The 55,515-nt window shown below is 69.4% G+C and carries 62 protein-coding genes and 1 pseudogene (2 of these 63 running past the window's edge); 51 read left to right on the top strand and 12 right to left on the bottom strand.

Annotated features, from left to right (window positions below):
• Positions 1–323, top strand: partial view of a GNAT family N-acetyltransferase gene (locus IE307_RS12505; protein WP_191298063.1) — the 3' portion only. Its footprint begins 250 nt before the window's first position; the window shows 323 of its 573 coding nt (coding positions 251–573); its start codon lies beyond the left edge, outside the window; it ends in the stop codon at positions 321–323.
• On the opposite strand, the gene IE307_RS12510 is transcribed toward IE307_RS12505, so the two are convergent.
• On the bottom strand, positions 310–1,302 hold the full coding sequence (locus tag IE307_RS12510; RefSeq protein WP_191298064.1) for a DUF5667 domain-containing protein: 993 nt from the start codon (positions 1,300–1,302) through the stop codon (positions 310–312). The genes IE307_RS12505 and IE307_RS12510 overlap by 14 nt on opposite strands.
• Before the next feature lie 138 nt (positions 1,303–1,440).
• A complete protein-coding gene (locus IE307_RS12515) occupies positions 1,441–2,013 on the bottom strand; it encodes a sigma-70 family RNA polymerase sigma factor (protein ID WP_229904647.1) in 573 nt (190 codons plus the stop codon).
• Between the two features lie 211 nt (positions 2,014–2,224).
• Between IE307_RS12515 and IE307_RS12520 the strand changes: the two genes are divergently transcribed.
• From IE307_RS12520 to IE307_RS12600, 17 genes are all read left to right on the top strand, one after another.
• The gene (locus IE307_RS12520; protein ID WP_191298066.1) at positions 2,225–3,700 is read left to right on the top strand and encodes an AMP-binding protein; all 1,476 of its coding nucleotides are present in this window, start codon (positions 2,225–2,227) and stop codon (positions 3,698–3,700) included.
• A 4-nt stretch (positions 3,701–3,704) separates the two neighbouring features.
• Positions 3,705–3,944, top strand: a complete 240-nt coding sequence (locus IE307_RS12525) for a glutaredoxin family protein (RefSeq protein WP_191298067.1) — start codon at positions 3,705–3,707, stop codon at positions 3,942–3,944.
• A gap of 96 nt (positions 3,945–4,040) precedes the next feature.
• The gene (locus IE307_RS12530; RefSeq protein ID WP_229904648.1) at positions 4,041–5,510 is read left to right on the top strand and encodes a molybdopterin-dependent oxidoreductase; all 1,470 of its coding nucleotides are present in this window, start codon (positions 4,041–4,043) and stop codon (positions 5,508–5,510) included.
• Between the two features lie 168 nt (positions 5,511–5,678).
• The gene (locus tag IE307_RS12535; protein WP_373305994.1) at positions 5,679–6,434 is read left to right on the top strand and encodes a redox-sensing transcriptional repressor Rex; all 756 of its coding nucleotides are present in this window, start codon (positions 5,679–5,681) and stop codon (positions 6,432–6,434) included.
• Positions 6,435–6,474: 40 nt separating this feature from the next.
• Positions 6,475–7,788: a glutamyl-tRNA reductase gene (locus IE307_RS12540; protein ID WP_191298070.1), complete on the top strand. Its 1,314-nt coding sequence runs from the start codon at positions 6,475–6,477 to the stop codon at positions 7,786–7,788.
• On the top strand, positions 7,785–8,720 hold the full coding sequence (hemC, locus tag IE307_RS12545) for a hydroxymethylbilane synthase (RefSeq protein ID WP_191298071.1): 936 nt from the start codon (positions 7,785–7,787) through the stop codon (positions 8,718–8,720). Before IE307_RS12540 ends, hemC begins: the two co-directional genes overlap by 4 nt.
• Before the next feature lie 18 nt (positions 8,721–8,738).
• Positions 8,739–10,271, top strand: coding sequence for a bifunctional uroporphyrinogen-III C-methyltransferase/uroporphyrinogen-III synthase (locus IE307_RS12550; protein ID WP_191298072.1), 1,533 nt, complete (start codon positions 8,739–8,741; stop codon positions 10,269–10,271).
• Positions 10,272–10,344: 73 nt separating this feature from the next.
• Entirely contained in the window at positions 10,345–11,319 is a 975-nt protein-coding gene (gene hemB, locus IE307_RS12555; protein WP_191298073.1) for a porphobilinogen synthase, read from the top strand.
• Positions 11,304–11,810, top strand: a complete 507-nt coding sequence (locus IE307_RS12560) for a hypothetical protein (RefSeq protein WP_191298074.1) — start codon at positions 11,304–11,306, stop codon at positions 11,808–11,810. The genes hemB and IE307_RS12560 overlap by 16 nt, the downstream gene beginning before the upstream one ends.
• A gap of 10 nt (positions 11,811–11,820) precedes the next feature.
• A complete protein-coding gene (locus IE307_RS12565) occupies positions 11,821–12,264 on the top strand; it encodes a hypothetical protein (RefSeq protein WP_191298075.1) in 444 nt (147 codons plus the stop codon).
• The gene (locus IE307_RS12570; protein ID WP_191298076.1) at positions 12,261–12,665 is read left to right on the top strand and encodes a hypothetical protein; all 405 of its coding nucleotides are present in this window, start codon (positions 12,261–12,263) and stop codon (positions 12,663–12,665) included. Before IE307_RS12565 ends, IE307_RS12570 begins: the two co-directional genes overlap by 4 nt.
• On the top strand, positions 12,662–13,288 hold the full coding sequence (locus IE307_RS12575; RefSeq protein WP_191298077.1) for a hypothetical protein: 627 nt from the start codon (positions 12,662–12,664) through the stop codon (positions 13,286–13,288). The genes IE307_RS12570 and IE307_RS12575 overlap by 4 nt, the downstream gene beginning before the upstream one ends.
• Positions 13,288–13,707: a transport-regulating membrane protein Mce1N gene (gene mce1N / locus IE307_RS12580; RefSeq protein WP_191298078.1), complete on the top strand. Its 420-nt coding sequence runs from the start codon at positions 13,288–13,290 to the stop codon at positions 13,705–13,707. The genes IE307_RS12575 and mce1N overlap by 1 nt, the downstream gene beginning before the upstream one ends.
• A gap of 5 nt (positions 13,708–13,712) precedes the next feature.
• Positions 13,713–14,063, top strand: a complete 351-nt coding sequence (locus IE307_RS12585; protein ID WP_191298079.1) for a hypothetical protein — start codon at positions 13,713–13,715, stop codon at positions 14,061–14,063.
• A gap of 11 nt (positions 14,064–14,074) precedes the next feature.
• On the top strand, positions 14,075–15,370 hold the full coding sequence (gene hemL / locus IE307_RS12590) for a glutamate-1-semialdehyde 2,1-aminomutase (RefSeq protein WP_191298080.1): 1,296 nt from the start codon (positions 14,075–14,077) through the stop codon (positions 15,368–15,370).
• Entirely contained in the window at positions 15,367–15,996 is a 630-nt protein-coding gene (locus IE307_RS12595) for a histidine phosphatase family protein (protein ID WP_191298081.1), read from the top strand. The genes hemL and IE307_RS12595 overlap by 4 nt, the downstream gene beginning before the upstream one ends.
• A complete protein-coding gene (locus tag IE307_RS12600; protein WP_191298082.1) occupies positions 15,993–16,550 on the top strand; it encodes a TlpA family protein disulfide reductase in 558 nt (185 codons plus the stop codon). Before IE307_RS12595 ends, IE307_RS12600 begins: the two co-directional genes overlap by 4 nt.
• Positions 16,551–16,661: 111 nt before the next feature.
• Here the strand turns inward: IE307_RS12600 and IE307_RS12605 are convergent.
• Positions 16,662–17,788, bottom strand: a pseudogene (locus tag IE307_RS12605) (IS30 family transposase).
• 429 nt (positions 17,789–18,217) lie between these two features.
• Complete coding sequence (locus tag IE307_RS12610; RefSeq protein ID WP_191298083.1) at positions 18,218–19,213, bottom strand: M64 family metallopeptidase; 996 nt, start codon at positions 19,211–19,213, stop codon at positions 18,218–18,220.
• Between the two features lie 132 nt (positions 19,214–19,345).
• Here IE307_RS12610 and IE307_RS12615 point away from each other — a divergent pair, with 132 nt between their 5' ends.
• The 4 genes from IE307_RS12615 (at position 19,346) to IE307_RS12630 (ending at position 24,021) form a co-directional block, all read left to right on the top strand.
• Positions 19,346–20,122: a cytochrome c biogenesis CcdA family protein gene (locus IE307_RS12615; protein ID WP_191298084.1), complete on the top strand. Its 777-nt coding sequence runs from the start codon at positions 19,346–19,348 to the stop codon at positions 20,120–20,122.
• Positions 20,123–20,163: 41 nt separating this feature from the next.
• Positions 20,164–21,639 (top strand): cytochrome c biogenesis protein ResB, encoded by a 1,476-nt coding sequence (gene resB, locus IE307_RS12620; protein WP_191298372.1) that lies wholly within the window; start codon positions 20,164–20,166, stop codon positions 21,637–21,639.
• Positions 21,639–22,550 carry a c-type cytochrome biogenesis protein CcsB gene (gene ccsB / locus IE307_RS12625; protein ID WP_191298085.1) on the top strand — a complete coding sequence of 304 codons (912 nt, stop codon included), beginning with the start codon at positions 21,639–21,641 and terminating at the stop codon, positions 22,548–22,550. Before resB ends, ccsB begins: the two co-directional genes overlap by 1 nt.
• Before the next feature lie 103 nt (positions 22,551–22,653).
• A complete protein-coding gene (locus IE307_RS12630) occupies positions 22,654–24,021 on the top strand; it encodes a MinD/ParA family ATP-binding protein (protein WP_191298086.1) in 1,368 nt (455 codons plus the stop codon).
• Positions 24,022–24,079: 58 nt separating this feature from the next.
• Here the strand turns inward: IE307_RS12630 and IE307_RS12635 are convergent, their stop codons facing one another.
• Positions 24,080–24,247 (bottom strand): hypothetical protein, encoded by a 168-nt coding sequence (locus IE307_RS12635; protein WP_191298087.1) that lies wholly within the window; start codon positions 24,245–24,247, stop codon positions 24,080–24,082.
• 57 nt (positions 24,248–24,304) lie between these two features.
• Positions 24,305–24,511 (bottom strand): BldC family transcriptional regulator, encoded by a 207-nt coding sequence (locus IE307_RS12640; protein ID WP_089915625.1) that lies wholly within the window; start codon positions 24,509–24,511, stop codon positions 24,305–24,307.
• A 192-nt stretch (positions 24,512–24,703) separates the two neighbouring features.
• Between IE307_RS12640 and IE307_RS12645 the strand changes: the two genes are divergently transcribed.
• Genes IE307_RS12645 through IE307_RS12685 form a run of 9 tightly spaced genes read left to right on the top strand, consistent with a single transcriptional unit; the run spans position 24,704 to position 32,255 of the window.
• Complete coding sequence (locus IE307_RS12645) at positions 24,704–25,168, top strand: Lrp/AsnC family transcriptional regulator (protein WP_191298088.1); 465 nt, start codon at positions 24,704–24,706, stop codon at positions 25,166–25,168.
• 4 nt (positions 25,169–25,172) lie between these two features.
• A complete protein-coding gene (locus tag IE307_RS12650) occupies positions 25,173–25,442 on the top strand; it encodes a DUF4229 domain-containing protein (protein WP_229904649.1) in 270 nt (89 codons plus the stop codon).
• A 27-nt stretch (positions 25,443–25,469) separates the two neighbouring features.
• Positions 25,470–26,558, top strand: coding sequence for an L-cysteine desulfhydrase Cds1 (cds1, locus tag IE307_RS12655; RefSeq protein WP_191298089.1), 1,089 nt, complete (start codon positions 25,470–25,472; stop codon positions 26,556–26,558).
• Between the two features lie 54 nt (positions 26,559–26,612).
• On the top strand, positions 26,613–26,918 hold the full coding sequence (locus tag IE307_RS12660) for a hypothetical protein (protein ID WP_191298090.1): 306 nt from the start codon (positions 26,613–26,615) through the stop codon (positions 26,916–26,918).
• Entirely contained in the window at positions 26,915–30,004 is a 3,090-nt protein-coding gene (locus IE307_RS12665) for a phage tail family protein (protein ID WP_191298091.1), read from the top strand. Before IE307_RS12660 ends, IE307_RS12665 begins: the two co-directional genes overlap by 4 nt.
• On the top strand, positions 30,004–30,423 hold the full coding sequence (locus tag IE307_RS12670; RefSeq protein WP_191298092.1) for a hypothetical protein: 420 nt from the start codon (positions 30,004–30,006) through the stop codon (positions 30,421–30,423). Before IE307_RS12665 ends, IE307_RS12670 begins: the two co-directional genes overlap by 1 nt.
• Positions 30,420–31,403 carry a hypothetical protein gene (locus tag IE307_RS12675; RefSeq protein ID WP_191298093.1) on the top strand — a complete coding sequence of 328 codons (984 nt, stop codon included), beginning with the start codon at positions 30,420–30,422 and terminating at the stop codon, positions 31,401–31,403. Before IE307_RS12670 ends, IE307_RS12675 begins: the two co-directional genes overlap by 4 nt.
• A gap of 1 nt (position 31,404) precedes the next feature.
• Positions 31,405–31,854, top strand: a complete 450-nt coding sequence (locus IE307_RS12680; protein ID WP_090065960.1) for a hypothetical protein — start codon at positions 31,405–31,407, stop codon at positions 31,852–31,854.
• On the top strand, positions 31,854–32,255 hold the full coding sequence (locus IE307_RS12685) for a hypothetical protein (protein ID WP_191298094.1): 402 nt from the start codon (positions 31,854–31,856) through the stop codon (positions 32,253–32,255). Before IE307_RS12680 ends, IE307_RS12685 begins: the two co-directional genes overlap by 1 nt.
• A gap of 5 nt (positions 32,256–32,260) precedes the next feature.
• On the opposite strand, the gene IE307_RS12690 is transcribed toward IE307_RS12685, so the two are convergent.
• The 4 genes from IE307_RS12690 to IE307_RS12705 all read right to left on the bottom strand — a co-directional run bounded on the left by IE307_RS12690 (position 32,261) and on the right by IE307_RS12705 (position 36,304).
• Positions 32,261–33,133 carry a 1,4-dihydroxy-2-naphthoate polyprenyltransferase gene (locus tag IE307_RS12690; RefSeq protein WP_191298095.1) on the bottom strand — a complete coding sequence of 291 codons (873 nt, stop codon included), beginning with the start codon at positions 33,131–33,133 and terminating at the stop codon, positions 32,261–32,263.
• A 47-nt stretch (positions 33,134–33,180) separates the two neighbouring features.
• Complete coding sequence (locus IE307_RS12695; protein WP_191298096.1) at positions 33,181–34,281, bottom strand: DUF8814 domain-containing protein; 1,101 nt, start codon at positions 34,279–34,281, stop codon at positions 33,181–33,183.
• 78 nt (positions 34,282–34,359) lie between these two features.
• Entirely contained in the window at positions 34,360–35,391 is a 1,032-nt protein-coding gene (gene menE / locus IE307_RS12700; protein ID WP_191298097.1) for an o-succinylbenzoate--CoA ligase, read from the bottom strand.
• A gap of 10 nt (positions 35,392–35,401) precedes the next feature.
• Positions 35,402–36,304, bottom strand: coding sequence for a 1,4-dihydroxy-2-naphthoyl-CoA synthase (locus tag IE307_RS12705; protein ID WP_373305996.1), 903 nt, complete (start codon positions 36,302–36,304; stop codon positions 35,402–35,404).
• 19 nt (positions 36,305–36,323) lie between these two features.
• On the opposite strand from IE307_RS12705, the gene menD reads away from it, so the two are divergent.
• The 5 genes from menD (at position 36,324) to IE307_RS12730 (ending at position 41,301) form a co-directional block, all read left to right on the top strand.
• On the top strand, positions 36,324–37,895 hold the full coding sequence (menD, locus tag IE307_RS12710) for a 2-succinyl-5-enolpyruvyl-6-hydroxy-3-cyclohexene-1-carboxylic-acid synthase (RefSeq protein WP_191298099.1): 1,572 nt from the start codon (positions 36,324–36,326) through the stop codon (positions 37,893–37,895).
• A gap of 54 nt (positions 37,896–37,949) precedes the next feature.
• A complete protein-coding gene (locus IE307_RS12715; RefSeq protein WP_191298100.1) occupies positions 37,950–39,452 on the top strand; it encodes a M1 family metallopeptidase in 1,503 nt (500 codons plus the stop codon).
• Between the two features lie 41 nt (positions 39,453–39,493).
• Entirely contained in the window at positions 39,494–40,243 is a 750-nt protein-coding gene (locus IE307_RS12720) for an SDR family NAD(P)-dependent oxidoreductase (RefSeq protein WP_191298101.1), read from the top strand.
• A 61-nt stretch (positions 40,244–40,304) separates the two neighbouring features.
• Complete coding sequence (locus IE307_RS12725) at positions 40,305–41,153, top strand: helix-turn-helix domain-containing protein (protein WP_191298102.1); 849 nt, start codon at positions 40,305–40,307, stop codon at positions 41,151–41,153.
• On the top strand, positions 41,128–41,301 hold the full coding sequence (locus IE307_RS12730; RefSeq protein ID WP_191298103.1) for a DUF397 domain-containing protein: 174 nt from the start codon (positions 41,128–41,130) through the stop codon (positions 41,299–41,301). Before IE307_RS12725 ends, IE307_RS12730 begins: the two co-directional genes overlap by 26 nt.
• Here IE307_RS12730 and IE307_RS12735 read toward each other — a convergent pair.
• Entirely contained in the window at positions 41,298–42,530 is a 1,233-nt protein-coding gene (locus tag IE307_RS12735) for an isochorismate synthase (protein WP_191298104.1), read from the bottom strand. The genes IE307_RS12730 and IE307_RS12735 overlap by 4 nt on opposite strands.
• A 78-nt stretch (positions 42,531–42,608) precedes the next feature.
• Between IE307_RS12735 and IE307_RS12740 the strand changes: the two genes are divergently transcribed.
• The 8 genes from IE307_RS12740 to IE307_RS12775 all read left to right on the top strand — a co-directional run bounded on the left by IE307_RS12740 (position 42,609) and on the right by IE307_RS12775 (position 48,034).
• Positions 42,609–43,040 (top strand): DUF3592 domain-containing protein, encoded by a 432-nt coding sequence (locus IE307_RS12740; protein ID WP_229904650.1) that lies wholly within the window; start codon positions 42,609–42,611, stop codon positions 43,038–43,040.
• A 9-nt stretch (positions 43,041–43,049) separates the two neighbouring features.
• Complete coding sequence (paaA, locus tag IE307_RS12745; RefSeq protein WP_191298105.1) at positions 43,050–43,988, top strand: 1,2-phenylacetyl-CoA epoxidase subunit PaaA; 939 nt, start codon at positions 43,050–43,052, stop codon at positions 43,986–43,988.
• Positions 43,985–44,269 (top strand): 1,2-phenylacetyl-CoA epoxidase subunit PaaB, encoded by a 285-nt coding sequence (gene paaB / locus IE307_RS12750; RefSeq protein WP_090065945.1) that lies wholly within the window; start codon positions 43,985–43,987, stop codon positions 44,267–44,269. The genes paaA and paaB overlap by 4 nt, the downstream gene beginning before the upstream one ends.
• Positions 44,266–45,150 carry a 1,2-phenylacetyl-CoA epoxidase subunit PaaC gene (gene paaC, locus IE307_RS12755; protein ID WP_191298106.1) on the top strand — a complete coding sequence of 295 codons (885 nt, stop codon included), beginning with the start codon at positions 44,266–44,268 and terminating at the stop codon, positions 45,148–45,150. Before paaB ends, paaC begins: the two co-directional genes overlap by 4 nt.
• Complete coding sequence (gene paaD, locus IE307_RS12760) at positions 45,147–45,638, top strand: 1,2-phenylacetyl-CoA epoxidase subunit PaaD (protein ID WP_191298107.1); 492 nt, start codon at positions 45,147–45,149, stop codon at positions 45,636–45,638. Before paaC ends, paaD begins: the two co-directional genes overlap by 4 nt.
• Complete coding sequence (gene paaE / locus IE307_RS12765) at positions 45,639–46,679, top strand: 1,2-phenylacetyl-CoA epoxidase subunit PaaE (RefSeq protein ID WP_191298108.1); 1,041 nt, start codon at positions 45,639–45,641, stop codon at positions 46,677–46,679.
• Between the two features lie 53 nt (positions 46,680–46,732).
• Positions 46,733–47,245 (top strand): hypothetical protein, encoded by a 513-nt coding sequence (locus IE307_RS12770; protein ID WP_191298109.1) that lies wholly within the window; start codon positions 46,733–46,735, stop codon positions 47,243–47,245.
• 156 nt (positions 47,246–47,401) lie between these two features.
• Positions 47,402–48,034: a hypothetical protein gene (locus tag IE307_RS12775; RefSeq protein WP_191298110.1), complete on the top strand. Its 633-nt coding sequence runs from the start codon at positions 47,402–47,404 to the stop codon at positions 48,032–48,034.
• Here the strand turns inward: IE307_RS12775 and IE307_RS12780 are convergent.
• Positions 48,019–48,852 (bottom strand): inositol monophosphatase family protein, encoded by an 834-nt coding sequence (locus tag IE307_RS12780; protein ID WP_191298111.1) that lies wholly within the window; start codon positions 48,850–48,852, stop codon positions 48,019–48,021. The two genes, IE307_RS12775 and IE307_RS12780, sit on opposite strands and share 16 nt — an antisense overlap.
• 144 nt (positions 48,853–48,996) lie before the next feature.
• Here IE307_RS12780 and IE307_RS12785 point away from each other — a divergent pair, with 144 nt between their 5' ends.
• From IE307_RS12785 to IE307_RS12815, 7 genes are all read left to right on the top strand, one after another.
• Positions 48,997–50,070, top strand: coding sequence for a glycosyltransferase family 4 protein (locus tag IE307_RS12785; protein WP_229904651.1), 1,074 nt, complete (start codon positions 48,997–48,999; stop codon positions 50,068–50,070).
• The gene (locus IE307_RS12790; RefSeq protein WP_191298113.1) at positions 50,067–51,164 is read left to right on the top strand and encodes a glycosyltransferase family 4 protein; all 1,098 of its coding nucleotides are present in this window, start codon (positions 50,067–50,069) and stop codon (positions 51,162–51,164) included. Before IE307_RS12785 ends, IE307_RS12790 begins: the two co-directional genes overlap by 4 nt.
• A gap of 35 nt (positions 51,165–51,199) precedes the next feature.
• Complete coding sequence (locus IE307_RS12795; RefSeq protein WP_191298114.1) at positions 51,200–51,955, top strand: demethylmenaquinone methyltransferase; 756 nt, start codon at positions 51,200–51,202, stop codon at positions 51,953–51,955.
• Positions 51,956–52,536: 581 nt separating this feature from the next.
• Positions 52,537–53,802 (top strand): geranylgeranyl reductase family protein, encoded by a 1,266-nt coding sequence (locus IE307_RS12800; RefSeq protein ID WP_191298115.1) that lies wholly within the window; start codon positions 52,537–52,539, stop codon positions 53,800–53,802.
• Between the two features lie 265 nt (positions 53,803–54,067).
• Positions 54,068–54,433, top strand: coding sequence for an NADH-quinone oxidoreductase subunit A (locus tag IE307_RS12805; protein WP_030478224.1), 366 nt, complete (start codon positions 54,068–54,070; stop codon positions 54,431–54,433).
• Between the two features lie 7 nt (positions 54,434–54,440).
• A complete protein-coding gene (locus IE307_RS12810; protein ID WP_191298116.1) occupies positions 54,441–54,992 on the top strand; it encodes a NuoB/complex I 20 kDa subunit family protein in 552 nt (183 codons plus the stop codon).
• Positions 54,989–55,515: the 5' portion of an NADH-quinone oxidoreductase subunit C gene (locus IE307_RS12815; protein ID WP_191298117.1), read on the top strand. 223 nt of this gene lie beyond the right edge of the window; only the first 527 of its 750 coding nucleotides appear in the window; it begins with the start codon at positions 54,989–54,991; its stop codon lies beyond the right edge, outside the window. Before IE307_RS12810 ends, IE307_RS12815 begins: the two co-directional genes overlap by 4 nt.

The following is a 55,515-nucleotide window of genomic DNA, read 5'->3' on the forward strand; positions in this document are numbered from 1 at the left end:
CGATGTGCACCGGCCTGGTCATCCTGCCCGGCGCACCCGTGAGGGGGTGCGGTTCGGAGGCGGGCAGGCTGCTGTTCGCGCACGCGTTCGGGCCGCTCGGCATCCACCGCGTGTGGGCGGGCCATCGCGCGGACCACGCGATGATGGGCAGCGTCATGACCGGCGCCGGCCTCGAACCCGAGGCGACCCTGCGCGAGCTGTTCCACACGCAGGGCGCCTGGCACGACGTCACCACCTACGCGGCGGTCGCGCACCGCTGGCGCGAGCAGGCGTCGCCGCTGGAGCTCGCGATCATGGACGGCGCGGTGCTCAGCCGAAGCTGATGCCCGGCAGCAGCGGCAGCGAGATGCTCGGCAGCGGGAGGGGCAGCGGGATCGTGATCCCCGGCTTGCCGCTCGTGGGCGGGGTGGACGTGCCCGGCTTCGACGTCGGTGCGGCCGACGTGCCCGGTGCCACCGACTGCGTGGGCCGCACCGACGGGTCGGCCGATCCGGACGGGACGGGAACGCCCGGCTGGGTCGGCTGCGCGGTGGACGGCCTGCTGCTCGGGGACGTGCCCGGGTCGGTGACGACCGAGGCGCACTCGTCCTTGGCGGGCAGCGGGCCGAGCGTGTCCGAGGAGCCGCTGGTCAGCGCGTTGCAGTCCACCCGTGCGGCCAGGTCGTGGGCCCGCTGGGCGATGCTCGCCAGCAGCCACATCGTGGTCTCGGCGTGGGCGCGCGCGTCGTCGGGCAGGCGCGGGCGCAGGGTGCCGACCTTCTCGTACTGGTCCAGCGCCCAGTCGCGGAGGTCGGGCAGCGCGGCCTTGTCGGACGCCGTCGCGTACGTGGTGAGCTGCCGCGAGCCCTCGACCGCGTCCGCGTCCAGGTCGGACAGGGCGGTGAGCTGGGCGGACGAGTCCGAGGAGCGGTCGGCCAGCGTCTCCATCTCGGTGACCCGGGACGCGGCGAACTCGAGGTGCTTGAGGGCTCGGTCCTGGTCGTCGAACGTCAGGCCGAGCGAGGCGCTTTCGGTGGTGCGCTTCACGCCGTAGAGCGGGTCTCCCGGGAGCGCGTCACGGCTGAGCAGCACGCTCATACCGGTGAGCGACAAGAGCAAGCACAGGACCGCGGCCGCTGCGACTGCCACTCGTGCGCGCGCTCCCACCCGTCTTACCGACGAGAGCACCAATGGCTTCTCGGGCGGAGGCGCGGTGAGGATGCGCTGTTTCATCCGTTCGCGTGTCCCGGCGTCCGGGCCGACGTCCATCCTCCGGAGGAGTTCGACGATCGCGAGGTCCTCCGCGAGGTCGTCGTTCCCCACCGGCTGAGGGCCGCCTTCAACGGCACGGGCGAATCGCTCGTGCTCCGTCTGCCGCCACCGCGGTGTTCTTCCCTTGCCGTCCATCTCAGCCCGAGTAACGAAGTTGATCTGCTTTGGGTTACGCCCCTGCGATCGCGATCACCGCAACCAGGACGGGAGGATCTGTGCGAGCCGCCTCACGGCCCGGTGTTGCAACGCCTTCACGGCGCCCTCGTTGCGGTCCATGAGCTGCGCGACCTCGGACACCGACTTCCCTTCGATGAACCTCAGCGTGATGCACTCGCGCTGGTCGTCACCCAACTGTGAGACGCACCGGAGCAGCTCCGCGTTGGTCGCCTCGGTCATGACCTCCTGCTCCGGGCCGCTCGTCTCCTCGCGGTTGTCCTGGAGCTCGGCTGTCGTGACCTCGAGCCGGTAGCGGCTCGACTTCACGTGGTCGAACACGATGTTGCGGGCGATCGTGACGAACCACGCGCCCACGTCACGGCCCTGGTAGCTGACCGAACCGATGCTCCGCAACGCGCGCAGGAACGTCTCGCTCGTCACGTCCTCGGCGAACGCGCGGTCGCCGCCCACCCGGAAGAGGACATAGCGAAAAACCATGTCGACGTACTTGTCGTACAGCACTCCGAACGCCTCGGTGTCACCCTGCTGGGCGGCCTTGACGAGCTGCCACGGCTCGTCGGCGTCGTCGTGCTGACCCCCCGTCATGGTCCGGGTGGTCCTGATCGTGTTCGGTCGTGCCCGCGCGGTCATCGGCTCGCGGCACCTCCACAGAGTCGCCGTGGCGGCAGCATACGTGTTGTTACTCCGTAGTAGGTAGCGGAAGGGCTTGCTGTGAAGAGACGTGCGAACCGCGACTTCATGACGCCCGTCACGCGTGGAAGACTGCTCGGAGCGTCCAGTTGTTCATGAGGAGGCCATGTTGACTTCCGCTCGCAATGTGTCAGATCTGGTCCGTGCCTCGGCACAGCGGGGACCCGGCCACGTCGCCTTGGTCGACGTGGCGAGCGGAAAGAGCCTCACGTGGGAAACCATCGACGGCGCGGTCGATGCTTTCGCCCGCCGTTTGGCCGATTCCGGACTCGAATCGGGCGACCGAGTGGCGGTACGGCTGCCCACGAGCCCCGAGTTCGTGGTCGCCGTGTTCGGAATTCTCCGCGCGGGCGGTGTCGTGGTGCCCACCGGCCCCGGCAACCCGCCGCGTGAGCTCCAGCGCATCCTGGCCGACTCGGGGGCCTCGTTGCTCGTGGGCGACGGCGAGGGCTCCGACGCCCAGGTGATCGACGTTCCGGACGTCACCGCGACCGCCGAGCCCTTCGAGGCCGTCCGCGGCGGCGAGGACCTGGCGGTGCTCGGTTACACCTCCGGCACGTCCGGGGTGCCGCGCGGCGCGATGCTGTCGCACCGCGCGCTGCTCGCGAACGTCTCGCAGTGCGCCTCGCTGCGCCCCGCCCCCGTGACGGCCGGCGACAGGGTGCTGCTCGCGCTGCCGCTGTTCCACGTCTACGGACTCGGCCCCGGCCTGCTGCAGACCGCGGGCGCGGGCGCCACGGCGATCCTGCTGGAGCGCTTCGACCCGTCCACCGTGCTGGACGTCATCGAGGAGCACCGCGTCACCACGATGGTCGGCGTGCCGCCCATGTACCGGGCGATGCTCGCCCACCCCACCGAACTGCTGCGCGAGAAGCTCGCCACCGTCCGCCTGTTCACCTCCGGCGCGGCCCCGCTGCCCGCGGGCGTCATCGCGGAGATGCGCGGCGCGATCGGCATCCCGATCTTCGAGGGCTACGGCCTGACCGAGACCGGCCCGGTGCTCACGTCCACGCTGGTCGGCGGCGTGCCGAAGCCGGGTTCGGTGGGTCAGGCGCTGCCGGGCGTCGAGATCCGCCTGGTCGACACCGACGGCTCGGTGCTCGACATCGACGAGGACGAGCCCGGCACCGGCCTGGTGTCCGCGAAGGGCGACAACCTCTTCAGCGGCTACTGGCCCGACGGCGCCCACGGCCCGGACTCCTCCGGCTGGTTCCGCACCGGTGACGTCGGCTTCATCGACGCCGACGGCGACCTGCACCTGGTCGACCGCGCGGGCGACCTGATCATCGTCAACGGCTTCAACGTCTACCCGCACGAGGTCGAACAGGTCGTCGGCGAGCTGGCCGAGGTCCTGGAGGCCGCGGCCGTGGGCGTGCCGGACGAGAGGACCGGCGAGTCCGTCAAGGTCGTGATCGTCCTGCGCGACGGCGAGGAGCTGACCACCGACGACGTGGTGGCCCACTGCGCCGCCCGGCTGGCCAAGTTCAAGGTGCCGACGGCGGTGGAGTTCGCCCCGGCCCTGCCGCACTCGCCGACCGGCAAGCTGGCGCGCGCCGTGCTGCGCAGGCCCCTGGGAGCATGAACCCATGTCCCACCACGTGACGTTGATGAGCCGGGTGTCGTGCCACTCCTGCGAGGAGGCGGCCGTCGAGATCGAACGGATCTGCGCCGAGCTGGGCGCGACCTGGTCGGTCGAGGACGTCGACAGCGACCCGGAGCTGCGCGCCGAGTACGGCGACCGGGTGCCGGTGTTCCTGGTCGACGGGGCGGAGCACGGGTACTGGAAGGTGGAGGAGGACCGCCTGCGGGCGGCCCTCGCGGGGTAGTTCCGGCCTCCGCGTCCGGGCATCCGGACGCGGAGTTGATTACCGGCCCCTTACGACCTGAGCGAACCGGGGCCGCGAGGGTGTCGAATGGAAGGCATGAAGCCCGCCAAGGCCGCACTCACCGGACTGCTCGCGCTCGTCGCCGCCCTCGCGGCCGGGCACCTGGTGGCGGCCTTCGTGGGCCTGAGCGCCTCCCCGTACCTGGCCGTGGGCAACGCCTTCATCGACATCACGCCGTCCTGGCTCAAGGACTTCGCGGTCACCACGTTCGGCACCGCGGACAAGCTCGTGCTGCTCCTCGGCATGGCCCTCGTCCTCGCGGGCATCGCCGTGGGGGCGGGGCTGGCCAGCAGGAACAGCCCGGCGCCGGGCACGTTGGTCGTCGTGCTGCTCGGGTTCGTGGGCGTGATCGCGGTCGTGACCAGGCCCGACGTCGGCCAGCTCGCCGTGCTCGCACCGGTCGTGAGCACCGCCGCGGGCGTCTACGTCTTCCGCTACCTGCACAGGGAGGCCGAGGAGAGCGACAGCCGGCGGGGGTTCCTGATCACGGCCGGGCTCGCCGTGACGGCGGGCGTGGCGGGGCAGCTGTTCGGCGCCAGGACGGACGTCGAGGGCAGCAGGCAGGCCGTCGGCGACCTCACGCCGAAGGTGAAGGCACCGGAGATCCCGCTCGGCGCGGACTTCGCCGGGGACGGCACCCCTAGCTTCATCACCAGCGGCAAGGACTTCTACCGCATCGACACGGCGCTGAGCGTGCCTCGGATCCGGGCGGAGGAGTGGGCGCTGCGGGTGCACGGCATGGTCGAGCGGCCGACGGTGCTCACGTTCGAGGAGATCCGCAGCCGGGACCTGGTCGAGGAGACCGTCACGCTGACGTGCGTCTCCAACGAGGTCGGCGGACCGTACATCTCCACCGCGAACTTCGTCGGCATCAGGATCGGCGACGTGCTCCGCGAAGCCGGCGTGAAGGCGGGTGCGGACCAGCTGTTCAGCACCAGCGACGACGGCTTCACGGCGGGCAGCCCGCTCGACTACGTCCTCGAACGCGGGCTGATCGCGATCGGCATGAACGGCGAACCGCTGCCGGCCGAGCACGGCTTCCCGGCGCGGCTCGTGGTGCCGGGCCTCTACGGCTACGTGTCCGCGACGAAGTGGGTCACCGACCTCAACGTCACCACGTTCGCGAAGGACCAGGGCTACTGGATCCCGCGCGGCTGGGCGACGCGGGCGCCGATCAAGGCCTCCTCGCGCATCGACCGTCCCAAGCGCATGGGCAAGGTCCAGGGCAAGACCATGATCGCCGGAACGGCGTGGGCCCAGCCCAAGGGCGTGGCGAAGGTCGAGGTGCGGGTCGACGGCGGACCGTGGCAGGAGACCGTGCTCGGAGCCGACGTCAGCGACACCACGTGGCGGATGTGGAAGATCGAGCTGGACCTGTCCCGGGGCAGTCACACGGCCGAGTGCCGGGCCACCGACAAGTCCGGCCAGACCCAGGACCAGGCGCGCCTCGACCCGGTTCCCGACGGTGCTACGGGATGGCATTCGGTCACCTTCACCGTCGAGTAGGCGCTCACCCCGTAGTGATCATGAACCGAGGAAGCGCTGGTCACGCCCTGTCACCGGTGCTGTGACACCTGATCACCGACTTTGTGCATGCGTTCACAAGCGGTACGGTGTGCACATCACCAATGCCGCGGAGACCCTGCGGTGAAGCACACCCGGAGGTCGGAGAGCGTGGCATCACAGCGGGGCGAAGGTGAGACGACCACCACCCCTGCGGAGCCTGCCGACAGGGAGCGCGCCCGTGCGATCCCCGAGGCGGCCGTGGCCAGGCTCGCCGTCTACCTCCGCGTCCTGTCCGGCATGGCCGACCAGGGCGTCACGGCGGTCTCCAGTGAAGAACTGAGCCAGGCGGCCGGCGTCAACGCGGCGAAGCTCCGCAAGGACCTGAGCTACATCGGCAGCTACGGCACGAGGGGCGTCGGGTACGACGTCGAGGTCCTCGTCAGCCACATCGAGCGCATCCTGGGCCTGACCCGCAACCACTCGGTCGCCGTGGTCGGCATCGGTAACCTTGGTCACGCTCTCGCGAACTACGGCGGCTTCCCCGGCCGCGGGTTCCCGGTCACCGCCCTCTTCGACGTGGACGACGATCTCGTCGGAATCCCTGTTGGGGGCATTCCCGTCAACCACATCGACGAGATCACCGCGATCTGCGTGGAGCGCGAGGTGTCGATCGGTGTCATCGCGACGCCGCCGCCCGCCGCCCAGTCGGTTTGCGACCGTTTGGTATCTGCGGGCGTCCAGTGCATTCTTAATTTCGCACCGGTTGTCCTTCAGGTTCCAGACAACGTCGAGGTGCGCAAGGTTGACTTGGCGGTCGAGATGCAGATCCTGTCGTTCCACGTCGCTCGACGTGCGGACGAGGCTGCCAGCGTCTCGGTCGGCAACAACGGACTCGGTGTGGACGGGATGGTGATTCGCCCGTGAGCGAGAGCCAAACGGCTCCGGCAGACGTGGTGATGACTGCATGAGCGTGCTCGTAGTCGGTCTGTCGCACCGCACCGCCCCAGTCCCGGTCCTCGAACGCGTCACCGTGGCCGAGCCGGACCTGCCCAAGGTCCTGGGCCAGCTGCTCGCCGCCCCCAGCGTCTCCGAGGCGATGGTCCTGTCGACCTGCAACAGGGTCGAGGTCTACGCCGTCGTCGAGTCGTTCCACGGCGGTATGTCCGAGGTCGTCGAGGTTCTCGCGCAGCACGCGCAGATCGAGCCCCAGTCGCTCTACGAGCACTTCTACGTGCACTACGCCGCCGCTGCCGTCGAGCACCTGTTCTCCGTCGCGGCCGGCCTCGACTCGATGGTCGTCGGCGAGTCCCAGATCCTCGGTCAGCTGCGCGGTGCGTACGCGGCGGCGGACGAGGCGGGCACCGTCGGCAAAACCGTCCACGAACTCACGCAGAACGCGCTGCGCGTCGGCAAGCGCGTGCACACCGAGACCGGCATCGACCACGCGGGCGCGTCGGTCGTGTCCGAGGCCCTCGGTGACGCCGAGGCCGAGCTGGGCACCCTCGTGGGCAAGCGCGCGCTGCTCGTCGGCGCCGGCGCCATGGGCGGCCTGGCCGCCGCCCACCTGCGCCGCGCGGGCGTCGGCGAGGTCGTCATCGCGAACCGCACGCAGGCCAACGGTGTGCGTCTCGCCACGTCGCTCAAGGCCGAGGGCGTCCCCGCGACGGCCGTCGACCTGGCCGCGCTGCCCGTCGAGGTCGACCTCGCGGACATCGTCTTCGCGTGCACCGGGTCGGTCGGCACGACGGTCCGCGCGGACATGATCAGCAAGCGGTCGCGGCCCCTCGTGGTGTGCGACCTGGGCCTGCCCAAGGACGTCGACCCGGCCGCGGCCGAGCTGCCGAACGTTCGTGTGGTGGACCTGGAGACGTTGCAGCGCCGTCTCTCCGACGCGCCTGCCGGCCAGGACGCCCGTCTCGCGGCGACGCTGGTCGCCGACGAGGTCAAGGCCTACCTCGCGGGACAGCGCTCCGCCGAGGTCACGCCGACCGTCACGGCCCTGCGCAAGCGCGCGGCCGAGGTGGTCGACGCCGAACTGCTCCGTCTTGATTCGCGACTTCCCGAACTGGACCCCGCGACACGCGGTGAATTGGCCAAGACGGTGCGCCGCGTTGTAGACAAGCTCCTGCACACGCCGACCGTCAGGGTGAAGGAGCTCGCCTCCGCCCCTGGTGGTACCGGCTACGCGGAGGCTCTCCGCGAGCTGTTCGGGCTCGACCCCCAGACGCCTGGGGTTGTCAGTCAGACCAAGTCTTCAGTGGATGGTGAAACGCGGTGACCCGCACCCTACGGATGGGTACCCGAGGCAGCGCACTGGCGCTCGCGCAGACGGGGACCGTCGCCGAGGCGCTCAGGGCTGCCGGAGCTCAGGTCGAGATCGTCGTCGTCAAGACGCCGGGCGACCTCTCCGACGCGCCGATCGCGCAGATCGGCATCGGTGTCTTCACGTCGGCCCTGCGCGACGCGCTGGCGGCCGGCGAGATCGACATCGCTGTCCACTCCTACAAGGACCTCCCCACCGCGCCGGACCCCCGTCTGGTGCTCGCGGCCGTGCCCGTGCGCGAAGACCCGCGCGACGCCCTCGTGGCGCGCGACGGTCTCACGCTCGGCGAGCTGCCGCCGGGGTCCACTGTGGGCACCGGTTCCCCTCGCCGTGCCGCGCAGCTGGAGGCCCTCGGCCTCGGGCTGAACATCGTTCCGTTGCGCGGCAACGTGGACACGCGCATCGGCAAGGTCCGCAACGGTGAGCTCGACGCGGTGGTGCTGGCTCGCGCCGGCATCTCGCGCCTCGGCCGCACGAGTGAGATCACCGAGAACCTGGAGCCCATCCAGATGCTTCCCGCACCCGCGCAGGGTGCGTTGGCAGTCGAGTGCCGGGTCGACGACGTCGACGCCGAGCACCTGATCCAGTCCACTTTGGACGATTCGGCCAGCCGGGCCGCTGTGACCGCTGAGCGCGCCATGCTGGCCGCGCTCGAGGCGGGCTGCAGCGCGCCGGTCGGCGCGCTGGCCGATGTGGTGGAAGACCTCGACGACGACGGGAAGGTCGTGTACCGACTTTCCCTGCGCGGGGTCGCAGCGACGCCGGAGAACGATCTCCTCCGCGCGTCCGCCACCGGTGACTTGACCGAAGCTGAGGGACTCGGCCGGGCGCTGGCCGCCGAGTTGCTCGACCTCGGGGCCGCGGTTCTCAGCGGTCCAGAGGCGTAATCGATGGGGAGTGCCCTGATGACCCGCGCACGCAAGACCCCCGGACGCGTCGCCTTCGTGGGCTCCGGCCCCGGCGACACCGGGCTGCTCACGGTCCGGGCCCACGACTTGCTCACCAGGGCTGAACTCGTGGTCACGGACCCGGACGTCCCTGCGGACGTCCTCGCGACCGTGCCGGAGGGAGTCGAGGTCCGCCCCGCTGTCGGTGAGTCCGCCGACGTGGCCAAGGACCTGGTGAACGAGGCGCGCAACGGTGCGACCGTCGTCCGCCTCGTCGCGGGTGACCCGCTGACGCTCGACTCGGTCGTCAAGGAAGCGCAGGCCGTCGCGAAGTCGACGATCCCGTTCGACGTCGTTCCGGGTGTGCCCTCGGGCACCGCGGTTCCGGCGTACGCGGGTGTCGCGCTCGGTGGCGTGCACACCGAGGTCGACGTGCGCGCCGTGACGGACTGGGCGGGCCTCGCGGCCTCGCCCGGCACGCTCGTGCTGCACGCGACCGGTTCGCACCTGGCCGAGGCCGCGTCGAACCTGGTCGAGAACGGCCTCGCGCCGCAGACCCCGGTCGCCGTGACCGCCGAGGGCACGGGCTTCCAGCAGCGCACCATCGACACCACGCTGGCCGCCGTCGCGGCCGACGCCGGTGAGATGGGCGGCCCGCTGGTCGTCACGGTCGGCGCTGCCGCCGCAGCGCGCTCGAAGCTCTCCTGGTGGGAGTCGCGGGCGCTCTACGGCTGGCGGGTGCTGGTCCCGCGGACCAAGGAACAGGCCGGCGCGATGTCCGAGCGCCTGCACTCGCACGGCGCGATCGCCGTCGAGGTGCCGACGATCTCGGTCGAGCCGCCCCGCAGCCCCGCGCAGATGGAGCGCTCGGTCAAGGGTCTCGTCGACGGCCGCTACCAGTGGGTCGTCTTCACCTCGACCAACGCCGTCCGCGCGGTGTGGGAGAAGTTCCGCGAGTTCGGCCTGGACGCCCGTGCGTTCTCCGGCGTGAAGATCGCCTGCGTCGGCGAGGCCACGGCCGCGAAGGTGCGCTCGTTCGGCATCATCCCCGAGCTCGTGCCGTCCGGTGAGCAGTCGTCCGAGGGTCTCCTCAACGACTTCCCGCCCTACGACGACATCCTCGACCCCGTCGACCGCGTGCTGCTGCCGCGGGCCGACATCGCCACGGAGACGCTGGCCGCGGGCCTGCGCGAACGTGGCTGGGAGATCGACGACGTGACGGCGTACCGCACCGTGCGTGCGGCCCCGCCGCCCGCCGACACCCGCGAAATGATCAAGTCCGGTGGCTTCGACGCGGTGTGCTTCACCTCGTCGTCCACGGTCCGGAACCTGGTCGGCATCGCGGGCAAGCCGCACGCCCGCACGCTCGTCGCGTGCATCGGCCCGCAGACCGCCGAGACGGCGCGGGAGTTCGGCCTCCGGGTCGACGTGCAGCCCGAGGAGGCGAACGTGCCCGCGCTGGTCGACGCGCTGGCAGCCCACGCCGCCCGGTTGCGCGCCGAGGGAGCGCTGCCTCCTCCGCGCAAGACCAAGCGTCTGCGCCGCAGCTAGTTCACGAAGCCGTCGGGGCCGCTCAAGATCCTTTGAGCGGCCCCTTCGACTCTCTCCGTCAGGGAGTCAGAAGATGTACCCACTTCACCGGCCGAGGCGTCTGCGCACGACGCCCGCCATGCGCCGCCTGGTCTCCGAGACCGAGGTGCGCCCCCGTCAGCTCGTGCTGCCGATGTTCGTCAAGGAAGGCCTGTCCGAGCCCGCTGAGATCAGCAGCATGCCGGGCGTCCTGCAGCACACGCGAGACTCGCTGCGGAAGGCCGCGGTCGAGGCCGTGCAGGCGGGGGTCGGCGGCATCATGCTGTTCGGCGTCCCGTCCGAGCGCGACGCCGTCGGTTCTGCCGGCACCGACCCGGACGGCGTCCTCAACGCCTCCCTGGGCGACCTGCGCGCGGAACTGGGCGACACCACCGTGCTCATGTCCGACTGCTGCCTCGACGAGTTCACCGACCACGGCCACTGCGGCGTGCTCGCCGCCGACGGCACCGTGGACAACGACGCGACCCTGCAGGCCTACGGCGAACTCGCCGTCGCCCAGGCCCGCGCCGGCGCCCACGTCGTCGGCCCCAGCGGCATGATGGACGGCCAGATCGCCTTCATCCGCAACGCCCTGGACGCCGCGGGCTTCACCGACACCGGCATCCTCGCGTACGCGGTCAAGTACGCCTCGGCGTTCTACGGCCCGTTCCGCGACGCCGTCGAGTCGCAGCTCGCGGGCGACCGCAAGACCTACCAGCAGGACCCGGCGAACGCCCGCGAGGCGATGCGCGAGGTGGCGCTGGACCTCGCCGAGGGCGCGGACATGGTCATGGTCAAGCCCGCCCTGCTGTACCTGGACGTGCTGCGCTCGGTCGCCGAGGTCTCGGACGTTCCCGTTGCGGCGTACCAGATCTCGGGCGAGTACGCGATGATCGAGGCCGCGGCTGCCAACGGCTGGATCGACCGCGAGCGCTCGATCCTCGAGTCGCTCACGTCCATCCGCCGCGCCGGAGCGGACATCGTGCTCACCTACTGGGCAGTGGAAGCCGCCCGGTGGCTCGACAGGTAACCGTTGTCCCGAAGCTGATCGACGTCGCGCGCTGGTTGTGGATCGCCAGCGCGTGCGTCGGCATGCTGAGGTTCGTCGCACAGCTCTTCGACCGCGAGATGCTCGTGTCCGAGGCGCGTCGCCAGAACCCGGCGATGAGCCAGGACCAGATCGACGCGGGCGTGAACGGCGGTGTCCTCTTCGGACTCGTGATCGCCGTCGCCGTGCTCGTCGCGTACACGCGGCTGGCGAACACGATGGCGCGTGGCCGCAACTGGGCGCGGATCGTGCTGACGGTGCTGGGCGGTGCGTCCGTCGCGTTCGGACTGTTCCGGCTCGGTGCCTGGGGCAGCGGTGCCGCGGCCTCGCTCGGGGTGGAGATGCAGCCGGTCGACCTGGCCGTCACGGCGGTCACCACGGTGCTGGACGCGTCCGCGATCGTGCTGATGTACCGGGTGTCCGCGCACTTCGCGAAGCGGGTCGCGGTGGACACCGACTCCCCGCGCACATAGGTTCGCGAGCGTGACGTCTCCGAAGGAATCGGGCACCCCCGGCACGATCAACGCGGGCTACTGGCTCGTGGTCGCCGGCTCGGCGCTGGGCGTGCTGGCCGCGTTGTACGTGCTGCTCAACAAGCAGGCGCTCGTCGACGCCGCCGTGCAGGCCAACAAGGACCCGAAGATCACGTCCGAGATGATCGCCTCGACCATGAACGTCCTGGTGACCGTCTCGCTGGTCGTGACGCTCGTGCTGGCCGGCCTCGCCGCCTGGCTGGCGGGCAAGGTGAGGGCGGGGATCAAGAAGAGCCGCACCGGCCTGATGATCACGCTGCTGATCGGGTTGTTCTTCCAGATGGTCACGAACACGCTCGGCATCGTCACGGCGCTGATCGCCGTGGCCGGTCTGGTGCTGTTCTACTTCCGGCAGTCGACGGACTACCTGACCGAGCGCGAGCAACTGACGTGACGGACCAGGACACGCCCAGGCCGGTGCGCATCGCGGTCGGGTTGTGGCTCGCGACGGCCGTGTTCGTGGTGTTCACCACGGCCGGGCTGTGGTTCCAGCGCGGTGAGGTCCAGCGGCTGACGAACTGGTCGTCCGGACAGGTCACGAGCTTCCTGGCCACGTTGTCCGGGGTCGCGCTGGTGTTCGTGGCTGCCTACGTGCTGCTGACCCGGCTGTTCCTCAAGCGCAGGAACTGGGCGCGGATCACGCTGTCGTTCGTCGCGATCGCGCACATGGTCTGGATCCTGTTCGTGGGGATCAGCGCGTCGAACTTGGTCACGTTGCTGCTCATCTGCGCCGCGATCGTCTTCACGTGGCAGGCGCGTACGGCACAGTGGATCGCGGAGGTGCGTGAGCCGTGACCAACCCGCAGGACCCGTGGCGCAACCCGGCCGACGACGTGCAGTGGCAGAACCCCGCGAGCGGGTATCCCGCCACCGGCGGCTATCCGGTGGTGCCGGGGCAGTACCAGGTGAACCAGGTGGGCCAGGCGGGCTTCGGGATGGCTCCGCTCGCCCCCGTGCTGCCGCAGGAGATGGCGCCGCCGCGACCGCCGACGATCACCGCCGCCATGTGGATCTGGATCGCGGGCGCGGTGCTGTCCGTCGCCGTGATCCCCGTGCTGCTGCTCGTGAACGCCGACTTCCTGATCGCGGGAGACCGCACGCGCATGTCCGTGGAGGAGCGCGAGGCCAGTGAGCTCGGCCTGCGCGCCGTCTCGGTGATGGCGGGCTTCGCGATGCTCGTGGCCGCCGCGCCCTACATCGCGTTCGCGATCGTGCTGCGCAACGGCCAGAACTGGGCGCGCATCCTGCTGACGATCCTCGGGGCGCTCGGCGTCCTGTCGATGGTCGTGACGCTGGCGCTCGAACTGCAGCTGCCGGTGTGGCAGCCGGGGGCCGCGCTCTGCGTCGTCGTGATCGGGCTGACCGTCGCGGCCGTGGTGCTGCAGTTCCTGCCCGCCTCGAACAGGTACGTCCGCTAGTGCTCTACCGCGAGTCCGGCAGCAGCTGGTGGCCGTTGTTGTGGGGACCGGCGTTCGCCGTGGCCGGGTACTTGATCGAGCTGATCACCGGGCCCGCGTCCGTGGCGCTGTGGGCGATCGTCGGACTCGTGCTGACGCTCTGCGCGGTGCTGTGGGTGAACCTGCGGGTGAAGACCGGCAGCATCGTGCTGACGACCGAAGAGGCCCAGTTCGGGCGCGAGAAGGTGCCGGTCGCGATGATCGAGGCCGCCGAGGACGTCGGCGCGCCCACCGGCGCGAAGGTGCTCGGTGGCGGCTGGTCGGTGCCCAAGGGCACGACGGCGGTGCCGCTGCGGCTGGTCGACGGAACGGTGGTGCTGGGGTGGGCGCGCGATCCGGAAGCCTTCCTCGCGGCGCTGCGCCGGGTCGTGAGAAGGTGAGCGACGTGACAGAGGCCGTGACCGAGCCGGAGACCGTCGTGGAACAGCCCGAAGAGGCGCCGCCGGCCGGACCGGGCCTGCACCAGCCCAAGCGGTGGCTCATCGCCGCGGGTGAGGCCGTCGCGGTCGTCCTGCTGGTGATCGCCGCCGTGTGGTGCTGGAACCGGGGCGTCGTGCCTCTCGAGTACCCGATCGAGGGCCGCGAGCCGCTGATCTCCACCCGCCTGCACGGCAACTGGCTGGGCACCGCCGTGGGCGCGGCCACGCTCGCCGTGGTCCTCGCCCTGGACGCTGTGCGGCAGATCATGCTGGCCGTGCGGACCCGGCCGCAGGAAGCAGCCGACTCCGGCATGTGAGACTGGGGTACGTGACTGCGAGTCGATCCCAGGCCCTGTTCGAGCGCGCGTCGACGCTGACCCCCGGCGGGGTCAACTCTCCGGTGCGGGCGTTCCACTCCGTCGGCGGCACCCCGCGCTTCATGGTTCGTGGCGAGGGCCCGCACCTGTGGGACGCGGACGGCAACCGGTACGTCGACCTGGTGGCCTCGTGGGGCCCGATGATCCTCGGGCACGCCCACCCTGCCGTGGTCGAGGCCGTGCAGAAGGCGGCCGCGTCCGGTCTGTCGTTCGGCACGCCGACCGAGGGTGAGATCGACCTCGCCGCCGAACTGGTCGACCGCGTCGAGCCGGTCCGCCAGGTCCGCCTGGTCAACTCGGGCACCGAGGCCACGATGAGCGCGATCCGCCTCGCGCGCGGCTTCACCGAGCGCCGCAAGGTCATCAAGTTCGCCGGCTGCTACCACGGCCACGTCGACGCGCTGCTCGCCCAGGCGGGCTCCGGCGTCGCGACGCTCGGCCTGCCCTCGTCGCCCGGCGTCACGGGCGCACAGGCCGAGGACACCATCGTGCTGCCGTACAACGACGCCGACGCGGTGCGCGCGGCGTTCGCGGAGAACCCCGGCGAGATCGCCTGCGTCATCACCGAGGCCGCGGCGGGCAACATGGGCGCCGTCGCCCCCGGCCCCGACTTCAACGAGAAGCTCCGCGAGATCTGCGACGCCGACGGCGCGTTGCTGATCATGGACGAGGTCATGACGGGCTTCCGCGTCTCGCGCGCGGGCTGGTACGGCCTCGAGCGCGTGCGCGGCGACCTCTACACGTTCGGCAAGGTCATGTCCGGTGGTCTGCCGGCGGCCGCGTTCGGCGGCCGCGCGGACGTGATGGCGCGACTGGCGCCCTCCGGCCCCGTCTACCAGGCGGGAACGCTGTCGGGCAACCCCGTGGCCGTGGCCGCCGGTCTGGCCACGTTGAAGGCCGCGGACGAGGACGTCTACCGGGCCCTCGACCGCAACGCCACGCGCCTCGGCGCCCTGTTCACGGCATCGCTCACGGAGGCCGGTGTCGAGCACCGCGTGCAGTTCGCGGGGAACCTGGTGAGCGTGTTCTTCGGTTCTACCGAGGTGAAGGACTACGCGGGCGCACAGGCGTGCGAGACGTGGCGCTTCCCGCCGTTCTTCCACGCCCTGCTGGAACGAGGCGTGTACGCACCGCCGTCGGCGTTCGAAGCGTGGTTCGTCAACGCCGCCATGGGTGAAGAGGAGTTCGACGTGATCGCCGACGCACTGCCGCACGCGGCCCGTGCTGCCAAGGAGGCCCGCAAGTGAGCCGCACCGTCGTCCATCTGTTGCGCCACGGTGAGGTGCACAACCCGACCGGCGTTCTCTACGGCCGCCTGCCGGGGTTCAAGTTGTCTGAGCGCGGGCAGAAGCAGGCTTTGACCGTGGCTGAGCACCTGGCTGACCACGACATCGTGCATGTCGTTGCGTCGCCGTTGGACCGGGCTCAGCAGACCGCTTCGCCGATCGCTGATTCGCATCGGTTGGAGTTGGACACGGATGAGCGGTTGATCGAGGCTGACAACCAGTTCCAGGGGTTGAAGGTCGCTGTGGGGGACGGGGCTTTGCGGTCGCCGCAGCACTGGCCGAAGTTGGTCAATCCGTTTCGGCCGTCTTGGGGTGAGCCTTACATCGAGATCGCTCATCGGATGCTCGGAGCTGTGCAGAAGGCTCGGGTTGCTGCTGAGGGGCATGAAGCGGTTTGTGTTTCGCATCAGTTGCCGATTTGGACTGTGCGGCGGTTTCTTGAGGGGAAGCGGATGTGGCATGACCCTCGGAAGCGGGAGTGTTCGCTTGCTTCGCTCACCTCTTTGATTTTTGAGGGGGAGCAACTGGTTCGGATTTCTTACACTGAGCCGGTTGGGGCTACTAATCCTCGGGTGACTGGGGCATGAAGAGGCTTTTGGTTTTGGTTTTGTTGTTGGCTGGGTGTACTGCGGGGAAGGATGCTTCTCCCGTTGGGGGTGGGGATTTTTATCTCGTTGCTCCTGGTGGGAAGGTTGAGATCCGGTACCCGGTTGCCGATCGGAAGGCGTTGAAGGGGCTTGAAGGGGAGTCTCTGCTTGAGGACGGCAAGGTGGTTCGGCTGTCTGATTACGCCGGGAAGCCGGTTGTGATCAACATCTGGGGGGCTTGGTGTGGGCCCTGTCGGACTGAGGCTCCTGAGATGCAGAAGGTTTTTGATGCTGGGACGCAGGTGATCGGGGTTGATGTCAAGGAGACCTCTAAGGATCATCCGCGGGATTTCATGAAGGATCGGTCACTGACCTATCCGTCTATTTATGATGCTTCTGCTCGGAGTTTTATCAACGTGTTTCGTGGGGTTCCGGCTAATTCTGTGCCTTCGACGTTCATTGTGGACAAGGAGCATCGGGTGGCGGCTGCGTTCCTGGTGCCCGTGTTGGCTTCGGATTTGCAGTCTGTTTTGGATGAGTTGGCGCGGGAGTAGGTTGGTTGCTGTTGCGTGCGGCCTGGTCGCCTTGCGTGCTTTCCCCTGGGGGCTCTGCCCCCAGACCCCCGGCAATCTGGTGGATTCTGGGGGTCGTCGCAACGCAGATGATCAGCTGGCTTCGGTCAGGAGCTTGTTCATGCGTTCGGCTGGGTGTCCCAGCCGAGTGTTTTGCGTGGGCGGCCGTTGAGTTGGATGGCGACGGCGTCGAGGTGTGCGCGGCTGTGGACGGTGAGGTCTGTGGATTTGGGGAAGTATTGGCGTAGCAGGCCGTTGGTGTTCTCGTTGCTGCCGCGTTGCCAGGGGCTGTGCGGGTCGCAGAAGTAGACCGGGATGTCGGTGGCGATGCTGAATCCGGCGTGGCCGGACATCTCGGCGCCTTGGTCCCAGGTCAGGGATCTGCGCAGGTGGGTGGGCAGGCCGCTCATGGTGTCGATCAGCGCGTCGCGGACGGTGTCGGCGGTGCGACCGTGGGGCAGGTGCACGAGCAGGACGTAGCGGGTGGCGCGTTCGACCAGGGTGCCGATGGCGGACTTCTTGTCCTTGCCGATGATCAAATCGCCTTCCCAATGTCCCGGGACCGCCCGGTCCTCGGCCTCGGCGGGGCGTTCGCTGATCATGACCATCGGTGTGGACATGCGCGGAACACGTTGCCCGGTGTGGCGGCGCGGGCGGCGCAACGCCCGGCCGGTGCGCAACGCGGCGGTGAGCTCACGGCGCAGCTCACCGCGTCCTTGAACGTAGAGGGCCTGGTAGATCGTCTCGTGGACCACGTGCAGCTCCGGGCGGTCAGGAAAGTCGCGGCGCAAGCGTGTCACGATCTGCTCCGGACTCCACCTCAGGTCCAGACCGTCCTGGACGGCCTGGCGCAGCACCGGGTTCGCGGCGAGCTTGCCGGTCTTGGGCCGCGGCCGGCGGGCCTGGGCCCGCCGCTGGGCGGCATGAGGCCGGTAATCACCGGTGCGTTCATGAGCGTTGCGCCGCAGCTCCCGGCTGATCGTCGAGCAATCGCGGCCCAGCTCGGCCGCGATCCGCCGCATCGAGACACCCTCCCGGCGGCGGTCAGCGATCACGATCCGCTCGTCCTCGTTCAAGAACCTGCCGCGCGGCATCGGCGCCGCCGCCTCGGTGATCGGCGGCGACCCCGCGTTCCATCTCGACCGGGGCCTGCCGTGACGCCATCGCTTCCCGGTCCGGTAGTTCACGCCGACGACCCGGCACGCCTCCCGGCTGCTCACACCACTCGCCACAAGATCAAGATATGCGGCTCGCTCCCGATCCAACCGCCCACGCCTCGAGCGATCCTCCCGGATCTCGAACATCACAACCCCGAACAACTCAGGCGTTGCAACGACCACTAGAACCCAAGTCTGATCGGGGGGTGGCGCCGTGAGCAGGCTGATGGCACGCCTGTTTCGTTGGGCGGCTGTCTGTTTCGTAGTTGGGTTGCGTTGGCGGTGGGGTCCCGTCACAAGTCGCACCAGGAGCTGGCCACATGCAGGTAGGGGTGTCAACTCGACGAAAAGCGTGTCGAGTTGACACCCCTACCTGCATGCAGCGAGAGCTGTGGTGCGACTCGTGACGGGACCCCACCGCCCAGGCCTCCTGCTGAGGACTAAGGACGGCTCGCCTTCGGCTTCGCGGCTGTTGGGTGTTGCCCAGTCCGTCTAGCGGGCTAGCGGCTCCACCGGTTCTGTCGGTTCGTTCAGGGACGGGATCTTGGCCTTGAAGGCTTTGATCATGGCGTCCCTGCCGATGGAGTTGAACTCCTTGCCGAGGGTTCGCATGATCGAGTTGCCGGTGGGGCGGTAGAGGCCCGTCTTGTAGTAGCGGGCACCCTCCACCGGGGCGATCACGCCGCCGTCCGGGGAGGGCTGGCCCAGGTATTCGCCCCACTTGGCGCCGGTGGGGTCCTTGGTGACGTTGATTTCTCGTGGTTCGTTGCCCGTGTAGTTGACGTACGGGTAGTCGTACTCGTCTGCCAGGCCGCCGATGGAGTGGCCCAGTTCGTGGATGGCGATCTGGCCTGCCTGGGCGTTGGAGCCGGAGGCGGTGGCCACCGAGCCGCCTGCGCCGCCGTACTTGGTGGTGTTGCCGAGGGCGATGACCTGGTCGTACTGCGGGGCTTGGGCGGCGAACTCCTTGGCCTTCGTCTCGTTGACGCAGAGGAGGCGTTCTGTGTTCGCGTCTCGGCCCTGGCACCAGAAGCCCATGTCGAGGGCTGTATTCTTGAGCAGGCCCTTGGTGGGGTCGTGGTCCACTCCGGACTCCGGGGAGATGACGTTGACCTGCCAGACGTTGAAGTACTGCTTGTAGGTGGCGAAGGGCTCCACCGAGGAGAGTTCTTCCCACTTGCTCTTCACGTTGGCGGTGTAGGTCGTGAGGTCGTCCGCGGTGTAGCCGTCGCCCACGAAGACCAGGTCGAAGCGGTCTGCTGAGTCGCCGGTCACCTGGACCGGGATCACTTCGGCCGCTTCGAGGGTGCGGAGGTCCGAGGACTTCTCCGGTGGGGCCTTCGGTGTTCGGGTTTGGGTGATGGTGCCGTCTTCGTTGAAGACTTCGCGCCATTCCGTCGCCGGGGCTGCGCCACCGGCCGGTACCTGCGCGAACAGGGTCAGCGCGGTGACGGTCAGCGCTGGGAGGAGCAGCCGCGAACGATGCATGTGTTTACGCTAAGCAACCATGAGGTCACCCACAAGCGGCAATTGTTGGCACTTTTGGCCCAACGGTTGTACCTAGGTCTTAAACGGAGACCGGTCGTCGCGTGATCTGGGCAACTACCTACTCTGAGGGTTGTGAACCCCACTGATCTGGTGATCTCCGGGCCGCTGTTGTTGGCCACGGGGGTTGCTTTGCTGGCGGGTTTTATCTCGTTCGCGTCGCCGTGCGTGGTGCCGCTGGTGCCGGGGTACCTGGCCTACCTCGCCGGGCTGGTCGGGGCGGAGGCGCCTCGGGTCGAGGCGAACGAACCCGCCAAGCAGGGGCGGTTGCGGGTTGCCGGGGCCTCCTTGTTGTTCGTGCTGGGGTTCACGGTCGTTTTCGCGTTGGCGTCCATGGCGATCCTCGGAACGACGGAGGCGTTGTTCCTCAACGCGGATCTGTTCCAGCGCATCGGTGGGGTCGTCACGATCCTGATGGGACTGGTCTTCATCGGACTCGTTCCGGCGCTGCAGAAGGACGTGCGGTTCCACACCAAGCCGCGGGCCGGGCTGCTCGGGGCGCCGGTGCTCGGGGCCGTGTTCGCGCTCGGGTGGACGCCGTGCCTCGGGCCGACGCTGGCCGGGGTGCTCGCGCTGTCGAACGGGACCGAGGTCGGGTCGTCCACTGTGCGCGGCGGGTTCCTGGTGCTGGCCTACTGCCTGGGGCTCGGGTTGCCGTTCGTGGTGCTCGCGCTCGGCGCGCGGTGGGCGTTGGGTGTGACGAAGTGGCTGCGCACGCACGCCCGGCAGGTGCAGGTCTTCGGTGGCGTGCTGCTGATCCTGGTCGGGATCGCGCTGGTCACCGGGCTCTGGGGTGAGTTCGTCGGGTGGCTGCGCTACTCGTTCGTCGACGTCGTGAGGCTGCCGCTCTAGTGATCGCCTTCCTCCGCAACACGTGGCGCGGGCTCACCTCGATGAGGACCGCGCTGACCCTGCTGTTCCTGCTCGCGCTCGCGGCGATGCCCGGTGCGCTGCTGCCGCAGCTGTCGCTGAACAGGGCCAAGGTCGACGAGTACGTCGCGGAAAAGGGCTGGTGGGGCGAGCTGCTCCTCAAGCTCGGGTTCTTCGAGGTGTACGCGACGCCGTGGTTCGCGGCGATCTACCTGTTGCTCTTCACGTCCCTCGTCGGGTGTCTGCTTCCCCGCACGTGGGAGTACTTCAAGCAGATGCGCGCGAAGCCCGTGCTGACGCCGCGCAACCTCTCGCGCATGCCGCACCACGCGCAGGCCGAGCTGGACGTCACGCCGGACGAGGCACTCGGCAAGGCCAAGAAGGTCCTGCGCGGCTGGCGGATGGACAGCGGTGAGGGCACGGTCAGCGCCGAGCGCGGGTTCCTGCGCGAGACCGGCAACCTGGTCTTCCACTTCGCGTTGCTGGGCCTGCTGGTGTCGTTCGCGCTGGGCAAGATGTTCAACTACGAGGGCCAGATCATCGTCCAGGCCAACGGTGGCCAGTTCTGCAACGGCGGCATCTTCAACTACGACCAGTTCCGGCCGGGGCTGCAGGTCGACGGCACGGACCTGACGCCGTTCTGCGTCGAGATCGGCAAGTTCTCCGCGGAGTACCTCGAGAACGGCCAGCCCGTCGGCTTCCAGGCGGACATCCGCTACCAGTCGGGCGGCGACCTCGCGTCGAACACCTGGAAGCCGTACACGCTGCAGGTCAACCACCCGCTGCGCACCGAAGGCGACCGCGTCTACCTGCTCGGCCACGGCTACACGCCGACGTTCACGGTGACGTTCCCCAACGGCGAGAAGCGCACGCAGGGCATCCAGTGGCTGCCGGCCGACCAGCTCACGCTGGCCTCCGAGGGCGCGACGAAGTTCGACCCGCCGGGCATCACGGACTCCGAGACGCGCCGCAAGAACCAGATCGCCGTGACGGGGCTGCTGGCGCCGACGCCGTTGCTGCACGGCGGCATCCTGAACTCGAAGTTCCCCGCCCTGGACAACCCGATGGTCGCCGTCGACGTGTACCGCGGCGACCTCGGCGTGGACGACGGGCGAGGTCAGTCGATCTTCTCGATCGACCAGAAGATGGTCGAGCAGGGCCGCCTGGCCAAGGTCGCGCGCAAGAACCTCGCGCTGGGCGAGGAGATCGCGCTCGACGACGGCACCAAGGTGCGCTTCGACTCCGTGAACGACTGGGTGTCGTTGCAGGTGTCGCACGACCCGACACAGATCTACGTGCTCGCGTTCGCCATCCTGATCATCCTCGGCCTGGGGGTCTCGCTGACCGTCAAGCGCCGCAGGGTGTGGGTGCGTGCGACCCGTTTGGAAGACGGGCGTACTTTGGTCGAGGTCGGCGGGCTCGCCCGCACTGACCAGGCAGGATACGGCGAGGAGTTCACGCGGCTGGCCCGCGCGGTTCTGAACGAGGAGAAGTCCTGATGCCGGTTGACGAGACCCTCGCGACCTACAGCGACTGGCTGTACCGCAGCGCGTTGGGCGTCTACCTCTTCGCGATCCTGCTGTACGCGGTGGAGCAGGCGTTCGCCCGCGCCCCGCGCAAGGAGCTGGTCGGGGCAGGTGGGCCGGACGTCCTCACCGACGAGCCGAAGGCCGAGCTGAGCAGGGCCGAGCGCATCGGCCGCATGGGCGCCGCGATGACGGTCCTCGGCGCGGTGCTGCACCTCGGGTCGTTGGTCATGCGCGGCCTGTCCGCCGGGCGCGCGCCCTGGGGCAACATGTACGAGTACATGTCGTTGCTGTGCCTCGCGGCCGTGGTGACGTGGATCGTGCTGATGGTGAAGTTCCCCATCCGCCGCCTCGGTGCGTTCGTGCTGCCGCCGATCCTGATCCTGCTGTTCCTCGGCGGCACCGTCCTGTACGCCGAGTCCGCGCCCGTCCAGCCGGCTCTGCGGTCGTACTGGCTGGTGATCCACGTCTCGGTGATCTCGATCTCGTCCGGCGTGCTGCTGATCCCCGGCGTGACGTCGATCCTCTACCTGCTCAAGGACAGCAAGCCCGACCGCTTCCCCAAGCTGCCGTCCGCCGACGTGCTCGACCGCATGTCGTACCGGACCACCGTGCTCGCGTTCCCGCTCTTCACGGCCGGGATCATCTGCGGCGCGATCTGGGCGGAAGCGGCCTGGGGCCGGTTCTGGGGCTGGGACCCGAAGGAGACGGTGGCGTTCGTCTCGTGGGTGGTCTACGCGGCGTACCTGCACGCGCGCGCGACGGCCGGTTGGCGTGGCCGTGGGGCCGCCTGGATCAACATCGCGGGTTTCGCCCTGAACGTGTTCAACCTGTTCTTCATCAACTTGGTCACTACTGGGTTGCATTCGTACGCAGGTCTCTAACGAGTTAAGCCCCCAGGTCGATGGAACCGATACCGGTTGCGTACCGTCGCAACCCGGGGGTCGGGGAAGTCTCGGTCTCTCTTGCTCAGGGAGGGCCACAGCGGTGAACTGGCAATCACCGGGTGAGGATCAGGGCTCCGGCCCGCAGTACGTCGACCCGCAGGCGGCGGCCTACCTCGACCCGCAGCAATCCGGCCCGCAGAACGTCGGCGGCAGCCAATCAGGCCCTCACAACGTGGGCGGCAACCAGTCGGGGTCGTACCAGGTGCCGGGCAACGCCTCCGGCCCGTACCAGGTCCCCGGCGGCGCTTCCGGCCCCTACCAGGTCCCGGGCAACGCCTCGGGCCCGTACCAGGTGCCGCCCGGCGCTTCCGGGCCCTATCCGGTGCCCGGCAACGTTTCCGGCCCGTACCAGGTGCCCGGCAACGCGTCCGGTCCCTACCCGGTGCCCGGCTCGCAGTCCGGTCCGCACCAGGTCGGCAGCACGGCGCAGTACGGCCAGTTCGCCGGCCAGCAGTTCCCGAACAACTTCCCGCAGCAGGAGTACCGCTCGCAGGCCGAGCAGGTGTCGTCGCAGCAGCTGATCAAGAAGGAGAAGCGTCCGCCGACGTCCGGCTGGCGCAAGTCCCTGCACTCGATCACCGGTGGCGCCGTCAACCTCGGCGAGAGCCCGGCCGACGTGCGGCGGCGCGAGCTGATCGCGCGGATCAACCAGCCCCTGCGCGGGTGCTACAAGATCGCGATGCTGTCCCTGAAGGGCGGCGTCGGCAAGACCACGACGACCACGACGCTCGGGTCCACGTTCTCGTCGCTGCGCGGTGACCGGGTCGTCGCCGTCGACGCGAACCCCGACCGCGGCACGCTGGCGTTGAAGATCCCGCGCGAGACCACGGCGACCGTGCGGCACCTGCTGCGCGACGCCCCGCGGATCAAGAAGTACAGCGACGTGCGCGCATACACCTCGCAGTCGCCCGCGCGCCTCGAGGTGCTGGCGTCCGAGCAGGACCCGTCGGTGTCGGAGGCGTTCAGCGAGGACGACTACCGGCGCACGGTGGAGCTGCTGGAGCACTTCTACAACATCGTGCTCACCGACTGCGGCACCGGCCTGATGCACTCCGCGATGAAGGGCGTGCTGGACGAGGCCGACTCGCTGGTCCTCGTGTCGTCCGGCTCGGTCGACGGCGCGCAGACGTCAGCGGCGACGCTCGACTGGCTGGAGGCGCACGGCTACCGCGACCTGGTCGCGAAGTCCGTGTGCGTCATCAACTCCGTGCGCCCGAAGTCGGGCAAGGTCGACCTCGACAAGCTCGCCGCCCACTTCCAGCAGCGATGCCGTGCCGTGGTCCGCCTGCCGTTCGACGAGCACCTCGAAGAGGGCGCCGAGATCGCGCTGGACCAGCTCGCGCCGGAGACCCGCCTCGCGTTGCTGGAACTCGCCGCGGTGGTCGCGGACGACTTCCCGCACAACTGAGCGGGTCAGCGCACGACAGTGGCGGAAAGGGGTCCTGGGATCAGGGCCCCTTTTCCGTTCACTCGTCGCGCTTGCGCTGCTCGTCGAGCTTGCGCAGGAACTCCGGGTCGTCGTCGGGTGCGATCACCTTGCGGCCTGAAGTGAACTCCGAGTGCTGCGGGGCGAACGCTCGCCACACGAGCACAGCCACGGTGAGCGCACCGATCACCGCCAGCAGGTAGATCATCGTGTCGCCACCTCCCTTTGCCACGAGATTACCCGCGGCACAGGGATTACTACGGTTTCAGTGGCGGACGGGTTCAGTCGCCTCGGTCGTCAGCTCCGAAAGGAGCTGCTTCACCTCGGTCTCACGGAACCTGCGATGTCCTCCAGGGGTGCGGATCGAGCCGATGCGACCTGCGGTGGCCCATCGGGTCACGGTCTTCGGGTCGACCCGGAACAGATTGGCGACTTCCCCAGGCGTCAAGAGCCGCTCGGTGGCTGCAGTCACTCGTCCTCCTCAGATCAGACGTTCCGGTCTGATCGTGGCATCTGACCCATCAGGTACTCGAACGCTTGTTTTTTGGTAAAGAGGTAGTAAGGGACGACCGGGGCGAACCGGACAGAGTTCGCGACCCCGCGAACCAGCTGCTCGTGTGACCGCGGCTACGTGCACGCGTGCTCGGGGCATAGGGTGTCGCGGGTGGATGCTCTTGATCGACAGATCATCGCCGCGCTGCGCACCAACGGACGTGCCACGTACGCCGATCTCGGCAGGCAGGTCGGCCTGTCGGCGTCCGCCGTGCACGAGCGGGTCGGCAAGCTCGAGTCCAGCGGCGTGATCGTCGGGTACCACGCGGTCGTCGACCCCAGCGCGGTCGGCCTGGGCGTGACCGCCCTGATCGGCATCCACCCCACCGACATCGCGGACGACAACGAGGTCGCGGTCGCGTTGGCCGAGCTCAACGAGGTCGAGTCCTGCTACCGGGTCGCCGGTGACGAGTCGTTCATCGTCAAGGTCAGGGTGGCGACGGTGGACGATCTGGAGCGCGCGCTCGGTCGGTTGCGGCGCATCCACGGTGTGGCCCGCACGCGCACGACTGTGGTGCTCTCCACGCGCTTCGAAGGACGCCCGAACACCGGCGACGAGGAAAGCGACGTAACCTGAACGGGTGCTCGCTCGTGATGTGACGCTCTACGTCCTCGCCCGCCTCGGTTTCGTCGCGGTGGTGACGGGCGCGCTCATCTTGTTCAAGGTTCCTTTGCTGCCCGCGCTGGCCGTCGGCGTGGTCGTGGCGCTGCCGGCGTCGTTGTTCCTCTTCAAGGGGCTGCGGCAGCGGGTGGCGACCGGCCTCGACGCCCACCAGGCGGCGCGCAGGTCCGAGCGCGACAAGTTGCGCAGCGAACTGCGTGGTGACGAAGGTCCTCTCACCCAGGCGTAGGACGTCTGCCCGGTTATCGTGCGGGCTGTGAGTACCTCCGTTGACCGCGTTTGCAGCAGGACCAGGCACTGGGTGTGCGAGGCCGTCGGGATCATCGAGGCGGACGCGAACCGCAGCGCGGACACGCACCTCCTGCGCTACCCGTTGCCGCTCGAGTGGGGCATCGACCTCTACCTGAAGGACGAGTCGACGCACCCCACGGGCTCGTTGAAGCACCGGCTGGCCCGCTCGTTGTTCCTCTACGCGATCTGCAACGGCTGGATCACCGGTGGCACGCCCGTGATCGAGGCCTCCTCCGGTTCCACGGCGGTGTCCGAGGCGTACTTCGCGCGGCTGCTCGGGCTCCCGTTCATCGCGGTGATGCCCCGCTCGACCTCGGCGGAGAAGGTCGCGCTGATCGAGCGCCAGGGCGGCAAGTGCCACTTCATCGACGAGCCGTCGGCGCTCTACGACGAGTCGCGCCGGCTGGCCGCCGAGCTCGGCGGCCACTTCATGGACCAGTTCACGCACGCCGAGCGCGCGACGGACTGGCGGGGCAACAACAACATCGCCGAGTCGATCTTCGAGCAGATGAAGCTGGAGCCGTCGCCGGAGCCCGACTGGATCGTCGTCGGCGCCGGCACGGGCGGCACGTCCGCCACGATCGGCCGGTACGTCCACTACCAGAAGCTGAACACGCGCCTGGCCGTCGTCGACCCCGAGCACTCGGTCTTCTTCGACGCGTGGCGCGACGGCAACCGCGACCTGGTGGCGACGCGCGGCTCGGGCATCGAGGGCATCGGGCGGCCGCGCGTGGAGCCGTCGTTCATCGGCGAGGTCATCGACCGCATGATCAAGGTGCCGGACGCGGCGTCCGTCGCGACGATCCGGTACGTGGAGGACCTGCTCGGGCGGCGCGTCGGCGGGTCGACCGGCACGAACCTCTGGGGAGCGTTCCAGATCGTCGCCGAGATGCGGCAGTCCCGTGCGCGCGGAAGCGTGGTGACTCTGCTGTGCGACGGCGGTGAGCGTTACGCGAACACCTACTACGACGACACATGGGTAGCGGCACAGGGCCTGTACCTCGACCCGTGCCTCGAACGCCTGAACAACTTCCACCGCACGGGGAACTGGTGACGAGAGCTGTGCGTCACAGCGTGACCTGAGCACCGAGTCCGCAGGGGGGACGCTGTGTCGTCGCTGTTCACCGACGCGGCCGAGATGCGCGCGTACGCCGAGTACCTGCGCACCGAGGCCCAAGAGTTCGAGACGATCCGCAAGTACGTCCACGCCACGGCGTGCGACAAGGCGGGCTTCACCGGCCTGCTGTCGTTGCTGCAGCCGGGCGTGGACGTCGTGCGCGCGGTCTTCGACGAGACGCTCGACTTCGGCAAGTCGAAGCTCGAGGGCACGGCCACGGCGGTGGACGCGACGGCGAAGACCTACGAGGACATCGACGCTCTTCAGCGCCGCATCTTCGAGGGGCTGCTCAAGTGACGACGACCTCCTACAGCGCCGTGCGTCCGGTCGCGGCCTCCCTGAAGCAACCCGACGTCGACACGGCGTCCCTGAACGACGTCCTGCGCGACCAGGGCTGGGGCGTGCAGGCGGTCAACTGGGTGTTCGAGGCCGTGACCGGCGAGTCGCTGGTCTCCACGATCATCACGCCCATCACGGGCGACTGGTCGAAGATCCGCGCCGACGGCGACGCGTGGCGCATGGTCGGCAACGCCATGAACGACGTCTCGTACAACCTCACCGACGCCGTGGGCAAGGTGCGCGGCCACTGGGACGGCGACGCGGCCAAGGCCCACGAGAAGTACATCGCCCTGGGCTGGAAGGCGGGCCTGCTCGCCGAAATGGGCGTCGCCCAGCTGATCGCCAAGGGCTTCGACACGGTCGCCTCCGGCGCCGAGGCCCTGGGCAAGCAGGCCGCGCGCCTGCTCGACTACCTGGTCAACAAGCTGCTCGAAGCCGCCGCCACCGTCTGGATCCCGGTCGCGGGCTGGATCAAGGCCGCCGAGATGGTCTGGAACGCCTACCAGATCTACCGGCGCGTCATGGACATCATCGAGACGGTCCAGAAGCTCATCTCGGACGTCAAAGCCCTGTTCGACGCCGTCGGCCGCGTCTTCTCCGCCATCGGTAAGCTCAAGGACGCCGACTCCCTCGCCGAGGCCATGAACGCCACCCAGGAGGTGGCCGAGGCGGGCCGCGACGTCCGCAACGCCGTCAACGACATCCACGACGACTTCTCGAACATCAAGGAGTCGGCCACGGAGATCGCCGACCGCGGCCGCGACGTCGGCACGCAGGTCCGCGAGGTCTACTCCCCGCCAGGCGGCGGCACCGACGAGACCAAACCGGCCGCCGTCTCCTCCGTAGCACCCGGCGGCGCCCCGGCAGCCGCCCCACCGACCCTGAACGGCGGCCCGGACACCCCCGCCACCACCCACGCGGCCTCCACCGGCCCGTCCGCCTCGGCCCCGCCCTCACTCGGCGGCGGAGGAGGCGGCGGCGCCCCGACCGGCGGCATGCCGGTGAGCCATGCCGGTACCTCCGGCACCTCCGGTTCCGGTGCCGGAGGTCCTGCCGGCGCCCCCACCATCCCCCGCCCGGACACCACGCACGCCGCAGCCGCGGCCCCCGCAACAGCCCCCACGGGAACGCACCAGACCCCCATGGGCGGCGCCATGCCGATGGGCGCCCCGATGGCCCCTGGTGCAGGCGGCGGCGACCAGACCCGCAGCTCGGGCTCCCGCCCCGGCGCGGGCGGCGTCCCGGCGTTCCCGTCCGCGGGCTCGCCCACGGGCGGCCAGGCCGGCGCTCCCAAGCCCTCCGGCCTGCCCACGCCTCCCGGGCACGGCTCGGGCCTCCCGACCCCGCCGAACCAGGGCTCAGGCACGTCGGCCCCCAGCACCACCCCGCGCCCCGGCGGCTCCGGCCTGCCTACACCTCCGTCGGCGCTCGGCACGCCAGGCAGCCACGCCGGTACGCCCGGCTCCACGGACACGCGTCCGAACCCCGGTTCGGGCAGCGGCCTGCCGACCCCGCCGAACACCGGCGGCCACACGTCCGGTGGTTCGGGCAGCGGCCTGCCCACCCCGCCCGACACCGGTGGCCACACGACGCCCGGTGGTTCGGGGTCCAGCCTGCCCACCCCGCCCAGCTCGAGCTCGCACCCGACGCCCGGCAGCGGCCTGCCCACCCCTCCGGAACACCCGAGCGCCGGTTCCGGCACCGCGACCGCCCCGGCCCCGTCCACCGGCAGCGGTCTCCCGTCGCCTCCCGGACATCCCTCCCCGAGCGCGGGCGGCGCCCTGCCGTCGCCTCCCGGCCACCCCAGCCCGACCACGGACCACTCGACGCCGTCCGGCACCACGCCGCACGACCCGTCGACCCCGCGCCCGCACGACACGCCCCCGCCCGGCACGCCACCGCACGACGGCGGCCCACGTCCCCACGACACCTCGCCCAGCGGGTCTGCCGACCCCAAACCGCACGACTCCGGCCCCAGGCCGCACGACGCGGACGGCCGGCCTCACGACGTCGACCCGAAGCCGCACGACGCCGACCCCAAGCCGAACGACGGCGACGCGCGGACCGACGACGGCAAGCCCCACGACACCGACGCGAGCGGTGCCGAGGACGTCAGGCCCCACGACCCCCAGCCAGACCACGACACCCCGCCCACCCACGACACCGACCCCAAGCCCGGCAACGACGACGCCACCCCGGGCAACCACGGCGACGACAACAGCAGCACCCCGCCGCCCACCGCCCCCGACCTCAAGGGCCACTTCGACGCCGCCGCCATGGCCGCGCAGGGCCAGGGCTACCAGCACCAGCTGGAGCAGATCCTGCCGAACCAGGCCGACCGCGACCGCTACGTCGAGCTGAGCAAGGAGCTCTCCACCAACCTGAGCCCGCAAGAGGCCCAGCACGTGGCCGACGTCCGCAACCAGATCGCGGTCGGCAGCGGCGACATCGTCACGAAGGCCCTCAACCAGGGCGCGCTCAGCACCTACCTGCCCGACACCCCGCACGCGCCGGGCAGCCAGAAGGAGACCTGGCAGAACCAGATGGGCGGTTCGATCGCCCGCGGTCAGGACGTGGTCGGCGTCAACACCCCGCAAGGGCTCAGGGACGGCCTCGCCCTCGACGACAAGGGCCAGGGCTGGACGCCGATCCCCGCGGGCGCGCAGGAGGCGATGCAGCTCCGGTACGAGGTCACCGCCCAGAACGAAGGCGCGCACAACGTGCCGTTCGGCGGGCCGAAGAAGGAGACGCCGGACTTCACCCAGCCCGGGCCGTACGGGGCGAACGAGTACCAGTCGCCGCAGGAGAAGGCGCACTACGAGGCGTCGCAGCAGCAGATGGCGGCGGCCGGCGGGGCAGCGAAGCCGTACGACGGCTACGACCCGTTCACCGGCACCGGTTCCACGATGGGCGGGATGCCGGAGTGGCGGGTCGACGGCGGCACACCGTTGCCCGATCGTGCCGAGATCTGGCAGGTGAACGCGGACGGCTCTGAGAAACTGCACGCCGTGTACGACCGCAAGTTCGGCTGGACGAAGCTCTGATGACCCAGTACTCCCAGGAGATGGCCGAGTACCGCGGCGAGACGTACTTCGCGGGCGCGGAAGGCGAGCACGCCGTCTGGATCCGCAAGATCCCCGGCGTCACGTACTCCCACGCCGACGGCTTCCAGACCTACGGCAACCGTGAGCTCAAAACGGTGGCCACGAAAGACCTGGACGCCTGGTACCTCGAGACCTGCAAGGCCACCTGGCGCGGCCAGCCGTTCAACGTCGTGAGGACGCAGGACGGCAAGGCCGAGGCCGGGTACGCGGGCGGCGAGTACGTGTGGGCCGCGCAGAACGGGCTCGAAGGCGACCAGTACAACGGCTACACCGCCACGCTCGGGGAAGACGAGCTCGAGGACGTGCAGGTCGACCGCACCGACTTCCTGGCGCGGTGGAAGGAGAAGAACCCGGGATGAGCACCCCACAGGCCGTGCGCAAGGCGGCCGGCATCGGGCCCGAGACGATCCTGCAGAAGATCGTCCACCCCGCCGTCGCGCAGCTCTACCTGGGCAACGTCGTGGTGCCCGGCAAGTTCGAACCGCATCGGGCGGCCGGGTTCGTCACGCGCGGGCAGGACTTCCCGCAGGGCACGAGTGACCAGTTCGCCGAGGCGTTCGGCGTCGACAAGGTCGCGGACTGGCCGCAGGGCACGCAGTACCTGTTGCGCTTCCTCGCCCACACCACCGAGCTGTTCGACACGAGCTTCGGCGGCCCGACGCTCGACGGCGCGCAGAAGATGGGCACCACCCGCGTCTACCCGGTCCCGTTCACCGGCACCGGGTACACGCCGAGCGAGAACCCCATCCCCGAGTACGTCATGGAGCTCGCCGAACTCCCCGCCGGCACGGAGCTGTGGCGCTTCGAGCCCAGCGGCGAAGGACGCAGCGTCGGCAAGTACCTCAACCGCCAGACGGGCTGGATCCCCACGGCGGACGTGGGCTTCGGGCCCGGGAGGTACTGGCAGGCACCGGTTCCGCACCGGCCGACCGTCCGTCGTGGACTGATCGGCAGGTACCGGGACCAGGACTTCGACATCGACTTCGGCCCCACGCCGGGCAGCGTCCTGCTGCACCCTCTCGCCGGGCACCCCGCGCCGCCGGACTTCACCGAGGAGAACGGAGCCCAGTTCCTCGAGGTGCCGGACGCGGTCGTGGAGGACCTCCAACTGGTCCGCACGCTCTGCACTTACCAGGGCGCGGAGTTCGAGATCGTCGGCGTCCTGGGCGACCAGGCCGTGCTGCACTTCCTCGGCGAGAACTACGAGACCGCCGAGCGACTTGGTCTGTCCGAAGTGGACTTCCGGCAGTGGCGCACCGTCGCCCAGCGCGCCGAGGTGAGCGACATCCGCGGTGACGCGAGGCCGATCCGGCGCGGGCTCTTCGGGAGGGAGAACTGAGATGACCACCCCGAACGACAGCTGGAAGCCCGCTGAGCTGCGGGCGGCAGAAGCGCAGGTCGACGCGCGCTTCAAGGAGGCGCAGGACCTCGCGAACCGCCTGAAGGAAACGCCGCTGCCGCCCGTTCCGCCGGTCGACTTCAAGGCCATCGCCCAGCAGGTCGAGCGGGCCGCGCAGGAGCGGGACGCGCCCGAACAGCTCAAGGCGTTGAAGCGCAAGGTGGACGCGGGCGAGTTCACCTGGGAGGACGTCGTCTCCGGCAAGGCCGCGCAGGACCCGGACGTGCAGGCCATGCAGCAGGAGAACGTCAACAAGATGAAGCAGGCGTTCCAGATGCTGCAGGAGGGCATGACCGCCGAGGAGATCATGGAGGCCCAGCGCCCGCGCAGGGGTCCCGACGACGACGGCGACCAGCTCGACCCCGACATCTTCACGGAGGACAAGTGGTGATGACGGCCTGGCGGACACCGGACGTCCTCGCCGCGGAGGACTTCCTCACGAGCGCGATCGCCAACGCGGAGCGCGCGATGCGCACCGCCCAGCAGAACCTCAGGGGCAAGGAACCGTCCACTGAGGACATCCGCAGGGTGATGCAGTACGCCAAGTCCAGCGAGGCCTCACCGGCGATGCGCCAGCTCGCGGACCGCATCGCGCGCGGCGCCGGCCTGAGCTGGCGTCAGGTCCTCACGGGCGAGGCGGGCCACGACCCGCTGGTGCGCCAGGCGCTCGACGCCGACCGCGCGAAGCTGGACGAGCTGATCAAGGGCGAGACGGCCCCGCCGCCACCCCCGCGCAGGCCCGCGCGGACGGACGACGACGAGCCGATGCAGTTCACCGAAGACGCCTGGTAGAGCCGTCAGTCCAGCACCAGACCGACGCTGACCAGCACGGCCCACGCCAGCATGGCGATCCCGGTGAACTGCAGCACCGGGATCAGGTCACGACCGCCGCGCCCGGCCGCCACCCGGCGCACCGCGGGCAGCAGGATCGGCGCCGCCAGGAACCCGAGCAACGCGTAGGGCACCCGCACGACCATGCCCAGCGCGATCAGGAACGGCACCGCCACCAGCGCCAGGTACAGCCGGCGCGTGTCCTTGTCGCCCAGCACCACGGCCAGCGTCCGCTTGCCCGACACGGCGTCCGTCGGGATGTCGCGCAGGTTGTTCGCCACCAGCACCGCAGCCGAGATCGCTCCCATGGCGATGGACGACCCGATGCCGATGCCGGTGATCTCACCGGTCTGCACGTACAGCGTGCCCAGCACCGCGGCCGGGCCGAAGAAGAGGAACACCGCGATCTCGCCCAGACCCGCGTAGCCGTACGGGCGCTTGCCGCCCGTGTAGAACCACGCCCCGAGCACGCACACGGCACCGAGCGCGAGCAGCCACCAGAACCCGGACAACGCGACGAGCACGAGCCCGGCCACCGCGCCGACGCCGAGCGAGATGAACGCCGCCAGCCGCACCTTCGACGGCTCGGCCGCACCGGACCCGGTCAGCCGGAACGGCCCCACCCGGTCGTCGTCCGTGCCGCGGATGCCGTCGGAGTAGTCGTTCGCGTAGTTCACGCCGATCTGGAACGCCACCGAGACGATCAGCGCGAGTCCCGTGTAGAGCGCGTTGAACTCGTCGATGTGGTGCGCCGCAGCCGCTCCGACGACCACCGGGGCGATCGAGTTCGGCAGCGTGCGCGGGCGGGTCCCCTGGATCCACTGGACGACTGAGGCCATGCCCCTATCCTCCGACATGGCTCCTGAGGACCCGCCGAAGGGGTGTATCAGCAGGCAGTCGCGCCGGACACACCCGCGACGTACGCCTTGGCGATGTGCTTGCCGGACGCGATGCGGTACCAGACGTTGGACGTGCCCTGCGTGCCCGTCACCGACTGGCCGGTGAGCTGGCAGGTGACCCTGACCTGCGCGTAGTTCGCGGCGATGCCGACCTGGGAGGCCGTGGAGGTCGCGCCGCTGCGGACGTTCACGGTGCCGGCGGCGTCGGAGGTGCGGACCGTCCCGACAGGACCGGAACCGGTCCACAGGTACGTCACGGTCACCCACGCGTTGTTGGTCAGCTTGAGGCCGTCCCAGAACGTGCCGTCGGCGAGGTCGATGCCGGCCGGGTTCGCGGGCTTGCGGCCGAACTGGTCCTTGCCGCCGTTGTAGCCGTCCTCGTACGCGGCCTGCGCCTCGGGCTTGCCCTGCGGCAGGTCCTTCCACATCTCACGGGTGGCGGACGCGTTCCAGTAGTCGTCCTTGGTGTTCCACGGGCCGACGTCCCACACGGGCGCCCACTCGCAACGGCCGTTCGACGCGCACACCTGCACGCTGTAGTTGCCGGAGTTCTTGTTCGCCAGCCCACGCCGCGACGGCAACGCCACGAAGTGGTCGCGCGACCGGATCACGTGCCCGTTCGCCGTCGTGCCACCGACCAGGCCCTCCCGCGTCGCGTAGACGCGGTACGAACGTCCAGCGGCCGCAACGGAAACGTCGTCCGCGGCGACGGTCGCGGGAGCCTTCGAGGCCGTCAGCTCCACGCGCGATGCCTTGCCACCGCTCAGAACCACGCGCGTCTCGATAGTGGACGTGGTCACCGGCAACGTCGCCGGCGCCTCCAGCCACTCGGTCCACTGGCCGTCCGCGCGCAGGCCGCGCACGTCGACGACACCATCACCGGTCACCGCCGCCGTGACCGCGTTGGCGGGCTGGGCGAGTCTGTGCGTGCCGAGCTCGATCAGGCCGGTGCGCGGGGAACCGCCCCACGTGACGGCGCGGCCGCTGACGTCGGCGGCCCACTCGTTCGAGGCAGGAGCCGCCTGCGCGGGAGACGCCAGCCCGGCCACCAGGGCGGTGCCGGCGACCAGCGGTAACAGGTAGCGCATGAAGAAACCCCCATCGCTAACGCGCGCGGCTGGGGTGCCGCGCGTTTCGAGGGGAGAGTTGTCCTCGGCGGTAAAGGTTCACCTAAAGAGGTCGGCCACGGCCGTTCGGTCGACCTTGCCGGGGCCGCGCAACGGCAGCTCGTGCACGAACCGCACCAGCTTCGGCGCCGCCGCCCGCCCGACGGCCTCGGCCACGACGGCCTTCAGGTCGTCGACCGACGGTTCCACACCCCGTGCGACGACGACGGCGGCCACGACCTGGCCCCACTCGTCGTCCGGCACGCCCACGACACACGCCTCCAGCACGCCCTCGACGGTCGACAGAGCCCGTTCGACCAGCACCGGAGGCACCTTCTCGCCCCCGGTGACGATCACGTCGTCAGCGCGTCCCAGCACCTCGAGCCGTCCGTCCCGCAGCCGCCCGAGGTCCCCGGTGCGGAACCACTCGCCGAACGGCTCCGGGGTGCCGCGGTACCCGAGCGCGAGCACCGGCCCGCTGATCTCGATCACGTCGTCGGTGCGCAACGAGACCTCACGCAACGGTTCGCCGTCGTACACGCACCCGCCGGACGTCTCGCTCATGCCGTACGTCGTGACGACCTGCACGCCCAGAGCGCGCGCCTGCTGCAGGAGGTTCGGCGGGGTGGCGGCCCCGCCGATGAGCACGCCGTCGAACTGCCGCAGCGCCTCCAGCCCCGGTCCCTCGCCCACGACGAGCCGGGAGAGCTGCGTCGGCACCAGGGCGGTGTAGTGGCGTCCCGGCTGGGCCAGCACCGGCCGTGCGGCGTGCGCGAAACCCATGGCGCGGAAGCCACCGGTCAGGTCGAGCACGCCGGGCGTGGTGCCGGCGACGATCGACCGCACCAGCACCTGCGCCCCCGCGATGTGGCCGGTGGGCAGCGCCAGCAGCCACGTGCCGGGCCCGCCGAGCCGCTCGTGGGTGGCCTCCGCGGACGCCGTCAGGGCGTCCGCGTCGAGCAGCACCGTCTTCGGCTCGCCCGTCGACCCGGAGGTGGGCACGCCGAGCACGGCGCGCTTCTCCCAGCCGTCGAGCGGGCCGTCGACCAGGGGTTCGCCGCCGTTGAGAGCTGCGCGGAGTTCGTCGAGCATGGGCACCTGCTCAGAAGTAGTACGGGTAGTTCGACCAGTCGGGGTCGCGCTTCTCCAGGAAGCTGTCGCGGCCCTCGACGGCCTCGTCGGTCATGTACGCGAGCCGGGTCGTCTCCCCGGCGAAGATCTGCTGTCCGACCAGACCGTCGTCGATCAGGTTGAACGCGTACTTGAGCATCCGCTGCGCGGTGGGCGACTTGCCGTTGATCTCGCGCGCCCACTGCAGCGCCGTGGTCTCGAGCTCGGCGTGCGGCACGACCTCGTTGACCGCGCCCATCTTGTACATGTCCTCGGCGGAGTAGGTGCGGCCGAGGAAGAAGATCTCGCGGGCGAACTTCTGCCCGACCTGGCGCGCGAGGTAGGCAGAGCCGTAGCCGCCGTCGAACGAGCCGACGTCGGCGTCGGTCTGCTTGAACTTCGCGTGCTCGGCGCTCGCGATCGTGAGGTCGCACACCACGTGCAGGCTGTGCCCGCCGCCCGCGGCCCAGCCGGGCACGACCGCGATGACGACCTTGGGCATGAACCTGATCAGGCGCTGGCACTCCAGGATGTGCAACCGGCCCGCGCGCGCCGGGTCGACCGACTCGGCCGTCTCACCGGAGGCGTACTGGTAGCCGCTGCGCCCGCGAATCCGCTGGTCACCACCACTGCAGAAGGCCCAGCCGCCGTCCTTGGGGCTGGGGCCGTTGCCGGTCAGCAGCACGCACCCGACGTCGGACGACATCCGCGCGTGGTCCAGTGCCCGGTACAGCTCGTCCACCGTGTGCGGCCGGAACGCGTTGCGCACCTCGGGCCGGTTGAACGCGATGCGGACGGTGCCCTGGTCGAGCGCGCGGTGGTACGTGATGTCGGTGAAGTCGAAGCCCTCGATCGGCTTCCACAACGACGGGTCGAAGAGCTCCTGATCTGCCACGGTCTGAGACTCTAGGCGCATGAATCCGTCCACGGCGCAGGCGAGGGTGATCGTCGACGAACTGGTCCGCAACGGCGTCCGCCACGTCGTGCTGTGCCCCGGTTCGCGCAACGCCCCGCTGTCGTTCGCCCTGTACCAGGCCGAACAGAACGGCCTGCTCGCGCTGCACGTGCGCATCGACGAGCGCAGCGCGGGGTTCCTCGCGCTCGGTCTGGCCAAGACCGGCACGCCCGCCGTCGTCACCTGTACGAGTGGCACCGCCGTGGCGAACCTGCACCCGGCCGTGATCGAGGCGCAGCTGACCGGGGTTCCGCTGATCGCGCTGACCGCCGACCGCCCCGTCGACCTCCACCGCACCGGCGCGAGCCAGACGATCGACCAGTACGACCTGCTCGGCGTCCCCACCCTGCACCTGCCGGAGGCGGGCGACGAGCCGACCACGCGCTCGTTGATCTGCCGTGCCATCGCCACTGAGGGCCCCTCGCACGTCAACGTGCCCTTCCGGCCGCCGCTGACGCCGGACGACACCTCGTGGCCGACGTCGGATCGGACCCCGTGGACCGCCACGGACCGCACGTTCACCGTCGAGACCCGCGCTTCGTCGCTGCCCGCGCGCACGCTGGTGCTGCTCGGCGACGACCGCCCGGAGCGTCTGCTGGAGGCCTCCCGGCTCGGCTGGCCCGTGATCGCGGAGCCGACCGCGCCCGGCGGCCTGCGGCACGGGTCGTTGCTGCTCAACGCGGGTCTGCCGGAGCACCTGCGGCCCGAGGCGGTGCTCGTCGTGGGGCGCGTCACCCTGTCGAGGGGTCAGCAAGCAGTGCTGGGAGCTGCTCCACTCGTCCACGCCGTCGGGGACCAGGCACTGTGGCCGGACGTGCAGTTCACCGCCACCCGCGCGTCGACCTGGCTGCCCGAGCCCGCCGCGCTCGACGACGAGTGGACGCGGGTGTGGCAGAGCGCCGTGAAGGACGTCAGCGCGGCCGTCGACGACCTGCTGGACGCCACGCCGTGGCCGACCGGCCTGCACGTCGCACGCGACCTGGTGCAGGCGGTGCCCTCGGGATCGCTGCTGTTCGTGGGCTCGTCCAACCCGATCCGCGACGTCGACTTCGTGGCCGAACGGCGTCCGGACGTCGCCGTGCACGCCAACCGGGGTGCCGCGGGCATCGACGGGAACGTGTCCACCGCGATCGGGCTCGCCACCGTGCACGACGGGCCCGCGTACGCGCTGATGGGCGACCTGACGTTCCTGCACGACAGCAACGGCCTGCTCGCCGACCGCCTGCCCGACCTCACGATCGTCGTGCTGAACGACGACGGAGGCGGGATCTTCTCGTTGCTGGAACAAGGCGCTCCCGAACACGACGCGAGTTTCGAGAGGATTTTCGGAACGCCGCACGGGACTGATCTGACCGCTTTGTGCGCGGGCTACCGAATTCCGCACTCCACAGTGGACGACCAGGAGGAGTTCCGTAGCGCGATTGCGTCGCCCAAGGGCCTCCAAGTGGTCGAAGTGCAGGCAAAACGAGACGAACTGCGCGCACTTCACCAGCGTCTCAAGGCGACGGTGTCAACCGTTTTCACCAGGTAGGAAACATACGTAAGTCGGTGGTTGGTCCATGATCGTCTGGATAGCGTCCGCCGCATGTCGAACAGATCAAAGGTGACGGTCGCGGTGGCGTCCGCGGCCGCGATGACGCTCTTCGCGGGGACGGCGCTGGCGGCGTCTCCAGGTGCTCCCGGCGCCGGTGATCCGTACTTCCCGACGTACGGCAACGGCGGGTACGACGTCTCCCACTACGACATCAGGCTCAACTACAACCCGACCGGCGACCAGCTCTCGGGCACGACGACGATCCTGGCCAAGGCCACCCAGGACCTCACGCAGTTCAACCTCGACTTCCTGCTCAAGGTGAAGTCGGTCAGGGTGAACAACGCGCCGTCCTCGTTCGTCTCCGACGGCGGCGAGCTCACGCTCACCCCGCGCGGCGGCGTCCGCAAGGGCCAGGACCTGACGATCGTCGTCACCTACGCCGACAGCCCGTCCACCGTGAAGGACCGCAACGGTTTCACGGCGTGGACGAAGACCACCGACGGCGCCCTGGCCATCGGCGAGCCGGAGATCGCCTCCTGGTGGTTCCCGTCCAACGACCACCCGACCGACAAGGCCACCTTCGACGTCAACGTCGCCGTCCCGAACGGCGTCGAGGCGATCTCGAACGGCACGTTCGTCGGCCAGACCCGCCAGATCAACGGCTACACGCGCTGGAACTGGCGCAGCACCAAGCCGCAGGCCACGTACCTGACGTTCCTGACCATCGGCCAGTTCGAGCTCCGCCAGTCGACGGCGCCGAACGGCCAGCCCGTCGTGAACGCCTACTCCGAGCGCCTCGGCGAGAACGCGGACGCCGCGAAGGCCAGCATCGAGCGCACGCCCGAGATCACCGAGTTCCTCGCGGAGAACTTCGGCCCGTACCCGTTCGAGGCGCAGGGCGGCGTCGTCACCCCGAACCTCGGCTACGCGCTGGAGAACCAGACCCGCCCGACCTACGACACGGGCTTCTTCCGCCGCGGCGCCAACACCTACGTCGTCGCGCACGAGCTGGGCCACCAGTGGTTCGGCGACTCCGTGTCGGTCCACCACTGGCGCGACATCTGGCTGAACGAGGGCTTCGCCTCCTACGCGGAGTTCCTGTGGTCCGAGCACGTCGGTGAGGGCACGGCCCAGGAGAACGCCGACTTCGTCTACGACTCGTACCCCGCGGACAGCGACTTCTGGAACGTCCTGCCCGGCGACCCCGGCGCCTCGAACGTGTTCGACGGAGCCGTCTACGACCGCGGCGCCCTGGCCGTGCACGCACTGCGCGTGGCCGTTGGCGACGAGAAGTTCTTCGAGATCCTGAAGACGTGGGTGGCCGAGAAGAAGTACTCGGACGCCACGATCGAGGAGTTCATCGCCCTGGCGGAGCGCGTCTCCGGCCAGCAGCTCGACCAGCTCTTCCAGACCTGGCTCTTCACCAAGGGCAAGCCGGCCCAGGCCCCCGGCCGTTCAGCCGACGTGGCCTCGAAGTCGCTCTCGGTCGCGGCGGAGCCGAAGTCGCGCGCCAAGATCCAGCTGACGCACGAACTGCTGGACGCCCACAAGTAAGTCGGTGGCGTCCGGACGCCGGTGACGAGCAAGATCGGGGAATGACCTCCCGTGTCGCGCTCGTCACCGGCGCCGGTTCCGGCATCGGCGCAGGAACAGCGCAAGCCCTGGCAGCCCTGGGCCACCGGGTCGCCCTCGTGGACCGGTCCGACCAGGGTCCCACCGTGGCCGCACAGATCACGTCCTCCGGCGGAACAGCCCTGGCCGTGCAGGCGGACATCAGCGACCCGGACGCCGTGGCGGCCGCCGTCGCCGAGGTGACCGCGTCGCTGGGACCGGTCGAGATCCTCGTCAACAACGCCGGCTTCGCCAGGGACAACATGGTCCTCGACATGCCGCTGGCCGACTGGGACGCCGTGATGAACACGCACCTGCGCGGCAGCTTCCTGATGCTCAAGGCCACCGCACCGGCCATGCGCGACGCGGGCTGGGGCCGCATCGTCAACCTCTCCAGCATCTCCGCCCTGGTCGACGACGACCGCGCCAACTACGTGGCCGCCAAGGCGGGGTTGGAGGGCTTCACCCGTGCCACTGCTCTGGACCTCGCGCCGTTCGGGATCACGGTGAACGCGATCGGTCCCGGTGTGGTGGTGACGGAGATGACCAAGGTGTCGGCTGGGCGTGCCGGTCGCACTGTGGAGGAGCACGTCGAGGTGATGCGGAAGTCGATTCCGCGTGGTCGTGTTGGTACGCCCCATGACATCGCACGGGCCGTGCTGTTCTTCGCGGCGGAGGATGCGGACTACGTGACGGGGCAGGTCATTTATGTCAGCGGCGGGCCGCACGGCTGAGCCGTTTTCACCCGAACGAGCCCGTATCGTGGAATAAGTCCAAGTCATAACGTCGATGGTTATGGCACAAAGCACTCCATCCACCGCGTACAGCCGGGACCTGGGCGATGAACTGCGCCGGTTGCGCGAGACCTGCACCGATCTCAAGGGTCACGAGGTGGCCGCCCGCCTCGGCTGGGATCCCAGCAAGGTCTCGACCATCGAGCACGGCAAGGCCCGTCCCAGCGAGATCGACCTGGTCCAGTTTCTCACGATGTGCGGCAAGGACATCGACTTCTTCGAGGACTTCAAGCGGCGCTACCGCAACGCCTTCGACGAGTACATCGTGCAGTTGCCGGGCAATCTGCGCACAGTGGCGATGGCTGAGTCCACCGCCACGAAGATCTTCAGCTACAACACCCTGACTGTTCCAGGTCTTGTGCAGACGCCTGGATACGCCGAGGGTCTTTGCCGCGCGACCGGCATCGTCCTCGAAGAGCAGATTTCGTCTTTGGTCCAGGCCCGGATGGACCGGCAGGCGATTCTGAGGAAGCACAACCGGCCGGATTGCCTGTTCTACATCCACGAACTGGCGTTGCGGCAGCGATTCGGCGACGACCAGGTCATGACGGACCAGTACCTCCAGTTGATGTTCAACGCGCACATCATCCGAATCGTGCCCGCCGGCGTACTGGTCAACTCGGCCGGAATCCTGCTGTGGGAGTACGAGAAGGCGATGCCGATCGCCTACAGCGAGACCGAACTGACGCAGGTGTTCGTGCAGGACCGGGGCGCTATTGCACGAACCAGGCTGATCTTCGATCGTTTGGCCGGGGTCGCCTTGGATGAGGAACAATCGCGGAGGAAGCTGGCGGAGTACGTCGACCTGCCGCGAGAGGACCTCGATGCCCCAGGACCGCGCTTGGCGTAAGAGCAGCTACAGCAACGGCACGCCGGAGGGTGAGTGCGTCGAGGTGTCGATCGCCCACGACGCACGAGTTCGCGATTCGAAGAACGAGGCCGGTGAGGTGCTGACGTTCAGCACCTCCGCCTGGCGCGCCTTCGTCGCCGAGATCTAAAGCCCTTCCAGCGCCTCACGCATCGGCCGCATCTTGGCGTGCGCCTCCTGCACCTCGATGTCCGGATCCGAATCGGCCACCAGCCCGCACCCGGCGAACAACCGAGCCGTCGACCCGGAGATCTGCGCACACCTCAAAGCGATCCCCAGCTCCCCATCACCGTTCCCGTCGATCCACCCGACCGGCCCGGCGTACCGCCCGCGATCCATCCCCTCCAACTGCGAGATCAACCGAGTCGCGTCCAACCGAGGCGTCCCACCCACAGCAGCAGTCGGATGCACGGCCTCCCCGAGGTGCAACAACGACGTGGACGACTCCAAAGTCCCGATCACGTCAGAAGACAGGTGCGAAACGTTGGGCAGCCTCAACACCGAGGGGCCCTCCACGGACATGGTCGTGCAAAAGGGCCGCAGGGTGTCCGCGAGAGAGCGGATCGCGTAGTCGTGCTCCTCGAGGTTCTTCTCCGACGACATCAACGCCGCGGCGAGTTCCTCGTCCGAAATCCCGTCGTGCGGCCAGGTCGTGCCGGCCAGCACCCGCGAGTCCACGACCGACCCGGTCCTGCGCAGCAACAGTTCGGGCGTGGCGCCGACCAGGCCGTCCACGGCGTAGGCCCAGCACTCGGGGTAACGCCGGGCGAGGCCCTGCAGCACGAACCGCTGGTCCAGGGGCTTGTCCGTCCGCGCCACCAGGTCGTGGGCGAGCACGACCTTGTCCAGGTCGCCGGCACGCATCCGAGCCACGGCCTCGCGCACGGCTTCGCGGTACTGCGTGACCGGCAGCTGACCGTTGGCGTAGCGGACCGTGGACGGGCGCGAGAGAGGTGCGACGAGCGGTGCGGGGTCCGAGGCGCCGATGGTGGTGGTCCACTGCTCGCCGTTGCGGCGGCCGACGACGACCTCGGGCACGATCAGCACCGAGTCGCCGGGGGAGTCCGCGAAGGCCATCGAGACGAACGCCACGGGGCCGCTGCCCGGCACGCCCAGCTCGTCGTCCACGTCGAGGTGCGAGACGAACTCCTGCCACCACTTGTCCGCCTGCGCGAACCGGTCGGGGCCGCTGACCTCGAAACGAGCGGCCTCGCCCCAGCCGACCAGGCCCGACCCGTCGCGCACCCAGGCCAGCGCGTTCTCCGGGGCCGGCAGCAATCCGAGCAGGTCACCGGCGGCGTCCCGCTTCGACCGGACGCGGATTCGCTGCCGTGCTCGCGATGTCGGTGCAGAGGTCACAGTCCGACTGTATGGACCTCAACCTGAAAGCGCGGCATCCGCCCGGCTCTAGACTTCTCAGTTGTGGTGGAGGACGCAGTGACCAAGACGCCCCGCGGTGTACGCGTCCGCCGTGCGGCCTGCAGAGCGTTGTTCGTCGTCGGTGGCGTGATCACGCTCGTGTGCGTGCTTCTGCCCATCGCGTGCTGGCGTGACGACGTGGCGATCGAGCGGTCGATGGGGCAGGCGGTCGCGCAGGTCGACTCCGTGTCCTTCAACCGGACGGTTGTGCGCTACGCCACACCGGACGGGCGCGTGATCATCCCGTCCCAGGGCGTGCTGTACCCGGACGGGCTCAAGGTGGGCGACAACGTGCGGGTCGAGTACGACCAGACGAACCCCGAGCTGACGCGCGTCGCCGGGCGGACGGCAGTGCTGTCGCTGCTCCCGGTCGGCACGTTCCTCGTGTCCGTCTGGATCGTCATCGCGGCCGTTGTGACAGTTCTACGCAGATTCGGCACTCGGGTGTAACATCGAGGCATGGCGGATGACCTGGAGCTGCGCTTCGAGCGCACGGTGCAGTCCGAATCGCGCATCGAACCGCGCGACTGGATGCCCGACGGCTACCGCAAGACCCTGATCAGGCAGATCGCCCAGCACGCGCACTCCGAGATCATCGGGATGCAGCCGGAGGGCAACTGGATCAGCCGCGCGCCCTCGCTGCGCCGCAAGGCGATCCTGCTGGCCAAGGTGCAGGACGAGGCCGGCCACGGCCTGTACCTCTACTCGGCGACGGAGACGCTCGGCGCCGACCGCGAGGACCTGACGACCAAGCTCATCGAGGGCCGCCAGAAGTACTCGTCGATCTTCAACTACCCGACGCTCACGTTCGCCGACGTCGGCGTCATCGGCTGGCTCGTCGACGGCGCCGCGATCTGCAACCAGGTGCCGTTGTGCCGCACGTCCTACGGGCCGTACGCGCGCGCAATGATCCGCATCTGCAAGGAGGAGTCGTTCCACCAGCGTCAGGGCTACGAGCTCCTGATGACGATGATGAGCGGCACCCAGCAGCAGCGCGACATGGTCCAGGACTCGGTGAACCGCTGGTGGTGGCCGGCGCTGATGATGTTCGGCCCGCCGGACGCCGAGTCCACGAACACCGAGCAGTCCATGGCGTGGCGGATCAAGCGCGACACCAACGACGAGCTGCGGCAGAAGTTCGTGAACATGAGCATGCCGCAGGCCGAGGCACTTGGCGTGACGTTCCCCGACCCGGACATCAGGTGGAACTCCGAGCGCGGGCAGTACGACTTCGGCCAGCCGGACTGGGACGAGTTCTGGCAGGTCGTCAAGGGTGGCGGCGTCTGCAACGAGCAGCGCATCGCCCACCGCCGCAAGGCGCACGAGGACGGCGCGTGGGTCCGCGAGGCCGCGGCCGCGCACGCCGCCAAGCACGTACGTGAGGAAGGTGCCGCGTGAGCACGTCTTGGCCCCTGTGGGAAGTGTTCGTGCGCGGCAAGCGCGGGCTGAACCACGTGCACGTCGGTTCGCTGCACGCGCCGGACGCCGAAATGGCGCTGCGCAACGCTCGTGACGTCTACACGCGTCGCAACGAGGGCGTGTCGATCTGGGTCGTGCCCGCCACGGAGATCACGGCCTCCTCGCCGGACGAGAAGGACCCGTTCTTCGCGCCCGCGGGGGACAAGGTCTACCGGCACCCGACGTTCTACGCGATCCCCGAGGACGTGCCGCACCTATGAGCTTCGACAATGCCTACGAGTCCTTGCTGGGCGGCGAAGACGCGCACTGGGCGTTCGGCACGGGCTTCTCCGAGGCCCTGTCCGGCGTCGACCGCGAGTTCCCGGCGGGCGTGGACCGCGAAGCCCTCGCCGCCTACTGCCTGATGCTCGGCGACGACGCGTTGATCTACTCGCAGCGGCTCTCGGAGTGGTGCTCGCGCGCTCCCGAGCTGGAAGAGGACATCGCGCTCGCCAACATCGCACTCGACCTGCTCGGCCAGGCCCGCATGCTGCTGACGCGCGCAGGCGAGGTCCTGGGCAGGGACGAGGACGCGCTGGCGTACCTGCGCGACGAGCGCGAGTTCCGCAACGTGCACCTGGCCGAGATCGACTGCGGCCCCGGTCCCGGCGGCGACTTCGCGACGACCATCGCGCGCCTGCTGGTGTTCTCGTCGTGGCGACTCGCCCTGTTCTCCCGCTTGCGCGGCTCGGCCGATCCGGTCCTGGCGGCCGTCGCCGAGAAGGGCCTGAAAGAGCTGGCCTACCACCGCGACCACGCCGCCCAGTGGACCGTCCGCCTCGGCGACGGCACCGACGAGTCGCACCGCCGCATGCAGGCGGGCCTCGACCGCGTGTGGCCCTTCGTGGACGAGCTGTTCGCGACCCACGCCGTCGAAACCGCTCTGGCCGGGGTCGCCGTCGACCCGGCGTCGTTGAGGTCCGAAGTGGACGGTGTGCTCGAAGCGGTGCTGTCCGCTTCCGGTCTCACGCGTCCCCAGGACACTCGCGCGGCTCGCGTCGCGGGCATGGCGGGCCGCGACGGCGTGCACACCGAGGCCATGGGCTACCTGCTCGCCGAGATGCAGCACCTGCACCGCTCGCTGCCCGGAGCGGTCTGGTGACGACGGCGCTGGAGGTCGCGTCGGCCGTGCGGGACCCGGAACTCCCGGTCCTCACGCTGGCGGACCTGGGCGTGCTGCGCGAGGTGTCCGAACAGGACGGTCGCGTCGTCGTCACCATCACCCCGACCTACTCGGGCTGCCCCGCGATCGACGAGATGGGCGCCGACCTGCGCCGATCACTGGTCTCCGCGGGCTACGAGGACGTCGAGGTGCGCCTGTCGCTGTCCCCGGCCTGGACCACGGACTGGATCAGCGACGAGGGCCGTTCGAAGCTGGCCGCCGCCGGCATCGCACCGCCGTCCCGCATCGGCCCGTCGGTCGCCGGCCCGGTGCCGCTGAACCTCGTGCCCCCGTCACGCCAGGTCGCCTGCCCGCAGTGCGGCTCGCTCAACACCTCGGAGATTTCACGGTTCGGCTCGACCGCGTGCAAGGCCCTGCGCCGCTGCAACGCCTGCGCCGAACCGTTCGAGCACGTCAAGGAGATCTGAGTGGCCCGCCGCGCTGCCTTCCACAAGCTGACGGTCGCCCGCGTCGACCGCCTCTGCGACGACGCCGTGGCCGTCACCTTCGACGTGCCCGCGGACCTCTCGGGGGAGTTCGCCTTCACCGCGGGCCAGTACCTGACCCTGCGCCAAGGCGACGAACGCCGCTCCTACTCGATCTGCGCCCCCACCGGCGCCGCCCCGCGCATCGGCGTCCGCCGAGTCGACGGCGGCCAGTTCTCGACGTGGCTGGTCGACCGCCTCGTCCCCGGCGACGTGATCGAGGTCCTGCCCCCGCTCGGCAAGTTCACGCCGTCGGGCACCGGCACCCACCACGGCCTCGTCGTAGCCGGCTCCGGCATCACCCCGGCCCTGTCGATCGCCGCCACGGTCCTCGCCACCGGCGCCCGCGTGACCCTCATGTACGGCAACCGCAGCACCAACACGGTGATGTTCGCCGACGAACTGGCCGACCTGAAGGACCGCTACCCGGCCACCTTCCAGCTGATCCACGTCCTGTCCCGCGAACCCCGCGACGTCGAACTCTTCACCGGCCGCCTCACCGCCGAGAAGCTCACCGCCCTGTTCGGCAGCGTCGTCCCGTTCGACGCCATCGACGAATGGTGGCTGTGCGGCCCCTACGAGATGGTCCAGGACGCCACAGCCGTGCTGCGCGATCGCGGCGTTGCTCCTGACCGCGTGCACCACGAACTCTTCTACGTGGACGAGCCCCCGCCCCCTCCGCGCCGTGCGGAGGCCGTGGTGGACGCGGCCGCTTCGGTCACCGTGGTGCTGGACGGCAAGTCGACCACCCTGCCGTTGCCCGCCGACGAGCCGATCCTGGATGCGGCTCAGCGCGTGCGTGCGGATCTGCCGTTCGCTTGCAAGGGCGGTGTGTGCGGCACGTGCCGTGCGCTCGTGACCGAGGGGAGCGTGGAGATGCGGCGGAACTACGCGCTCGACGAGTCCGAGGTGGCGGCCGGGTTCGTGCTGACCTGTCAGGCGCTGCCGACCAGCGAGTGCGTGACGGTCGACTTCGACGCCTGAACGGAGTAGCTCGTTACTCCTTTGAGACCATATGGTCCATGTGGCATGGATTCTTGGACGAGTCGCGTCGAGGTGCGACCTATCTCGTCGCGGTGACCTTGGTGCGATCGAGAGATCTCGACGCGATGCGTTCTGTGATGCGCGGCCTGGTGAAGCGCGGGCAGCGGCGAATCCACTTCAACGACGAGGGTGACCGCCAGCGCAAGGAAGTGCTTGCGCACATCTGTGCTCTTGGCGTGCGTTCTCACGTGTGGACCTGCAAGCACAACAACGATGCCGTTGCGCGCTCCGCCTGCCTGTTCGACATGATTCCTCGGCTGGTGGAGCTCGACGTCTCACGTCTGGTGCTCGAGAGCTGTCAGCACCAGGACGCTGCTGACCGCCGCGTGCTCGCGTCCGGAATCCGCAAGTTCGGCGGGACGTTCACGTACGAGCACCTGAGGCCGGTTGAGGACCCGCTGTTGTGGATCAGCGACGCGATCGCGTGGTCGTACGGTGCGGGCGGCGAGTGGCGCAGGCGGACCGTTGACCTGATCGAAGAGGTGTCGGCGGCAGAAAGCCCCTAGACAGCGCGAAACCCGGCAACCCGTCGTCCGGCGGGTGAACCGGGTCCACTTCCGGCTCCTATTGGAACCGACAAGAAGAACCATAGCAGAGATATGTGTCCAGCCCGTGATTCATGTCCACCACGAACAGGCGATGAGCGTGGCACCATCGAAGACATGGGACTCGTCCTCCGCTCAGCGCTCTGGGGTGCCGGTATCGGCACCCTGCTGATGGGCGCCTTCGTCGGAGTCATCGACGTCTCCACCCCGAACACCTCACCGCAGTCCTCGGTCGCCATCACGATCATCGCGCTGCTCATGGTCGCCGTCATGATGGGCGGCATCCCCGGCGCGGTCGTCGGCACGATCGTGGGCGCCATCCGCCACTCGGCCCGGCAGCCGCGCCAGCCAATGCACCCCATGCGCCCGATGCACCCGCCGGTGCCGCAGCAGCCCTACGACATGTGGTCCGACCTGGTCGAACGGTGTGCCGCGTCGACGCGCCGGGTCGCGGCCGCGATCCACACCGTGCCGAACTCGCCGGCCAAGGACTGGCTGTGGCGCATCAGCGAGCAGCTGACCAGGGAACTCGACGACGTGCGCGGCATCGCGCAGCTCGGGCGGGCGCTGGGCGCGGTCGACCGGCAGCACCCCGTCTACCAGCGGTTGCTCAAGGCCTCGCACGACTTCCACCAGTTCGAGAACGAGGTGGGGCGGGTGGCGTTGCAGATGTTCGACCACCCGGAGCTGGACGAGGCGCGCACGCACCTCGAGGTGCTCGAGAAGCAGCTCCCTCAGCTGTCGGCCTGAAGCGCCGACTGCCACCAGCTCAGGACCTCGTCGGCCGCCTCGGGTGCGGCCACCAGCAGGCCGTCCACGGGTAGTTGGGCGCCCTCGCCGCGTCTGTCGAGCACGACCGCACCTGATTCCACGGCCAGTGACACCGCACCGGCGACGTCCCACTCGTGGTAGCCGTGCAGCACGGCGGCGGCCACGTGTCCCAGCGCCACCTGTGCGACGGCCAGGCACTTGGAGCCGAGGACGCGCACGCCCGTGCCGGCTATCGCGGCCGTGGAGATGAACTCGCCCATGCCTTCCCACGGGCCGGTGCGCGTCATCTCGGTGCACACGACCAGGGAGTCGCCTTGGCGTTCGGCCAGGCGGACCGGGGTGCCGTTCGCGCGCATGCCGCGGCCGCGGGCGGCGGCGTAGATCTGGGAGCGGTACGGGTCGGCGACGACGCCGACGACGGGGCCCCAGCGGTCCACCAGCGCGAGGCTGTAGGCGCACCAGGGCATGCCCGCGGTGTAGTTCGCGGTGCCGTCCACGGGGTCGACGACCCAGCGGAACTCCGAGTCGCCGGGGACGTCGGCGTCGGTGTTCTCGCAGAACACGGGGATCGAGGGGAACTCGGCGGTGAGCACGCGCCGGGTGTGGCGTTCCAGGGTGCGGTCGGTGTCGGTGACCCAGTCGAACGGTGACTCGCCGGAGTCGGGACGCACGCCGCGGCCGGCGGTGGCCATGATGACGTCCGAGGCGTCGTTCGCCAGGCGACCGGCCACCTCCAGGGCGATGGACACCAGTCCGGGGTCAACCGGCTGCGCGGGGCGGGACGACAAGACGGTCATGCTGGCCTAGTTTCACCGCGTCGTGTGTCCGGAAACCGAAGCGCAGATGACGAATCGACGATCACCTGGCCACGACGTGAGGTGTTCCGTCCACGTCAAATCCCGCGTCACGCGGACTTCATGCGGGCACCTCAGGGTGTCCCTGTGCGAGTAGCGATCGTGACCGAGAGCTTCCTGCCTCAGGTGAACGGCGTCACCAACTCCGTGCTCCGCGTCCTGGAGCACCTGCGGCGGGGCGGCCACCAGGCGCTCGTCGTGGCGCCCGGCGCCGGCGCGGACGAGCACCACGGCACGCCCGTCGTCAGAGTCCCCTCCGTCGACGTGCCCATGGTGACGAGCCTCCCCATCGGCGTGCCGGGCCCGAGAGTGCTGCACGCGCTCGCCGAGTTCCAGCCCGACGTCGTGCACCTCGCCTCACCGTTCGTGCTCGGCGCCTACGGTCTCAGAGCCGCGCGCAAGCTCGACGTCCCGACCGTCGCGGTCTACCAGACCGACGTCGCCGGGTTCGCGGGCAACTACGGACTGGGCCTCACCAAACGCGCCGCGTGGCGGTGGACCAAGCGCCTGCACACGCTCGCCGACCGCACGCTCGCCCCGTCGACCTCGGCGGTGGAGGCGCTCGAACAGCACGGCGTGCCGCGCGTGCACCGGTGGGGCCGCGGCGTCGACATCGACCTCTTCCACCCGCGCCCGAAGCACAACGACGAGCTGACCATCGGCTACGTCGGCCGCCTCGCGCCGGAGAAGCAGGTGCAGCGCCTCAGGGAACTGCACGACCTGCCCGGCGTGAAGCTCCGGATCGTCGGCGACGGCCCGGACCGCGACCAGCTCGAGAAGGACATGCCGAACGCCGAGTTCCTGGGCTTCCGCACCGGTGAGGACCTGGCAGAGGCCTACGCCTCGCTCGACGTCTTCATCCACACCGGCCCGCACGAGACGTTCTGCCAGGCCGTCCAGGAGGCCCTCGCCACGGGCCTCCCGGTCCTGGCGCCGAACGCCGGTGGCCCCCGCGACCTGGTCCGCCACGGCCGCACCGGCTACCTGTTCGAGGATGACATCGCGCAGTACGTCGACCTGCTGCGCGACCCGATGGTGCGCAAGCGCTTCGGCCTGGCCGCCCGCAAGTCGGTGCTCACCCGCACCTGGCCCGCTATCTGCGACCAGCTGATGGGCCACTACGCCGCGGTGATGGGACTCACCCACCAGGCGGCCGCTTGAGGATCGTCCAGCTCGCCAACTTCTACGGCCCGAAGTCCGGCGGCCTCCGCACGGCACTGCACCACCTCGGCACCGGCTACGCGCAGCTCGGCCACGAGGTGGTGCTGGTCGTGCCCGGCGCCCGCGCGGCCGACGAGGAACTGCCCGGCGGAGTCCGCCGCATCACGCTCCCGGCCGTCAAGATCCCGCACACCGGCGGCTACCGCGTGGTCGACCCGTGGCGGGTGAAGTCCCTGGTGCGGCACCTGCGCCCGGACCGCCTGGAGGTCTCCGACCGCCTGACCCTGCGCGGCATGGGCGCCTGGGCGACCGAACGCGGCATCCCCAACGTCGTCATCTCCCACGAACGCCTGGACCGCCTGCTCCAGTTCGTGCTCCCGCCCACCCCGGCCGAACGCGGCGCGGACTGGGCGAACCGCCGCATGGCCGCCTCCTACGACACCGTCGTCTGCACGACGGGCTTCGCCCGCGAGGAGTTCGACCGCATCGGCGCGAAGAACGTCACCCAGGTCCCGCTCGGTGTGGACCTGGCAACGTTCACCCCGACCCGCCACTCCGCAGAACTCCGCCAAGACCTCCTGCAGGGCAAGCAAAATCTGCTGATCCACTGTGGACGCCTGTCCCCGGAGAAGCACGTGGAACGCTCCGTCGACACCCTCGCCGAACTCCACGAACAGGGCCACTCCGCCCGCCTCGTGATCGCGGGCGACGGCCCCAGACGAGCGTCCCTGGAAAAACGCGCAGCAGGCCTGCCCGTGACCTTCCTCGGCTTCGTGAAGTCACGCCTGGACGTCGCCTCCCTGCTGGCCTCGGCCGACCTCTCACTCGCCCCGGGCCCGCACGAGACCTTCGGCCTGGCCGCCCTGGAAGCCCTGGCCAGCGGCACCCCGGTCGTCGTCAGCCAGAGCAGCGCCCTGAAGGAGATCGTCCAACCGTCCTGCGGCGCGGCGGTCGACGACCACGCGGAGGCCTTCGCGACAGCCGCCAGGCACCTCCTGGAATCAGGCTCCAGGGAGGCCGCGAGGGCAAGAGCCGAGCAATACCCGTGGCACACCGCCGTCACCGGCATGCTCACCGCCCTGAAGGTGCCCTGAAGAAGATCTCAGCGCACCTGACTTAGTCTCTAGTCATGTCTCGAGCCGGCCTGGACAAGAACCCCCGCGAGGTAGCCGAGATGTTCGACGGCGTGGCCAAGGGCTACGACCGCACGAACTCGGTCATGACGCTGGGCTTCGACCGCCGCTGGCGGGAGTGGAGCAGGCGCGTCCTCGACGCCCGCCCCGGCGAGAAGGTCCTCGACCTCGCCGCCGGCACCGCCGTCTCCACCGTCGAGTACGCCGCCTCAGGCGCCTGGTGCGTGGCAGCCGACTTCTCCGTGGGCATGCTCGCCTCAGGCGCCCACCGCCCGGTCCCCAAGGTGGCAGCGGACGCCCTGCGCCTGCCCTTCAAGGACAACTCCTTCGACGCCGTCACAGTCTCCTTCGGCATCCGCAACTTCAACGACACCGTCGTAGCCCTCCGCGAGATGGCCCGCGTCACCAAACCAGGCGGCCGCATGGTCATCTGCGAGGTCTCGACCCCGGTCTTCAAGCCGTTCCGCTTCGTCTACATGCGCTACCTCCTCAAGCTCCTGCCGCTGATCGCGAAGTTCGTCTCGAGCAACCCGGCCGCCTACTCCTACCTGTCCGAGTCCATGGCGACGTGGCCGGACCAGCGCACCCTGGGCGAGCTCATCTCGCAGGCGGGGTGGGAGGACGTGGCCTGGTTCAACCTGACCGGCGGCATGGTCGCCCTGCACCGCGCCACCAAGCCGAAGCCTGCGGCCGCAGCCTCCACCGCCGACGCCGCCGATGACGCAGTCGAGGCCCCCGAACCGACTGCCTGAGCGACCACGAAGCAAGGCGACGACCGCTCGCAAGGCGACCACCCCGCTGGAACCGCAACCAGCCACCGCAGCTGCACCCGCGCGGTGCCACCAGGCACTCGCCAACGCAAAGCAACCTCGGACGCAAACCAGGCGCGTGGTGCCAACCGGACAGCCGACGACGCGAGCCGTCCATGCATGCAGCCTGGCGTGGCGATGCGCAGCGAGCCGTCTGAACCTGCTGCCGACTGGGCAGCGGTGCACCCCGCTCATGGCGATTGGGGCTTGACCTTGAGGGGCGAGGTGCTACCCCTCATCGGGCACGGCCGGGCGCTTTTCAGCCCGGCTTTTCCGGCCGTCTCAGCGCCTCGCCAGAGGCTCAAGGTCAAGCCCCAATCGCCAGCCCGCTCTTCGTCACGACCCGCTGGACCACCCTCGCAAGGCGACCGAGCCCCAGGAACGCGACCAACCCCGCTGGAACCGCCACCAACCCGCACAACCGGAACCGCGACCCCAACCAGACCCCACGCCCCCAGGACCCTCAGCAACCTCCGGTTAGAGTCAGAAACAGAAGCTGCAACCGGTACACGCAGGGAGTCTGGATGAGCAGGCGCGGGATCAACGAGGACGCCGACGTCATCGTCGTGGGCGCAGGACCGGCGGGCTCCACCGCCGCGACCTACCTCGCCAGGGCGGGCCTCGACGTCCTCCTCCTCGAGAAGAGCACCTTCCCGAGGGAGAAGGTCTGCGGCGACGGCCTGACCCCGAGAGGCGTCAAGCAGCTCATCGACCTGGGCATCGACACCCGCGAGAGCAACGGCTGGCTGCACAACAAGGGCCTCAGGGTCGTCGGCGGCGGCGTCACGATGGAGCTGGACTGGCCTGACCTGGCCACGTTCCCGAACTACGGCGTGGTCCGCCCGCGCATGGACTTCGACGAGATGCTCGCGAACGCCGCGAAGGCTGCCGGCGCGCGCATGCACGAGCACACCACCGTCACGAAGGCCATCGTCGAGAACGGCCGCGTGGTCGGCGTGGAGGCCAAGCAGGGGCCGGAGAAGAACCCGGTCACCTACCGCGCGCCCATCGTCGTCGGCTGCGACGGCGTGTCAGCGAGGCTGGCCCTCAGCATCGGCTTGCAGAAGGACGACGCGAAGCCCATGGGCGTGGCGGTCCGCCGCTACTACAACAGCCCGCGCACCAAGGACGACTACCTCGAAAGCCACCTCGAGCTGTGGGCGCCGGACGGCAAGCTGCTGCCCGGCTACGGCTGGATCTTCGGCATGGGCGACGGCAGCGTGAACGTCGGCCTGGGCATCCTCAGCACGTCCAAGGCCTACGGCACCACCGACTACCGCCAGCTGCTGCGCTCCTGGCTCGACGGCACCCCGGAGGAGTGGGGCTTCCGCGAGGAGAACGCCACGAGCCGCATCGGCGGCGCGGCGCTGCCCATGGGTCTGAACCGCAAGCCGCACTACCGGGCGGGCATGGTGCTGGTCGGCGACGCCGGCGGCATGGTCAACCCGTTCAACGGCGAGGGCATCGGCTACGCCATGGAGTCGGCCAAGATCGCTTCCGAGAGCATCGTCCAGGCCCTCGCGCGGACGGGCGTCAACCGTGAACGGGCGCTGCACGGCTACCCGGTCCGGATCGAGGAGGCGCTCGGCAGTTACTACCGGCTCGGGAACGTCTTCTCGAAGCTCATCGGTAATCCGGCGATCATGCGGACCGCAACGAAGTACGGAATGCCGCGGAAACGCCTGATGAAACTGGTGCTCAAGCTGCTGGCGGGCCTCTACGACCCCAAGGACGGCGACTCAATGGACAAGCTCATCGTGGCCGCCACGAAGCTCGCTCCCACCGCGTAAATTACTCCGAATAGGTGACGGCACCGGCTCAATACGAGCCGGTGCCGTTTCGTATGTTGCACCCAGGTTAAACCCCCAGGTCAGACCCTGTGATCTAGGTCATTTACAGGCGTTCTACACTGGCGGGCGACCTTGTGAATCACTTCACAACAGTGTGATCAAGCTTGTGAACTGTTTCACAAGCGTTTGTTAGGGCCGCCTAACAAACGAGTCGCAGAACAACACCCTTAGGGTGCGGTCGACCGCGAGGAAAGGACGACGGAGCGTGCTTGACCCTTACCTCCCCCTCGTATTGATGTTCGCGCTCGCCGGGGCGTTCGCACTGTTCTCGGTGACCGCAGCTCCCTACATCGGACCCCGCCGCTACAACAAGGCGAAGCTCGACGCGTACGAGTGCGGCATCGAGCCGAGCCCGCAGCCGGTCGTGGGTGGTGGGCGCATGCCCGTCGCCTACTACCTGACGGCGATGCTGTTCATCTTGTTCGACATCGAAATGGTCTTCCTCTACCCGTTCGCCGTAGCGGCCGACAAGCTCGGCCTGTTCGGGCTGGTGGAGATCGTCCTGTTCGTCGCCACGGTCGGCTTCGCGTACGTCTACGTGTGGCGTCGCGGCGGCCTCGACTGGAACTGAGGAAGTCATGGGTCTCGAGGAGAAGCTCCCGAACGGCATCCTGCTGGTCAGCGTCGAGAAGCTGGTCAACTGGACCCGCAAGTCCTCGCTCTGGCCTGCCACCTTCGGCCTGGCCTGCTGCGCCATCGAGATGATGACGACGGGTGCGCCGCGGTACGACCTGGCCCGCTTCGGCATGGAGGTCTTCCGGGCCTCACCGCGCCAGGCGGACCTGATGATCGTGGCCGGCCGCGTCACCAACAAGATGGCGCCGGTCCTGCGGCAGATCTACGACCAGATGCCCGAGCCGCGCTGGGTGCTGGCCATGGGCGTGTGCGCCAGCAGTGGCGGCATGTTCAACAACTACGCGGTGGTGCAGGGCGTCGACCACGTCGTGCCCGTCGACATGTACCTGCCGGGCTGCCCGCCGCGGCCGGAGATGCTGATGGACGCGATCCTCAAGATCCACGCCAAGATCATGGACGAGCCGCTGGGCGCCGTGCGCGCCAAGGCGCTCGCCGACTCGGGCTACCGCACCGATCTCATCCCGTCGTCCGAGCGTTTTGCGAGGAAGAAGTGACCGAGCCAGGGGGCGAGCACTCCAGCGTCAACCGCGCGGGAGAAGACCTCGAGAAGACCAACCCGACCGAGGCCAAGGCGAAGGCGCCGATCCTCGCGGGCAAGGAGCGCCAGGGCCTGTTCGGCGTCACCGGTTCCGGTGACACGTCCGGCTTCGGCGGCCTGCGCCTGCCCGCCCACGTGGCCGCTCCGTCCGAGCGCCCGTTCGGCGGCTGGTTCGACGAGGTCGCGGACGAGCTGTTCGCCGCCATCGGCGACAAGGGCCTGCCCGCCGACACGGTGCAGCAGGTGACGGTCGACCGCGGCGAGATCACCTTCTACCTCCGCCCGGAGACGCTGCTGGAGGTCGCGCGGATCTTCCGCGACACCCCGTCGCTGCGCTTCGAGCTCTGCAGCTCGGTGTCCGGTGTCGACTACGGCGCCGACGTGCCGCAGCGCCTGCACTCGGTCACGCACCTCACGTCGATGACGTACCGCCGCCGCGTGCGGCTGGAAGTCGCCGTCGACGTCGAGAGCCCGCACGT

The organism is Lentzea cavernae (genome assembly GCF_014653695.1).
Classification (GTDB): Bacteria; Actinomycetota; Actinomycetes; order Mycobacteriales; family Pseudonocardiaceae; genus Lentzea; species Lentzea cavernae.

What these genes read in the sequence shown, in the direction of transcription:
- IE307_RS12515 (WP_229904647.1), bottom strand. Translation starts at nt 2,013, where the DNA reads ATGACGGGGGGTCAGCACGACGACGCCGACGAGCCGTGGCAGCTCGTC.
- IE307_RS12520 (WP_191298066.1), top strand. Translation starts at nt 2,225, where the DNA reads ATGTTGACTTCCGCTCGCAATGTGTCAGATCTGGTCCGTGCCTCGGCA.
- IE307_RS12525 (WP_191298067.1), top strand. Translation starts at nt 3,705, where the DNA reads ATGTCCCACCACGTGACGTTGATGAGCCGGGTGTCGTGCCACTCCTGC.
- IE307_RS12530 (WP_229904648.1), top strand. Translation starts at nt 4,041, where the DNA reads ATGAAGCCCGCCAAGGCCGCACTCACCGGACTGCTCGCGCTCGTCGCC.
- IE307_RS12540 (WP_191298070.1), top strand. Translation starts at nt 6,475, where the DNA reads ATGAGCGTGCTCGTAGTCGGTCTGTCGCACCGCACCGCCCCAGTCCCG.
- IE307_RS12550 (WP_191298072.1), top strand. Translation starts at nt 8,739, where the DNA reads ATGACCCGCGCACGCAAGACCCCCGGACGCGTCGCCTTCGTGGGCTCC.
- hemB (WP_191298073.1), top strand. Translation starts at nt 10,345, where the DNA reads ATGTACCCACTTCACCGGCCGAGGCGTCTGCGCACGACGCCCGCCATG.
- IE307_RS12600 (WP_191298082.1), top strand. Translation starts at nt 15,993, where the DNA reads ATGAAGAGGCTTTTGGTTTTGGTTTTGTTGTTGGCTGGGTGTACTGCG.
- IE307_RS12610 (WP_191298083.1), bottom strand. Translation starts at nt 19,213, where the DNA reads ATGCATCGTTCGCGGCTGCTCCTCCCAGCGCTGACCGTCACCGCGCTG.
- resB (WP_191298372.1), top strand. Translation starts at nt 20,164, where the DNA reads ATGAGGACCGCGCTGACCCTGCTGTTCCTGCTCGCGCTCGCGGCGATG.
- ccsB (WP_191298085.1), top strand. Translation starts at nt 21,639, where the DNA reads ATGCCGGTTGACGAGACCCTCGCGACCTACAGCGACTGGCTGTACCGC.
- IE307_RS12635 (WP_191298087.1), bottom strand. Translation starts at nt 24,247, where the DNA reads ATGATCTACCTGCTGGCGGTGATCGGTGCGCTCACCGTGGCTGTGCTC.
- IE307_RS12670 (WP_191298092.1), top strand. Translation starts at nt 30,004, where the DNA reads ATGACCCAGTACTCCCAGGAGATGGCCGAGTACCGCGGCGAGACGTAC.
- IE307_RS12675 (WP_191298093.1), top strand. Translation starts at nt 30,420, where the DNA reads ATGAGCACCCCACAGGCCGTGCGCAAGGCGGCCGGCATCGGGCCCGAG.
- IE307_RS12680 (WP_090065960.1), top strand. Translation starts at nt 31,405, where the DNA reads ATGACCACCCCGAACGACAGCTGGAAGCCCGCTGAGCTGCGGGCGGCA.
- IE307_RS12685 (WP_191298094.1), top strand. Translation starts at nt 31,854, where the DNA reads ATGACGGCCTGGCGGACACCGGACGTCCTCGCCGCGGAGGACTTCCTC.
- IE307_RS12690 (WP_191298095.1), bottom strand. Translation starts at nt 33,133, where the DNA reads ATGGCCTCAGTCGTCCAGTGGATCCAGGGGACCCGCCCGCGCACGCTG.
- IE307_RS12695 (WP_191298096.1), bottom strand. Translation starts at nt 34,281, where the DNA reads ATGCGCTACCTGTTACCGCTGGTCGCCGGCACCGCCCTGGTGGCCGGG.
- menE (WP_191298097.1), bottom strand. Translation starts at nt 35,391, where the DNA reads ATGCTCGACGAACTCCGCGCAGCTCTCAACGGCGGCGAACCCCTGGTC.
- menD (WP_191298099.1), top strand. Translation starts at nt 36,324, where the DNA reads ATGAATCCGTCCACGGCGCAGGCGAGGGTGATCGTCGACGAACTGGTC.
- IE307_RS12715 (WP_191298100.1), top strand. Translation starts at nt 37,950, where the DNA reads ATGTCGAACAGATCAAAGGTGACGGTCGCGGTGGCGTCCGCGGCCGCG.
- IE307_RS12720 (WP_191298101.1), top strand. Translation starts at nt 39,494, where the DNA reads ATGACCTCCCGTGTCGCGCTCGTCACCGGCGCCGGTTCCGGCATCGGC.
- IE307_RS12725 (WP_191298102.1), top strand. Translation starts at nt 40,305, where the DNA reads ATGGCACAAAGCACTCCATCCACCGCGTACAGCCGGGACCTGGGCGAT.
- IE307_RS12730 (WP_191298103.1), top strand. Translation starts at nt 41,128, where the DNA reads ATGCCCCAGGACCGCGCTTGGCGTAAGAGCAGCTACAGCAACGGCACG.
- paaA (WP_191298105.1), top strand. Translation starts at nt 43,050, where the DNA reads ATGGCGGATGACCTGGAGCTGCGCTTCGAGCGCACGGTGCAGTCCGAA.
- paaC (WP_191298106.1), top strand. Translation starts at nt 44,266, where the DNA reads ATGAGCTTCGACAATGCCTACGAGTCCTTGCTGGGCGGCGAAGACGCG.
- IE307_RS12775 (WP_191298110.1), top strand. Translation starts at nt 47,402, where the DNA reads ATGGGACTCGTCCTCCGCTCAGCGCTCTGGGGTGCCGGTATCGGCACC.
- IE307_RS12780 (WP_191298111.1), bottom strand. Translation starts at nt 48,852, where the DNA reads ATGACCGTCTTGTCGTCCCGCCCCGCGCAGCCGGTTGACCCCGGACTG.
- IE307_RS12795 (WP_191298114.1), top strand. Translation starts at nt 51,200, where the DNA reads ATGTCTCGAGCCGGCCTGGACAAGAACCCCCGCGAGGTAGCCGAGATG.
- IE307_RS12800 (WP_191298115.1), top strand. Translation starts at nt 52,537, where the DNA reads ATGAGCAGGCGCGGGATCAACGAGGACGCCGACGTCATCGTCGTGGGC.
- IE307_RS12810 (WP_191298116.1), top strand. Translation starts at nt 54,441, where the DNA reads ATGGGTCTCGAGGAGAAGCTCCCGAACGGCATCCTGCTGGTCAGCGTC.